This window comes from Serratia sp. JSRIV004, assembly GCF_019968705.1.
In the GTDB taxonomy this organism is placed as follows: domain Bacteria; phylum Pseudomonadota; class Gammaproteobacteria; order Enterobacterales; family Enterobacteriaceae; genus Chania; species Chania fonticola_B.
Map to the genome: position 1 here is coordinate 4,075,556 of NZ_CP074140.1, position 57,671 is coordinate 4,133,226.

Genomic DNA, 57,671 nt, shown 5'->3' on the forward strand with positions numbered 1-57,671 from the left:
GGTGCCATCCTGCTGACCGGCGGCTACGAAATCGATGCCTCCATCAACAAGCTGTGTGAGCGCGCCTTTGAAACCGGCCTGCCGGTGTTCATGGTTGACACCAACACCTGGCAGACCTCGCTGAGCCTGCAAAGCTTCAACCTTGAAGTGCCTTCAGACGACCATCAGCGTATTGAGAAAGTACAGAACTACGTGGCCAGCCACATCAACGCCGAATGGATCGAGTCCCTGACCGCCACGTCTGAGCGTTCACGTCGTCTGTCCCCACCGGCGTTCCGTTATGAGCTGACCGAATTGGCGCGCAAAGCGGGTAAACGCATCGTGCTGCCGGAAGGCGACGAGCCACGCACCGTGAAAGCGGCGGCCATCTGTGCCGAACGTGGTATCGCGGAATGTGTGCTGCTGGGTAACCCGGAAGAGATCAAACGCGTTGCCGCCGCGCAGGGCGTTGAGCTGGGTAAAGGCATCGAGATCGTCGATCCGGTTGCCGTGCGCGAACTCTATGTGCCGCGTCTGGTTGAGCTGCGTAAGAGCAAGGGCATGACCGAAGTAGTTGCGCGTGAGCAGTTGGAAGACAACGTAGTTCTCGGCACCCTGATGCTGGAAAAAGGCGAAGTTGACGGCCTGGTTTCCGGTGCCGTTCACACCACCGCCAATACCATCCGCCCACCGTTGCAGTTGATCAAAACCGCGCCGGGCAGCTCGCTGGTTTCTTCCGTGTTCTTCATGCTGCTGCCTGACCAGGTTCTGGTCTACGGCGACTGCGCGATCAACCCGGATCCAACTGCTGAACAGCTGTCTGAAATCGCTATTCAGTCTGCCGATTCCGCAGCCGCATTCGGTATCGAACCACGCGTAGCGATGATCTCTTACTCTACCGGTAATTCCGGTGCGGGTAGCGACGTTGAGAAAGTGCGTGAAGCGACCCGTCTGGCCCAGGAAAAACGCCCGGATCTGATCATCGATGGCCCACTGCAGTATGACGCAGCGATCATGGCCGACGTGGCCAAATCCAAAGCGCCTAACTCGCCAGTAGCCGGTCAGGCGACCGTGTTCATCTTCCCGGATCTGAACACCGGTAACACCACTTATAAAGCGGTACAGCGTTCTGCTGACCTGGTATCTATCGGGCCAATGCTGCAAGGCATGCGCAAGCCGGTGAACGACCTGTCACGTGGTGCTCTGGTTGACGATATCGTCTATACCGTAGCCCTGACGGCGATCCAGTCGGCTCAGGCTGATGCACAGGCTGCTATTGCCTGATGAGACAGAGGTGCCACTACGGCACCTTTAGACTCTGGTAATACCCATAACGGCTCGGTGATCATCACCGGGCCGTTTTATTTTTGGCGTCAACAAAGAGCAAGCAATGCCCCCCGATGCCCCTCACCCTAACCCTTATGTCTTGATCTTCTCCGCCTTAGCGGAGAAGATCCCCGACTGATCATCGGGAGATAGCCGGTGAGCTCCCCCTAACCCTAGTGCCTATGAGCCCGTGGGAGAGATTGTGCCCCGGCTGTCTATTTCCCTGTCGCCTTGTAGACCGAACGGTATCCTGTGCCTATGAGCACCTACATATAAGGATGGTCCGGCGATAAATTTCAGACATGGTTATGGAGTGCCATAATGCGTAGAACCCCTGTCGGCGTTGATATCGCTAAACACAAATTTGATGTCGCCGTACTGCTGGACAATCAGAAGTATAAAACCAAAAAGTTTGCCAATACCCCTTCTGGATGCCGCGAGTTCGCAGCCTGGTTGAGCCGCTTTGGCGACTGTCATGTCTGTATGGAAGCCACCGGGAGCTACAGCACGGAACTGGCCACTTATCTGGCAGACAACAACTACCACGTCAGTCTGATGAACCCGGCGTGTATCCATTCCTTCGGCAATACAGAACTGGCCCGGAACAAAACGGACAAAAGCGATGCAGCGATGATAGCCCGCTACTGCGCACTGCATCAGCCTGCCCCGTGGTTCCCAGCCCCGTTGAGCGAGCGCCAGTTGACCGCGTTGGTCAGGCATCTTAAGAACCTGGAAGAGATGCGTCAGATGGAAGAAAATCGCCTGGAGGTGGCCGAAGCAGTCATCGTCCCTTCACTCAATGAGCACATCGCCACGTTGGATGAACTGATACGAGAAACGAAAAAGAAAATCAGTCAGCACATCGATGATAACCCTGACCTGAAACGGGACAGCGAGTTGCTAAAAAGTATCCCTGGAGTGGGAGAGATGCTGAGCTCCAGCCTGCTGGCCTTCGCAGGAAACCTGCGTCGGTTCACCAGCAGCAAGGCCCTGGTAGCGTACGCAGGACTGAATCCACAGCGATGTGAGTCGGGGATGTTTAAAGGGAAAAGCCGGTTATCGAAAGTGGGGCACGGTGAGCTGCGAAGTGCGTTATACATGCCCGCGGTAGTGGCAGGCCAATACAATGTTGTGGTTAAAGACTTAACAGAAAGGCTAAAGTTGCGTGGGAAGTCGGGCAAAGAAAGAGTGTGTGCGGCGATGCGAAAGTTGCTGCAACTGGCCTATGGTGTGGTGAAATCAGGAAAGACATTTAATGCGGAAATACCGCTTGCCGGATAGCCGACAAGACGGTATCTCTCCCACAGGGAGAGCAGCTGTGTTTAAAGTCAACGGGTGATGATTAATTTGTCACCCATTTTTTATTATCCCGCAGCATCGCATTCAGGATGGTTAGCAGCTTTCTCACGCAGGCGGTCACCGCCACCTTGAACGGTTTTCCACGCCCTGTCAGGCGCTCGTAAAACTCCCGGATTGTCGGGTTGTACCGCACCGCTGACAAGGTCGCCATGTATAGCGCTGAACGCACCGCGCTTCGCCCTCCCCAGATACTTCGCTTCCCTTTCATTTTTCCACTGTCATGGGCATAGGGACACACGCCAACCAACGCGCTTATTTTGTGCCGATTCAGCCTCCCCAGCTCCGGCAACATCGCAAGAAGCACCGCCATCGTTGTCGGCCCGATACCTTTGACTTCCTCCAACAACGTCGCCTTTTCCCGCCACAGAGGCATCACTTTTATTTGCCTGTCGATATCGTCATCTGCATCCCGGATTTCAGCGGTCAGCCAGTCGATATGCCGCTTGATGCCCGCTGAGACCACCACGTCATCGCAGCTTTTATAGCGGTTTATCTCCATGGTCCTGTTATCGACCAGTTGGCGACGGCGGGTCACCATCCCGGCCAGACGCTGCGTCTGTTCATCCGGTGTGGGGCGGGCTTCGGGCTCCATTCTCCGGCCAAACTCGCAGATGATACGCGCATCATTCGGGTCGGTTTTGTACAGGGTCCCTAGCGCACGAGCGAAGTTTTTTACCTGGCGTGGATTGACCACGGCCACGGGTAACCCAGCCAACTCAAGCGTGGCGGCCAGTAATGAGTGATATCGGCCTGTCGCCTCCATCACGACAAGCTTGACGGTGATGGCAGAGAGCGAACTCAGCAACTGCTGATGGCCTTCCGGTGTGTTATCCAGATGCAGAAGCTGCCGAGTTGGGTCGATGTATACGTCAAAAGTGTCTTTGGCAATGTCGATACCGACGGTTGCATGTTCAGTCATTTCAAGTCTCCCGGCCTTGTAAGATACGGGCTGGCTGATGCCGCCCTGGCAGCTGTTCGGGTTAACAGGAAAACTGACGCCACGCCATAAGCTCTCCCACGGGCTTGTTGTCCCAGAGGGGAATCGGGCTGTAGCGTCAGGTACAACTCGGTTAAAGTCTACCCGCCTTTGGGCGGGTAATTAAAGTACCTTAAACATACAAGGGGACCGATCGAGTAGATCTGAAAATTCGGTGGCTCACCTTGGATGAGGAGGCGGTCGAATTTGCTGAGATTAACTCTTTACTTCCAGCAAAGTACCGCCAAACAGCTCCCTCTCCCTGCGGGGTGGTTGGGGCTAGCTTGCTGATATTACCTATTTACTTCCAGCAGAACACGGGCTATCAGCTCCCTCTCCCTGTGGGAGAGGGTTGGGGTGAGGGGTCAACAACTCATCCGCCGCCGCCACAATATGCGCCGCCGTCAGGCCATACTCCTGCTGCAAGAACTCCTGCGTGCCCACTTGCCCATAGCGGCCTTTGACTCCCACTCGCCGCATCGGTACCGGACATTCTTCCACCAGCACCTCCGCCACCGCCGAACCAAGCCCATTATGAATACTGTGGTTCTCGCAGGTGACGATCCTGCCGGTTTTCGCCGCAAAGGTTTTGATGATTTCACGATCGATAGGTTTGAGCGTAAACATGTCTACCACCGCCGCGCTGATGCCACGCTGTTGCAGTTCCTGCGCCGCCTGCAACGCTTCGGCGACCATAATGCCGTTGGCGATCAGCGTAATGTCGCTGCCGTCACGCAGCAGATTAGCCTTGCCGATGGTGAAACGATAGCCTGCAGGATAAATGCGTGTCGCCTGCTTACGAATGGTTCGTACCCAGTAGAAGCCTTGCAACTTCACCAGTTGCTGCAAAATATCCTCGAACATGGTGGCATCGGTCACCTCCAACACCACCGAATGCGCCAGGCCGCGCACGATCCCCATGTCTTCAAACGACATATGCGTGCCGCCGTTATGGCAGGCGCTGACCCCGGCATCGGAAGCGATCACCTTGACGTTGTTGCGCTGATAATCCAACGACATAAACAGCTGATCGAAACAGCGGCGGCTGGCAAAAGCGGTAAAGGTGTGGACGAAAGGGACCCGCCCGGTCAGCGACAAACCGGCGGCTACGCCAATCACATTAGCCTCCATGATGCCGCAGTTGATGACCCGCTCTGGGTGATCCTTATGTACGCCATCCATCGCCATCGAACTCATCAGATCGGCTTCCAGTGCAATCACCGGCGTATCGGCTTCGGCCTGTTGGCGGATCACGCTGGCGTACACCTTACGCATTTCTACGGCGTCTTTTTCAAACGGCATTTCCAGGTTAAACATAGGCGGCCTCCAGGTCGGCAATGGCCTTTTCAATTTCGCTACGAACATCTGGCGTTAAGCGCAGATGGTGTGAGTTTTTCAGGTTCTCCAGATACGCCACGCCCTGCCCCTTGAGGCTATCGAGGATCACCACCAACGGCCGCTGCTCGCCACTGCGTTCCGGCAACACGGCATCACGGATCGCGGCAATGTCATCCCCACGAACGGTTTGCACCTCAAAACCAAAGGCGCGGAATTTACCGGCCAGATCGAAGGGTTTGATCACCTCATCCAGCGTGCCATCCAACTGCTGTTTGTTGTAATCAATAAACAGCGTCAAATTATGCAGGTTGTGGTGGGCGATAAATTGGAACGCTTCCCAGCATTGGCCTTCGTTCAGTTCACCATCCCCCAGGATGCAGAATACCCGGTTGCTGCGCTTTGCCAGTTGGTGTGAAAGCGCCATACCGGCTGCAATAGAGACCCCTTGCCCGAGCGATCCGGTAGTGGCATCCACCCCACGGGTTAGCAAGCGATCTGGGTGGCTCGGCAACCGGGTGCCATTCTGGTTGAGCGTTTGCAGCTGTTCCAACGGGAAATAGCCCTTAAGCGCCAGCACGCTATACAGAGCCGGACCAGCATGGCCTTTCGACAGCACGAAATAATCGCGCTCAGGCCAATCCGGGTCACCTGGATCGATACGCATCACTTCGCCATACAGCACCGCCAGCGTTTCAACCACCGACATACAGCCGCCGTAATGGCCAAACCCCAGCCCAGTGAGGGCCTTCAGCGTTTCCAGACGGATCGCCCCGGCCAATTGCGTCAAATCAGTCACGGTGTTGCTCATGAACTTTCCTCCTTATTTCTGGCTGGGACATCTTTGCGTTTTCCCAGGAAGTTATGCGCGACCAGCAGGCCAAAGATGGCGACGATCGCGACCATGATCATTTCTTTGGTCAGGAAGCGTGCCATATTGCCCAACACGATCCCCACCACGCCGAAGTCCGTATCGGAGAAGGTGGTGTTGGCAAAACCCAGCGCGCCCAGTACCGGTAACAACAGCACCGGCAGGAAGGTAATCAACAAACCGTTGGCAAATGCCCCCAGCATGGCACCACGCCGCCCACCGGTCGCATTGCCGAACACCCCGGCAGTGGCCCCGGTAAAGAAGTGCGGCACCACGCCCGGCAGGATCAGTACCATCTTCATTTGGCCGAGCAAGAACAGACCCACCAAGCCACCCAGGAAGCTGAACAGGAAACCAATCAACACCGCATTGGGGGCGTAGGGATAGACCACCGGGCAGTCCAGCGCCGGGCGGGCATTAGGGACCAGTTTTTCCGAGAAGCCGGTAAAGGCCGGGACGATCTCGGCCAGGATCAGGCGCACACCTTGCAGAATGATGAATACCCCGGCGGCAAAAGTGATCGCCTGAATAATCGAGTACACCAGGTAGTTCTGCCCGCCACTCAATTGGCTTTCGACGTAATCCTGGCCCGCGCAGATAGCCAGGATCAGGTAGATCACGATCATGGTCATCGAGATGGAAATCGAGCTGTCACGCAGGAAGCTGAGGTTTTTAGGTAAGTTCATCTCCTCGGTGGAACGCGAGTTTTTCCCCACCTTGGAACCGAGCCAGCCGGAAAGGACATAGCCCAAGGTGCCGAAATGGCCAAAGGCAATGTCGTCGTTACCGGTAATGCGGCGCATATAGCGCTGGGCGATAGCCGGGAAGAACGCCATCACCAAGCCCAGAGTGAGCGCTCCGGTGAACACCAGCTGTACGCCCTCAAAACCGGCCACGGTAAGGATGATGCCGATCATACAGGCCATGTAGAAGGTGTGGTGCCCGGTCAGGAAGATGTATTTCAAGCGGGTAAAGCGAGCCACGATGATGTTGGCCACCATGCCAAACGCCATAATCAGCGCGGTGGAGGCACCGTATTTCTCTAGTGAGATAGAGACAATGGCTTCATTATTGGGAATAATCCCCTGAATATTGAACGCATGCTCAAACATACCGCCCAATGGGTTCAGCGAGCCGACTAATACCGTCGCCCCACCGCCCAACACAATAAAGCCCAGAATGGTTTTAACCGTCCCTTTGACCACGTCAGAAAAAGATTTCTTTTGTGCCAATAGACCAATCAAGGCAATCACCCCGACCAATACCGCCGGGACCTTTAATATATCAACCACAAACCTGAGCGTTTCCTGGATAAACATATCCACCTCGCCAATGGGTTAGATTAAATAATGGAGTGGGCTGTGAAGTAAGCACGCAGCTTGGCTTCAAGCTCATTAATATCAATGATATTGCTGATCACCACTAACTGGTCGGCTGGGACACTGGCGCTAGCGGCAATATCTTTCGCCATCACGAAGATATCTGCCGCGCCCGGCGTTGCCGAGGAAAGATCGGAATGTTCAACCTCCGCCTCAATATTCATTTTTTTCAGCACTTTCTTGATGTTCATTTCCACCATAAAACTGCTGCCCAATCCTGAGCCACAAATAGCCATGATTTTCATTATTCTTACCTGCCAGATTTTATGTGTAGGATAGCGTCACCCGATATCTATCGGATGCTGAGTATTATCAAAAGCTGCGGGTATAACCGGTTAGAGATTAATAATTGGCGATAACATCCTCAATTTGCCGTTTGGTTTGCGCCAGGAACAGTTTCTCCATGGCTTCGCTATCAGAAAATAACTCGGCCAGCTGCGAAATCATGTCAATATGGCTACTGCTATCCGGAGCGGAAAGCATCACCACGACGAACACCGGGTCGTTATCTTCGGACTGAAAATGCACGCCCTGATTGATCTTTAATAGTGAAAGGCCAAGCGCTTTGGCGCCTTCCTCCGGCCTGGCATGGGGCATCGCGATACCGGGTGCCAACACGTAATAGGGCCCCAGCGCCTGATGTTGGCGAAATATGGCTGTCAGGTAATCAGCGGTGATCACACCGCGCTGCAGCAGTGGCTGAGCACACAATGTGACCGCCTCCTGCCAGTCGGTAACCTGATCGCACAGTTGAATGTGGTCGGCGTTCAGCCAGTCGTTGAGCACATCTCCTCCTTATGGGTTTTTTCCCTTAAACCGCCAGAGTTTCCGAACCTAAACGGGACGAAATCTGTTGGCTATGGATCGTTTGATGGCACGTAGCCGTCATGGAAAAGCCCGGCGACGGTAAAACTTTAATCAACGTGCAGGGGTTAAACTGTGACTTACCGCACAAAGATAGCGCTACCAAAAATCCTTCATCCAGATCTGTGATAGCGCTATCAAAACTATCGGGGATGAAACCCGGCGGCTCAGTTTTTTTATCGATCGCCAAAGGAACGGGGTAGAATGGGCACAGAAGCGGGAACGACGAAGCCCAGTAATGGGTTTCAACCCATGAGCTCATTTATGCGTTATGCGCGCATTTCAGTCAGGATCAGCAATGTCGATCGGTAGAAAACGACGCAGTACCGGCCGGGTTACCCTGGCCGACGTAGCCCAATTGGCAGGCGTGGGCACCATGACCGTCTCGCGGGCGCTACGCACGCCGGAACAGGTTTCAGATAAGCTGAGAGAAAAAATTGAGTCGGCGGTCAGTGAGTTAGGTTATCTCCCCAACCTGGCGGCCAGTTCGTTAGCCTCGGCGTCTTCTTATACCATCGCCATGGTGGTGCCGAGTTTTTCCGAGTCCGGCTGTGCGGATATGTTTGCAGGGTTACAGCGGGTACTGCAACCGGCGGGTTACCAGATCATGCTAGCCGAGTCCCAACATCATATCGAGCGTGAAGAAACGTTGCTGGAAACCCTGCTCTCTTACAACCTGGCGGCGGCGGTGCTGTTAAGCATTGAGCATTCTGAAAATACCCGCCAGGCATTAACCGCCGCCAATATTCCGGTGGTGGAGATTGGGGCAATCCGCACCGACCCGATCGACATCAATATCGGCATTGATTACGTCGCCGCCATGTATCAACTCACTCAAACCTTAATTGCCAGCGGGTATCAAAATATTGGCCTGCTGTGCGCCAATCAGGAGCAGTGGATTTTCCAACAGCATCTGCAAGGCTGGCACAAAGCGCTACTGCAGAACCACATGTCCCCTCATCGGGTGATTAATGCCGCGCAACCCGCAAGCTTTAGCCTCGGCGCCCAGCAATTGCCGGAGTTTTTACTGGCCTGGCCGGAGTTGGATGCCTTGGTCTGTGCGTCTGATGAACTGGCCTGCGGCGCGCTGTATGAATGCCAGCGGCGGCGCATCAAGGTACCGGAACAGCTGGCGATCGTGGGGTTTGGCAACAGTGAGGTCAGCCAGGTCTGCCAGCCACCGCTGACGACCATGACCGTGCCGCATAAGGAGATTGGTATTCAGGCAGGTAAGGCATTGTTGGCGCGTTTGAACGATCAGCCCTGGCAGCCCAAAGGTTCGATCCCTTCAACCCTGTGCCGTCGTAGCAGCTGCTAACGATGACGATACCGGGAACCCGCCGATAAGTCGGTATTCCCGGTAGTTTCACCCTTGCTTACCAGCTATAAGAGACCCCAACACGGTAGCGCGTCTGGCGGTTATCGTGTTGGCTATCCTGCTTCACGTTCCCCACTTCAACATAAGGCTTCCAGTTTTTATCCCACTTGTAAGCCAGCTTGACGTTATGCTCGTAATCGGTTTTGCCGTCGTCAAAAATAACCTTGTTGCTGCTCTTATACACGTAGTTATATTCGGCCGACCAGTCCTTGTAGAAGTTATAACCTAACCAAAAATCACCACGGTTGGTTTTCTCATCCCCCTCTGAACCTTTTGAGGTGGTACGCTTATATTCGTAGCGATATCTGCCCGCCACATAAATGTCTTTGGTAAAGTTATACTGCGCACGCAGATAAGGGCGATAGCCGTTATTATTACTGTTGGACTCTAGCGAGAACCCAGGCTGCAGGGTGATTGCATCAAATTTATGCTGATAGCTGACGACGGCTTCTGTGCCATTACTGACCTGCTCGTGGAAAGGTTTATCAGGCGTAGAGTCTGAAGAGTCCTGACGCCATTTTGCTTCCAGAGAGAATCCCAGGCCGTTATCGAAACGATGCGAGACCAGCATTCTATTTTTATGGTCGCCTTTGGCTGTATCCTGCCATTCATGGCGCAAATCAAGCGACATGGCCATTGCACTAAAGTTTGCTACAGAGGCTAACACCAGAGTCAATAATTTAAATTTCATTATTACTACCCTTATCATTTAATTATAGAAAAGACATCCCCACTCTAATTAAGGGGGTTATAGAGTTATTTGAAATACTTATTATTTGAAAATGGGCAAAGCGTCATTGCTATTTAATACAAATTTATTTTTCTTACGGCTTCCCTGTTAGCGTTAATGAATGTAATGATTAGCTGATAAATAAGCCCCCACCCAAGATAAGGTGGGGACAATTCTTGTTAGCGCATTGCGCGTTTCAGAATACGGTCGCCCTGGCGCTGGAAATCAGCAGCCACTTCCTGCACCGTTTTCTTGCCATAATCGATATTCTGAATGGCATCCTGGAACAGCACTACAATCTGCGGGTCGTCAAAATACGGTGAAGCGCTGATGGCATGCGGCAGTGACAGCGCCAGTTTCAAGCCGGAAACCGCCGGATCGCTATCCTGGATCACGCCACTTTCGGTCAATTGGCTGACAGCCACTTTGCTTAACGGAACCCCCCGCTCCAGCTTCAGCGCCTCAACGCCTTCCTTGCTGTTTAACAGGAAGTTAATCAACATTGCCGCTTCTTTTGGATGCTTGCTGCTTTTACCAATCGAGAACATTTGCGACGGCTTGAAGAACAATCCGGCATCTTTGGCACCCGGCAGCATCGGGTATGGGCCCAATACCAGCTTGGCCGGTGCTTTCAGGTTATCGGAGTATTTGTTGATGGTGGAGTTCCACATATAGGTCCCACCCCATTCCCCCGCAATCCATGGCTTCATCTCATACATGTTGTTTTTGCCGAACGAGGCGTAGTATTTCGATGATGGCATGACGTGGCTGTCTACCATGTTTTTATACATCTGGAAGAAATCGACCCATTGTGCTTCGCTATAGGCAAACTTCTTCTGCGCTTCATCGATAATATCGACGTTATATTTTTGGATCATGTAGGAACGTAACAGTGCGAAGGTATCCTGGTGCTCCAACACCACCGGATAATATTTATCGCCCAGTTTTTCGTTGAAGGTTTTACCGGCGGCGAGCAATTCATCCCAATTATTGGGATATTGCACACCCGCGTCTTTCCAGGTGACATCGTTATAATAGAAAACACGTGCGGTCACTGAAATCGGAATGCCGTTCAGCTTGCCGTCAATCGTGGTGGTTTGTAGCTCTTTGGGATCAAACTGCGTCAGATCCAGGTACTCACTCACCTTGTTCAGGTCATAGAATCCGGTGCCGGTTTTTGAAAAGATCGGCAGCCAGTTCCAGTTGGTTTGCATCACGTCCGGCTCGGTGCCCCCGGCAATCTGTGTGGTCAGGCGTGAAAGGTGACCGTCCCAGCCGGTATATTCCGATTTCACCTTGATATTCGGGTTCTGCTTCTGGAATTCCTCAATCGCCTTCAACGTAACCTGATGGCGGCCATTGCCTCCCCACCAGGACATACGCAAGTCAACCTGTTCAGCGGCAAAGGCCTGATGGGCAAATATCGCCATGGACGAGGCTACCAGGGTACGTAAGACTATTTTTTTCATTATTGACCACTCCTGTTAAAGAGAAATATTCTTTTCTGTTTTCGCATCAAAAATGTGGCATTTATCCATATCGAATTTGAAGTAAACCGGACGATGCAGCCCATTTTTCAGGATCGGTTTGACGTCATCGGAAGGAATACGGCAGGTCAGTTCAAAATCATTCACCTTCAGGTAAACAAAGAACTCATGGCCCATATTCTCGACGCGGACCAGTTCCCCTTCAGAGTGGTTGCCCTCAAACGGCGACTCTGAAATCGATACAAACTCGGGCCGCACGCCAAAGAACACGTCCTGCCCGACAAAGCTGGCGACCTTATCCTGCTGATACTGGCTGAGGGTCAAGGTGTAGTTACCGACGGTGAGGCCGATTTTGCCGTCCTGCTCTACCAGCTTGCTCGGCTTGATGTTCATTTCTGGCGCACCGATAAATCCGGCGACAAACATGTTTTTCGGGAAGTGGTACAGGTTGTCTGGCGTATCCACCTGCATGATATGGCCCAGCTTCATCACGCAGATACGGTCGCCCATGGTCATGGCTTCGGTCTGATCGTGGGTAACATAGACGGTGGTCGCCGGTTTGCCGCTCTTTTTCAGCTGCTTGTGCAAATCGGAAATACGGATACGCATCGACGCACGCAGCTTGGCATCCAGGTTAGACAACGGTTCATCGAACAGGAACACGTCTGGTTTTTTCACAATTGCGCGGCCTACGGCCACACGCTGCGCCTGCCCACCGGAGAGTTGGCGTGGCAAACGATCCAACAGCTCTTCCAGCTCCAGGATCTTGGCGGCTTCGTTAACCTGCTCTTCAATTTGCTCTTTAGGCATCTTGCTCAGCTTCAAGCCAAAGGCCAGGTTATCTTTTACCGTCATATGCGGATATAGCGCATAGTTCTGGAACACCATGGCAATACCACGGGATTTAGGGGCCAGGTTATTCACCACGCGATCGCCTATGCGCACTTCGCCGCCGCTAATGGTTTCCAACCCTGCCAGCATCCGCAGCGTGGTCGATTTGGCACAGCCGGAAGGGCCGACAATCACCATAAACTCGCCATCGGCAATGGTCAGATTGATGCCATGCACCGCCTTATAACCGTTGCTGTACACTTTCTGCAGATTGTTAAAAATGACTTCAGCCATGATAGATCCTCAATTAACCTTTAATTCCGCTGCTGGTAACGCCCTGCACAAAGTAGCGTTGGGCCAGGAAGAACACGATGATGGACGGCAAAATAGAGATGCTTGCCATAGCCAGGATTTCGTTCCACGGCGCACCTTCTGTCACGTCGATAGACATTTTCAACGCCAGCGCAATCGGGTACTTATCAACGCTATAGACGTAGATCAACGGGCCAATAAAGTCATTCATTGACCACATAAACTGGAACAGCGCGACGGAGATAATCGCCGGTTTCAGGATCGGCACCACCACATACCACAGCACCTGGAACGAGTTGCAACCATCAATCTGGGCCGCCTCTTCCATATCCCGTGGCACACCTCGCAGGAACTGGATCAACATAAAGACGAAGAATCCTTGGGTCGCGAATGCCAGCGGCAAATAGAGCGGCAGATAGCTGTCCAGCATGCCCATTTCACGGAACATGATATATTGCGGGATCAGTAACACCGTGCTCGGCAGCAACATGGTGGTGATCAGCGTGGCAAACCAGAATTTCTTCCACGGGATCTCAAAGCGGGCAAAGCCGTAGGCCACAATGGTCGATGAGATAATGGTTAATAACACCTTGGGGATCACAAATTTAAAGGTGTTAAGCATGTAGTGACCAAAGTTATATTCCGTGCCGGTTTTCCAACCGTTGACGAAACCGTCCGAGGTCGCATGTTCCGGCCACAGGCCCAGGGTAGTGAAGATCTCCTGGTTGGGTTTAAACGAGGCCGAGAACATCCACACCAGCGGATAAAGCATCAACAATCCCACCAGCAGCAGCACGACGTAACGAATAGCGGCGCTGATTTTTTCCCGGCGCAATGTGCGCTGAACTTCACGCTCAGCGATTTCCTGCGCACTGGACATGGGTAATTGGTTCTGTTGCATGTCAGCCATTTTTGCCACCTTTGTCTGCCGAGTAGAAGACCCAATACTTCGATGATTTAAAGGCGATTGAGGCGAACAGGGCCACAACCAGGAACAGGATCCACGCCAATGCGGCACCGTAACCCATATCAAAATATTTAAAGGCGGTATCGTAGATATACAGTGAGAACAGATAGGTGTAATGGGTAGGCCCGCCCCCGGTAATCACATAGGGAGCCGTAAACTCCTGGAACGCCTGCGTGGTCTGCATAATAAAGTTGAAGAAAATCACCGGCGTGATCAGCGGTACCGTGACCTTCATAAACATCTGCCACTTGGAAGCACCATCAATCATGGCCGCTTCATATTGTGACTGTGGTACGTTTTGCAGCGCCGCCAGGAAGATCACCATCGCAGAGCCGAACTGCCATACGCGCAGCAACGTAACCGACATCAATGCCAGAGAAGGCTCGCCCAACCAGTTGACCGGATCCATACCAAAGACACCGATAAAGCTGTTTAGCAGCCCGTCGATGGCAAACAGAGCACGCCATAGCACGGCAATAGCCACGCTGCTGCCCAGAATGGAGGGAACATAATACGCCGTACGGAAAAAGCCGATGCCGCGCAGTTTAAAATTAAGGACAAACGCGATACCTAACGCAAATGCCAATTTTAACGGGATGGTCAGAAACACATATGCAAAGGTGACGCCCATCGATTTCCAAAAAAGATGGTCTTCCATCAGCATATAACGATAGTTTTCCACCCCGTTAAACACCGGGGGATTCATCAGGTCATATTCCGTAAAGCTCAGCAAGAATGATGACACAAAGGGGAACGCCGTAAATATGATCAACCCTATTATATAAGGTGATATATAGGCTAACCCCAGCATTCTGTTTTCATTCATGGTTGTTACCCATAGCCATTTAAATAGAAAAAGAAATGAAATTAGTTAAGTGAAATTTAAGTCTTATTAAACAATAGAAATGACAAGCCCGGCAGTCTGCCCAGGTTCAGCATCCTCCCCGTCGTGATAAATCGATAAATTTTTTCAGGCATTCACTGGCCAATCTCCGCCAGTCATCAGCAGCCAATGCTCGCATTGTCACTATGCCGTTAGGTTGCTTGTTACAGTAGGATAATTCCATTTTTCGGTCTCCCAGATGATCCTGTCATCTACCAACCAACAAACTGAAACACTATTTCAAATTATTATATCTGAAATTTTTCCAACGTCATTCAGTGGATGGCAAAAGTGTGACCAAAGTAGAAACGTTGTTTTGATTTTTTTATAAAAAAACAAAAATTATCAAAACCAAAATGGAGACCACATGTAAATCAATGATAAATAAAGATATTTATACTTTTTGAATTTGTAGCACTAAGGATAGAAATTTTGATGAGATGGGTTAACTAATTGTAGGTAGATAAAATCAGCAGATTTGGGCCGAGAGGGTAAGTATAAATGCCGTCATTGATGGTTACATTTGTGATTTCAGACGGTTGGCAAGTGGGGAGGGTCTAAATGAAGAGAAGAATAGACGGCCTTGCTACTCTATGGGCAGCAAGGCCGTGCGTTAAATCAGGCGTCTTCCTCGCCAGAGCTGGCTCTGCTTTCGCGCGGCAGCGGCTTGCCGTAGTCCTGGCCGTTATTACGCGTCAGCCACAACGATAATGCCTTCAGTGAATCGGGGGTGAATTCGTCGCAGCGGGCGGTGATCTCCTCTGGCGTCAACCAGCTCACTTCAGCCACTTCTTCTTCCTGCAGAGCAAACGGGCCATTGGCGACGCAGCTAAATAACGCCCCCCAAATACGGCACTGTTCCTCTTCAAAGTAGAACAGACCATGTTCGGCAAACGGGATCCCGGCGATACCCAGCTCTTCTTCCGCCTCACGGCGGGCAGAGTCCAACACGTTTTCCCCGCTTTGTACCACTCCCCCGGCGGTGGCATCCATCCAACCCGGGTAAAAATCTTTGGTGTCTGTGCGCCGCTGCACCAGAATTTTCCCCATACCATCATGCACCACGATATAGGTCGCACGATGACGCAGCCGTTGGGCACGCATCTGTTGACGACTGGACTGAGCAATCACTTCGTTTTGCTCGTTGACGATATCAACCCACTCGGTATCTGCAGCCTGATCCTGTTCCGCCATCCTGTAAAACCTTCTATTTTGGGCGCGATGCATGCCGCGCACGGGTTATGCTTCAATTATTTTTGGTATGTGTCCCAGCTCTGCCAAGGAACAACCCTGGCTGCCACTTTCAAGCTATCGGGACTCTAAAATTAGTGCGTTAACGCCACCTCTGCAACAACCTTGCCGTTGTGCAACTCGAGTACGCTCAAGACGTCGTCTGCCAGTATGCCATAGCTGGCAGGAAAACCCCCTTTCGGGATGCTGACCGAGCCTGGATTAAAGCAGTAGATCTCCCCCTGCCTTTGTGCCTGGGGCAAATGCGTATGGCCATACACCAGCACGTCCCCGCCCGTTAAAGGCGGTAATGTGTTGGGATGATAAAGGTGCCCGTGGGTTAAAAACAATCGTCTTTTGGCTAACAGCACCTGCTGGTAAGGGGCCATCATCGGGAAGGAGAGCAGCATCTGATCGACTTCACTGTCGCAATTACCGCGAACGGCAACGATCTTGTCACTAACGTGATTCAATCGTTCGGCTACCTGCGCTGGCTGATAGTTGTCTGGCAAGGCGTTGCGCGGACCGTGATTGAGCAAATCGCCCAACAGGATCAACCAATCGGCCTGGCTTTGAGCAAACAATTCGAGGATTTTGTCGGTGGCGGAGAGCGAACCATGCAGGTCCGAGGCGAACATCAGCTTCATAATCTTTCCTTTGGTACGGAATATGAAACCATTTTAACGTAGCTGGGTTAGACAACAAGCGGTGGGGAAAACAGGTGGCCGAAATTCGGCCACCTGAAGAACATCAGGCGCGGGCCAGCAGTTCTTTGACAAACGCCACAATCTCCGGCTTTTTGCCGTTGGAGAACAGGCATTCCTGGAAGCGAGGGCCGCTCACGGCGGTCTTCACCAGCTCTGGATCGATGGCACGCAGCGTATCCAGGTAGTTGTCTTTGATCACCGCCTGCTTAACCTGATTGAGGATACCGGCGTTACGAACCTGAGGTTCCTTACGCTCTACCGGATAACCTTCACCTTTACGCCCGGTAAAGGCCTTCTCAAAGATATAGCGCACGTTCAACTCAGCACCCCAGCCAAAGCCTTTGGCAAACGGCAAGGACAGCGCATTACCGTTGTTGATCTGAGCGAACAGGAAAGCATCCGCAGGATCGATACAGTAACCGCACACTACGCCAGGATGGATGTTCAATGACATCAAGGCGCCCTGCCCGGTACCGCAGCCGGTGACCACAAAGTCGACCGCTTCAGCGTTCAGCAGAATGCTGGCCATAATCCCTAAATGGATATAGGTCAGATGGTGATCCTGCTCATCGCTCATACCCACGTTGAACACCGCATCATGATTGCCAGCCGCAACCGCCTGCAATTGTTCGAGAACCAGCGCATTTTTACCCGCCTGGCTGTTTTCCATCATCAGTGCAATATTCATCTTTTGCTCTCCGCAAATAAAATCAATCGGTTATTCTTTGTCTCGTTAGCGAGCCAACCAGCCGCCATCTACCGCTACGGTGTAGCCATTGATGTAATCCGACGCCGGTGAAGCCAGGAATACCACCGGCCCCATCAGATCTTCTGGCAGGCCCCAACGGCCAGCCGGGATACGCTCGAGGATTTCCTCGCTGCGGGCCTGATCGTCGCGCAGTTGGCGAGTATTGTTTGTCGCCATATAGCCAGGAGCCAACGCGTTGACGTTGATACCGTGGCTGGCCCATTCGTTGGCCAACAGACGGGTAACACCCATGACGGCGCTCTTGGACGCGGTGTAAGACGGCACACGGATGCCCCCTTGGTAAGACAGCATGGAGGCGATATTGATGATTTTGCCGCCGGAGCCTTGAGCAATAAACTGGCGGGCCACCGCCTGAGACATGAAGAACACCGTCTTGATGTTCAGGTTCATCACGTCATCCCAATCTTTTTCGCTAAACTGCAGCGCATCCTGGCGGCGAATGATGCCCGCGTTATTGACCAGAATATCGATATGGCCGAATTCGGCTACCGCGCGCTCCAGCAGCTCAGGCAGCACTTCCAGCTTGCTCAGGTCGGCTTTCAGGCTCAGGAAACGACGCCCCAGCGCAGTAACTTTGGCGATGGTTTCGTCCGGCTCAACCACGTTAACGCCAACGATATCACAACCTGCCTGAGCCAGCCCTATGGCCATCCCCTGTCCCAGCCCGGTGTCACAACCGGTCACAATCGCCACTTTACCCTGCAATGAAAAATTATCGAGAATCATGCTCTTGTCCTTAGTACTCAGGGCATCAGCGGCCCTTGTCAAAAGTGGGGATAGCGTTGCAATCCCGCCAGTGTCCGCAGCTTGCTGCCATACAGGGGGAACGATATTGCCCGCCCCTGTCATCATGATGGCGCAAGTCTAACGCTTATCCTTGGCGCGATCAATAAAATTGAAACAATGTTTTATTTTAAATGAAAGTAATTTTTGTTTATGTGATGAGTGCCGTTTTCACCGGAGCAAAAACGGCATAACCGCTGGGTTTATCTACATCGATATCGCATACAGCGCATTAAGGAGCTACTGGCAACAAAAAGGCATTGTTGTCGGCGATGTTCCCCACCACCGCATCGGCATATTCTCCCGGCTTGCTACGCAGCGAGACGTTGCCACTGAATACGCCCTGCTTGTCCTGCGTGGTATAGGGGCCCGGACGGAAAATGTAGTTAAACCTCTGGTTATCAATCGCCATATTGCTGGTGACTTGCAGGGCGCCAGGGTTGAAGTTGTCGGTAAACCCATCCATGCCGTTTTCAATGGCGAGGCTGTTAGTCACCTGATGGGCCACTGGTAACCCTTCTCCCCCCAGTTTGAAACCATTATTGACATTGCGCAGCGCGACGCTGTTCTCAATGATCACCTTGCCGTTCGGGCCATCCTCGATCTTGTTAAACAGATCAAAGCCGTCATCCACGTTGTCATGCGAGAAGCAGGCGACCAGCCGATTTCCCTCGCCCACACGCATTTTGACGGCAAAACCATCCGCATTGATCAGACCTGGATCCTTGTTGGCGTATGATTCGGAATGGCTTATCAGGTTGTGGCTGGCCCACAGTGGCCGGTCGGCGTTAGCCGGGGAAGAAATGACAATTCCGGTATCATCCGCATGGTGTGCCACCACCCGGTCAAGGTGGTTATGGCTACCCGTAATGCGCAGGCTTTTTTCCGTTACCGTGATGCCCTGAATATCCCAATAGCTGGCTGCCAGTTCCATCCCGTGCAGCACCACGCCATCCCCAAGCGGCCGGAGCTTTTTGGCATGCGTGGCGGTGCCACTGGCTAAGGCAGGTATGACAGCCAAGGGGTAATCCCCCGCCGCCAGCCAAAGCGTGCCACCCGGCGTCAAGGATTGCACGGCGGTGGCAAAATCCAGCGGATGCTGCTGACTACCATCATTTTCGGCTTTGCCCTGTGGCGCAGCATACAGATTAGCGGCGTCGGCATAGTGCGCTTTGCGCACCATCAGCTTGTCACTCTGAGCGTTGCCTTTTACCGTAGTGAAACGGTAATCCAGCACGGTTTCCGCCTTCTTCAGCGCAACCTTCACCGCCAGCATCTCTCCGGCCTGTACCTTACGCTCTGCGGCAATGACCACGCCGTCCTGGCTCAGCGACAGAGTGCCACTCTCATTGCTGCGTAGTTGGAAGACGTAATCATCCGTGGCGGATATTGGCGCAGAACCGATCTCGATCTGCAGCGGCATCGCTTTAACTGCAAACTCCTGTGCCGCCGGAAGCTGGCTTTCGCTGAGCGTCAGGCTGGCCTGGTTGACGGTAATGCGTGCGTTACGTGAAGCAAAGAAGCCCACGTAGTAACCTTCAGGATCCAGCTTGGTGACGCGGTGCGGATCGTTGGTCGTTTTACTGACCCAGTTGTCGCTGCCCAGTGGAGCATAGGCCGCGGTAAACCCTTGATCCGTGCGAGCCAGACGCAGCCGGAAGGTTGGCGTTTTCTGCAGATCGACCTCAGGTTGATACCCCTCACGTTTGATCTCGACGCCCGCGTTACCCCAGGAATTGAGCACGCCGTTGCGGGAAATCAGCGTCATTTTGACCCGCTGATGATCTTTTTTATCCTGCGTCATGATGGCATTCATCACCATGTTGGATGCCGCCGGAAACTCCTCATACCCCTGCTGGACCTTCTCCAACCGTGGTTTGCCGAGGATATCGCGGATCAGCAATCCCGCCCCCTCTTGCCCGGCGGGCAGGGCCATATTTTCCGGGCCAAACTGATCGACCGTCACCTCCGCCTCCAGAACCACATTGGCATTGGCGGGAACGCGCGTGTAGTAGAAGGTCAGGCCATCATGGCTGTTGCCGATTTTGCCCCCCCGGCTTTCGACGTGGAACGGCATTTTCAACGGCCCGGCCTGCATCGGCTTGCCATTGGCCATCGTCACCTGATTGGTGCCCACTTTTTCCGGCAGCACATTGGTGGCAAAGTTGACATCCGTTGACTGGCCGAAAGCGATGGCTTGCCAAACCAGTTCATTAGCGGCAGGCAGCGGTGCGGCGACAGCGTGATGACACACGCTGGCCAGAGCAATTAATAACGACAGAGGTACGATCTTCATTTCCCTTTCCTTGTTTTTAATCGGTAGGGATCCCCCCGCCATGTTGGCGAGAAGATCCTGTCACTGGGTTTTCGGGAGATCAGGCCCGTTAGGCCGGTTTATACACAGGGGTAGCGACTTCGGGAGTGATGTTCATCTTCTGGCAGATCTTGCTGTTGCCCCAACACTGTTCGTAAGGCAACCCCACCAGTTTCTCGATGACCAGGCGAACGTCGGGTTTAATATCGCCGATCTTGCCACCCGCCTTGATGCGGGCCACTTCATACAACACTACCTGGTGGGTTTGGCGGTTGAGCGTCATCTGGCTGCTGAAAATAATCGCCATCAGCGCCAACAGGATCACGCCAGCAAAGAACACCCAGGAGATCGCGGTAATGGCAGTTTCCGGCTGAGTGTGAGACTTGGACTGGAAGCCGTAGTAACTGAGGATCGCCCCCATGGTGAAGACGATTATCGAACGCATAATCTTGCCGGAGAAGGTCATCGCCCCAGCATAAATCCCTTCACGACGGCGGCCAGTAAAGACTTCGTCCACGTCTGCCAGGAAGGTATACACCGTCCAGGGAATGTAATACACCCCGCCAGTGCCCAGGCCGAAGATCACGGTGATACCGATGATGGCAGCAGTGGCAATATGCGCAGGCAGGTTAAAGAAGTGCAGCAGGGAGTAGCAACAGACCGCAAACATCACGATACCGAGCGCCCAGGAATAAGGTTTACTGAAGCCTTTTTTCACGCACAGCCCAATAAAGATGGCGGTCGATATCAACTGCAAGATGGCATTCAGGCTGTTCAACCCGGCCAGAATGGCAGGATCGTATTGCAGCACGAAGATCACGAAATAGGTGAATACCGAGGCAAACAGCCATTCCGCGCCGAAGCCGAACAGATACATGCCCAGATGCTTGCGAAATACCCGCAGGTAGAAGGTTGATTGCATATCCCGCGCCAATGAAGCCAACGTTTTGAGCAGCGATTTCTTATGCTTAACCTCCGCTATTGCTTCATCCTTGCGCTCCCAGGAGAACAGATACAGCACGGTGATGGCAGTAAACAGGATCACGCCGTAGGTGATGCCGGTATACAGAAAAGGCTGGGCCGACTCTTTGCCGTAAAGCAGAATAAATTGCCCTGGGATAAACGCCGCCAGGAAGTTGGCCATCTTGCCAAAAATCGCTTTATAGCCGGTCAGCTTGGAGCGCATGGCGAAATCATCGGTCATTTCGGTCGCCAGCGTCTCGTAAGGCACCATCACCGAGGTATAAATCAGTTCGAAAATGACGTAGGTGGCGAGGTAGTACCAAAAACCAAAGCCCTCAACCCACAGCAGCGGGTAAAAGACCATCAGTGGCGCACCAATCAGCAAGAAGAAACGGCGCCGACCAAAGCGCTTACCGAGCCAGGTATTGCCAAAGTTATCGGTCAGATAGCCCATCACCGGGTTACTGATAGCATCAATGACGCTCGCAACCGAGAAGATGAATGACGCCTCCAGCAGCGTCAGCCCACAGAACGTGGTGTAAAAATAGAGCAGCCAGGCACCGCTGATCGCCAGCGCCCCGCTGCCCAGCAGGTTACCCCCGCCATAAGCCAGCTGATGTCCTAGCCTGACCGTTCTTCCCTTACCCAGAGCGTTAATACCATTCGTTGTCATCGTTTCTTCTCGCAAATAAAAATAATGAACTGCAATTTCATTTTTACAGGAATAGCGTTTTATACTTTTAGGCGGGTTATAATGTTGTGATGAAAGTCACATAAAAAATAAGGGGATCTGATTTAACCAACTTTAAAACATGGGCAGCATCCGGCCATGGCCCCAGCATCAGGGATTGCCCATCCGTTTTTTTTCTATAGTGGCGAGCATGCAATGGCGTCATGCTGGTTGGCTATGAGCAAAACCACGATCCGCTAACAATCGGGCCAAGCGCAACGATTTATGCGATGTAGCTCTCATAAATCACCCGTTCGGGTTGGCCTAATCCGTCACTTTGATATCATTTTTCTAAATTTATGAAACAATGTTTTATTTAATTAAAGGATCGTCTGAACAGCGGCGGTTTATCGATAAGGTTAAGGGAGGCCATCGTGGCTAAAGGTTCAATCCACCAATTCAATTTCCATCGCACAACCGATGCCTGTACCGGCGCACAGCTCACCCGCCTGACACCGCCTGAAGTGCTGTGCCACCGCAACTACTTCTACCAGAAGTGTTTCACCAACGACGGCAGTAAGCTGTTGTTTGCTGGCGAATTTGACGGTAACCGCAACTACTACCTGCTGGATCTGCAACGGCAGCAAGCGGTGCAGTTGACCGAAGGTCCAGGCGATAACACCTTCGGCGGTTTTTTATCCCCGGACGATCGTTTCCTGTATTACGTGAAGAATGAACGTGAGTTGCGCCGGGTAGAACTGAGCAACTGCACTGAACAAACCGTGTATCGCGTGCCTGAAGAGTGGGTTGGCTACGGCACCTGGGTTGCCAACAGTGAATGCACCAGCCTGGTGGGTATCGAAATCGATCGCCAGGATTGGCAGCCTCTGACCGACTGGAAAATTTTCCACAGCTTCTTCACCAAAAACCCGCATTGCCGCCTGCTGCGTGTCGATTTGGCCAGCGGTGAATCACGCGTGATTTATGAGGATCGCCTCTGGTTGGGCCACCCAATCTATCGCCCATACCATAGCGACTGCGTCGCCTTCTGCCACGAAGGGCCACACGATCTGGTTGATGCCCGCATGTGGCTGATCAACGAAGACGGCAGCAATATGCGTAAGGTAAAAACTCATGCCCCAGGCGAGAGCTGTACGCACGAATTCTGGGTGCCGGACGGTTCAGCCCTGATGTACGTCTCTTATTTGAAAGGCCAGCAAGAGCGCAACATCTGCCGTTACGATCCACAGACCGGGCAGGATGAGATCGTGATGACCATGCCAGCCTGTTCGCACCTGATGAGCAACTACGACGGCAGTCTGTTAGTGGGTGACGGTTCGGCTACGCCGGTCGATATCAAGGATTCTCAAGGCTACACCATTGAGAACGACCCGTGGCTTTACGTGTTCGACGCCAAACAAAAACGTCAGGCACGTCTGGCCGCACATAACAGTTCATGGCGCGTGCTGAATGGTGACCGTCAGGTAACGCATCCGCACCCATCCTTTACTCCGGACAACCGGCAAGTGCTCTTCACCTCAGATTTTGAGGGAGAACCTGCGCTGTATCTAGCCCGCTTGCCGGAAGATCTCTTTGCTTGATGGCACTATTTTATTGAGGAACAACCATGTTTATCTACAAACAGGATTGTGCGCTAGAAGACTTAGGAAACGGCGTGACCCGCCGCATTCTCGCCCATGGCGGCACCATGATGGCGGTGGAGGTCAACTTTAGCCAAGGCGCTGTCGGCCCGTTGCACAGCCATCCGCACGAGCAACTGACCTACGTGCTTTCCGGCCGCTTCAGCTTCACCATCGATGGCGTCACCAAAGAAGTCGCTGCCGGAGATACCTTGTACAAAAAGCCCGACGTGGTGCATGGCTGCGTCTGCCTGGAGGCCGGAACCTTACTGGATACCTTCACTCCACAGCGTGAAGATTTTCTGAAATAATCTTATGTGCTCCCGGCCATCATGCCGGGAGCATTTGGCACCCAATAAGCTGTAGTAATTCCCCCCTCCTCTTGCAGAAAATTACCCTGTTCCCCTTGCCCACACCATCAATATGCCTGCCGCCAAACCGGCCACAGACGAGAAATATCAATAATTCATATTCCAAACAATTAAACACAAACACATACACACAGTGAATGCATATAGGTAATTATCAGTCATTGACCGGTAAGTTACAGGACAGTTCTTATCTTTTGATTTTATTGAAATAATTGGTAACTTATCGATAAAATCAATTGTTTTTATCATATCGATCTATTTTATTGATCATTAAAAACAACTCTGCTATCCTATGTAATATAAATTTTCAATATAAATCAATGGAATGAGTAAATCTCATGGCTTACTGCGAGTATGTCGCCTATTGCCCACATTGTGATATTTCCATCGAGTTGACAGGGAACGTTCCCCCCTACGTTGAGGGGGCGGGTAGTTGCTGGATGTGCAGTAAGAAACTCGTCCTGATTTTCAGAAAGTCGGCAAAAAACCGTGCACGCCATCGACAAGATTGCGGCTCATCCGCCAACCCGCGCACAAGCTAAGATTATTACTGATTAGGATGATCAACTATGCCTGATATTCATATCTACACGGTGAGTAATGACCGCTATTTCTCCGCTGGTTTGCACGCGCTGCTCAGGCACGGTGAAACCTTACCCCACAATAAAATAGCGTTGCATGAATTACCCTTCGAGAAAGAGACGTTTGAGGCTCACACGCTGCCGGAACTGAAAAATAGCGCCTGTGATTTTCTGATTTTGGATTGCAGCTGTGGCTTTATTCATTATTACGGCGCCTGTTCTGCGCTCTATGCCGCCCTGGAGCAGGGCACGCTGGAGGCCAGGATCATCTTGATGTACGAAAACAGCCTGTGCCTGACCAACCCGGATATGTACAACCACTTTATCACTCTGGATAAAAATGCCTGTGTGGAGGATATTTTGCTATCGATTTTCCCTCGCCAAACGGTGCAGGACGAGTTTGATGCCGAGGTAGAGGAAGCCACGAGCCGGCAGTATCTGACCGGCCGAGAGCTGATCGTCATCAATGAAATCTACAGCGGTGCACAGCCTGATGAAATCGCCAAAAAGCTCAAGCTCAGGCTAAAAACCATCAACTGTTATAAAAACCGGGCGATGAAAAAGATCTGTAGTAAAAGGCCTCAGGATTTACATCTTTAGCCTCGTCATCATCGCCAGCAGGATAGCTGTGGCCTGAACCTCCCCCTTCATACGCCCCCCAGTTGGGGCCTCTCACAAGCAAATTCTGGATCCAACAAAATGCTATCGCAAAGTTGTAACACTCGCCTCCACACATTTTTTGGAACTCTTGTTACTTCTAGCTCTTACCAGATCTGGCAGCCTGCTTAGTACCAGGAGCGGACGTTACAAATAACTCAAGCAAACCGCCCCCTTAGCCCTTAATGAAGAATGGAGGAATGGGTCTTAATAGGTGAATATCGGAAGATCTCTAACAGGGAAAGGGCCGTTTTTAGGGGATAACTATATTGCCACCTAGTCACCGTAAGAATATGCACAGAGAGAGCATATTTCACAACAGCCCTCTCAGTTTTATGCAAAGTAATAAAACTTAGGAGTATTTTAAACGCATTTGAACGTCAGGCGAGCAACGCCATTAACAAGTAAGTGTGTATCAATATCAGTTTTGACTTCTTTCATGGATTTATTTTGTACCCTACAAAAATCAGAAGCCTTTTTAGTTGCAGTGCCAATAGCTCCTTGTATACGACCTGCAGCAGGAGCTGCTTCTACCTCAGTGAGATAGTCCCCATTATCCAGTTTTTTGACATCGGACTGATATGTCAAACCCAGGCCTTGAAACTGTGTTTTATCATTTTGCACAGCGCAGCCGCTTAAAAAAGCACCAATTAAAATGGTGGTAGCAATTATTGATTTTTTCATGTGAAGAATAATCCTTATGAATTTGGTTAGCCGCTATTCTACAAACTGGAATCAAACATTAATTAAACCAATTGCTATTTATAGATTTGCATAAGGTTATCGTATTGAATAGTTGGAGAAATAAATCACACGAACCGACAAACAAGAACGTCAGGTGATCTGCTCCACATGATTCAAGACATATCGATGTAAGTATGCATTACTAACTTCCGCTCCTCGCTCATAGCCGACCTGTAGCTCAGTTAACTGGTCCGCTTCGTGCCAGAAGCTGAGCTAAGCACCTCAAAACGTAATCATAAATTGGAGGTATTTTCAAAATCCTTACTTACTGTAATTTGTAGATACCGGCATTCCAGTAACCATTACCCTGGCGACGATGCTCTTTCCAGCCTAAGGCTAAGAGTTCCCTTGCAATTAGCCGATTCATCACCCCATGCCCCATAAGCAACACAGGACCGTTTGATACTTTTGCAAAATTTACGAGGATGTCCGCAGCCTGAACAGCACGTTGTTTTGCTATTCCCAGGCGCTCCGCATCACGGGATATACCACACAGCCACATGACGCGGAAAAAAGCAGCCCAGAGGGCTGGGGATAATCTAAAACCGGGCATGTGGAATATCGGTAGGCCAGCTTCCCTGAAGACCCCATCGATGAGCTCCGGTTCACGCCCTAATGCGTTCAGGGAAGAAAGCGCTCTGGGAAGAGGACTGCTTACGATCCGCAATGCGCTGGATGCTATTGATTTACTGGATTCTGGCGGCATATCGCTGCCCGTATCAGAGAGATCATATTGTGCAACCCAGCCAGCCATTTCACGACATGTTACTTTCGAAGAGCCTGTACAGGCAGGTTTTCCATGACGCATCAAAATAATTTCCATATAGCGTTTCTTGTTTGTGGTTCTTTAGGCGCAGTAGACTATAGCGATGAAAGCAGGGTGTACTACCACCATATTTAGGGTTGACCATACTGGCTGAGATCCCTTGTCATGTGAAGAACAAGGTTTGCCGTTATCACCCGTAATAGCGGCAAGTTCTGCTGACAGCATTTCGATTAAACGATGGGATTCTGAAGAAAATGGATCCGATTTCTCTACTATTATCATAGTGATACCCTCTCACTCAGGATGACGGGGGGCTTTACGCTCCCGTAGTTATCCCCTAGTAGGCCATAGCCCCTGCTGCAATAGGCCGATCGTTTTATCCGCTACCTGAAGCATTTCCCGTTTGAAATGACTTGTTGCCCAAGTGCGGTTCCAAGTCGCTTCGTTTGGACGACCGGATCAGCCAAGCGAGACAAAACCATCAATGCTATAACTGTGATGAGGGATTCAATCGTTTGTGTGGAAATATACCGCACGCCCTTGTTGCTCCCAGCCTATTCGCAATGCCTTGGCCGAGACTACTTTTGTACCAGACTTCGGTGCTGTTCCAACTCATAATCAATAAACGCGTTAATCATCGTACGGTAAACTTTATCAATAATGTCTTCGGGGAGCCCAACCACCGCGGCTTCTGCCCTGACCTTGTCAATGACTCTCTGAACCCTGTCAGGAGCGCGAACAGCATCCTGATCTTTTTTGAATCCAGCGGCTGCTTTCACCAACCGGCCACGTTGGGCAATCAGTGAAACCAGTTGGGAGTCGATACCATCTATGGCATTTCTTACGTCTTCGATAGAAGAAAAACGCATTGTCGTACTCTCTAACTAGTTTAAAAGTACACGCTATCATAGCTATCGATGACTGTCCTACCCTTTTTAAGCTTCCTATCGGGTCCTGCTGCCTTTGCCACATTCGCCTATAGAGAGGTTGAGCAAGTCACATAGGTTACGCCGTCTAACGGGAAACTGAATAAATTACCGTTCCCCAGGTAAACATAATGCCGTTCGTTACCGGCAGCGGTAAGTTCCCTCCCCCAGTAGTTACCCGCAAACCAACCGCTAGAGTATCGACTCATGCTGCCCCATTCATTCCATAATCTGGCATTGGCATCCCGGTTGGCCCCGGTCTGGGCTATCGGGGTTCGGTCTGTCATCTCACTATAGCTCGGCACCGCGTAGCCGCCCCCTTGGGAACTGCACCACGCGGCAGCCTCACTGACATCCATAAGGAAATAGTTATTATTTCTGAACCAGCGGTTGACGGTAAATTGATAGGTTAACGTTGAGCCATTGCCTGTATGTTCGGCCGTAATGGTGACCCGATTATTAGCCGATGTAGGTTCTTGATTAAATCTCACATTACCGCTGCCATCCACACTGGCCCAACTCTGGTCGCTACTCCAGCTATAGGAACTGTTCCCGGCAGGATCCTCGCCAACCACCAACTGAAATTCCGCACCGGTAAAGCCTGTTTTCGGGAAGCCATCATCCGCCGAGAAAGAGGCGCCGTTGGCCAAGATATGCGTCATCTGCACATCAGCAAAAAACGCAACGTTGACGGTAGCTGAAACACCATTGGCGGCAGTGGCGGTGACATCACTATTGACGGCAGTGTCACTGGTCAGGGCTATTTTTACCTCACCGTTGCTGCCCGTCACACCACTGGTCGCCAGCAGCGTTACGCCATTGGTCGCGGTGAAGTTTACCGTTTCACCCTCAATACTGTTGCCATGGCGGTCTTCGACATAGACCAGCACATTATTATCGTCGATGCCATTGGCCAGCGCATTGTCCTGGGTGACTTCCGCATGCACAACCTCCACTGGGCCAGCAACAAACAGCGTATTGACCGACTGAACATCATCATCAATCCTGGCCGTTACCTGAGTGGTACCGGCGATCACATTCGTCACATAAGCCGTTGCCTCGCCCCCAATTCCAGTTTGCGCACTGGCCGAAATCGCGCCCATATTATCGGCATCAAAAAGCACCGTTGCGCCCACAACAGGTGTACCGTCCAGATACTGAACGGTAGCATGTACGGTGTTCACCGCCAGCCCATCGGCAACCGCCCCCAGGGGAGACTCGGCCCATACCAGGCTGGAAAGCATCCGCTGCCACTTGATATTGATAGGGCTAGCTAGCTGAACCGGCAGCCCTTCACTTGGAAGGGTAATATCGGGGTTGGTTTGAGGGGTTACGATCACGTTCAACTCACTGCCCGCCAGGATGTCGCTGAGCTCCAGAGTATAACTCGGGCTGGTTGCCCCATTAATGGCAGCACCGTCCAACATCCACTGGTAGGTCGTTCCCTGTTCCGTATCGCCATCCACATCATTGAAGGACGATGTCACGGTAATGACCTCCCCGGCCCGCGGCTTGGCGTTGTCTACCGAGAGCGTGGTGGTCGGTGCTCGCCCGTGAACTGGCTGGGTAGATTGCTGGACAGCCTGCACCACCTGGCTCATCAAGACGATCAGAACCAGTAATATCCTGAATACAAAAACCTTAAAGATATTATTGCGATGCAACATCCAGCGTATCCATCATACTGATTGGTTAAACCAACTGACCCAGGCACACCTTAAGCATGCCTGGGCTGACTCTTGATTACTGAGCCGCAGGGTTGCTGACAACAACCTGGACTCTCAGTCTCTGGTCTGTCCGCACTGGAGTATAGGTGCTGCTGGTTGCCCCACTTATGTTGCTGTACGTATTTGTTCCCTGGCCAGTTTCAAGCTGCCACTGGTAGGTCAGGCCAGTACAGGTCCCCCCCGCACAGGTTGCTGTCGCAGTCAGAGTAGAATCAACCTGTGGATAGCCACCTACTTCACCGGTAACCGTCACACCGGTGACTGTCCCACCAGCAATAACGGTCAAGGTATTGGAAGGAATCACTAAACCCACCGCAGGATCGGTAATGGCCGGGTCGGTGTGCGGAGTCACTAACACGGTAATGGCTTTGCCCAAGTCTCCGGCAACAATGGTGTAGGTGTTGCCGGTAGCCCCTGCAATATCTGCACCATCAGCCTGCCATTGGTAGGTTTCCGGTATCGCCGCATCACCATCCGCATCGCTGAACGCCCCTGCGGTACCGATACTCAAGGTATCGCCGATATCGATCAAGCCGTTGCCACTGGCATTGTCAGAAACGATGGTGCTCTGCGTCACTACCGGGGCCCGCCCTCTTACGGTGGAAGTCGGGCTGGAGGTCACCGCCGACCAGGCAGAACCGACTATCAGCATACTGAGCAACATTCCCGATAGCAGAGGAACCAGCCCTCTGCATGAGCCAATTTTGTTGTTCATTGTTTTCTTTCCTCTGCTGTACTCAAAATCAATGTTTGAATCACCTTCCAGACCTGCCTGGAAGAATGATAAAACCCCGGTGTTAATGCGATACCACTCGAATAGCCCGTTTCTGTAGGTTTGCTGTCACCGTCAATGTTTCTGAGGTTGCACCAGGAATAGCGACAAAGACCCCCGAACCCGCAGATGACTCCACTTCCCACTGATAATTCATTGGTATTCCGTTACACAAGGCAATTGAACACATTGCAACGGCCAGGAGGTTATCCCCAACGACAGGATGCCCAGCCAGCTCGGTGCCGTTGCTGTATATCAACAATTTGACGGGTGTTTCTGGCACAAAAGAGAGCTCTGTACTCACCTGGTAGTCACCAATAGAGGCGGTAACCGTGACAACTCCGGCGTTAACATTGGCAAGCTCCACCGTCACCAGCCCCTCATTATCTGTTCTGGCCATAGGGGACAGCACCGTCGCACCATTGTCTACCTCAAACTCCACTGCGGTAGCATCGATAGGATTGCCATGGCTATCGGTTACCCTTGCTTCAACCTTATTAACATCAACGCCATTAGCGTATGCATGATCGCTAATCACCCTCAGCTCAATGGTGGCAGCGCTGCGATCGGCGGTGAGCACCACGTCGTGTGACTTCATCTCCACGGCGGCACCATTTACTGTAGGAACTACGGTTACCGTGCCTGCGACTGTTCCACTCAGTTTGGCGCTGTACACGCCGTTATTTTCCGTTACCGCGCTCAGAGTAACTTCGGGAATGCCCGTAACCTCAAAGGCCACCGTTAACCCATTAATCGGCTGGTGATTGGTATCCTGGGCGGTAAACTCCAACGTACTGGTCTGTAAACCATCAGCAATAATTTCTGCCGGTTCTACGCTAAAAAGGGAGTTTTCCAGGCTCAATACCTGACTACTCGCGATTAAATTAACTTTAGCTGAAGCCAGAGAGATATCATTAAGGGTTGGAGCAATAATAGCTTCTCCCTGGGAGAACCCTGCCGTTAACTGATAGGTGTAGACCCCCGGAGCAGTCTCGGTAACGGCACTCAACAGCGGGTTACTGATAGGCTGAGCTGCCCCCATATTCGGTGTAAATTGCAAATCCGCAGTCAGTTGGTCCCCCATTCCCTTAATCGGCAAGTTGTTAAGGTCTTTTAAATTCAAGGTAATCACGCTTTTGGCAGCGCCATCAGCTGGTATTTCGGCCGGGGAAGCCTGGATGTTGGAATTGACTCTGCTGACATTTTGTTGGGTAACAACGATTTGCGTGGTACTGCGGTTTGAAGCATTGCCCTGATTATCATAAGCCACGGCAGCTAACGTATAGCTATTATTGCCTGCCCTATAAGGGGGTAATTTTAGCGAAATGCTTTGTGAAGAGGTTTGTATAACCATCCCCCCGGCAGCCACCAACGATGTGCTATCCCAATCGATGCGTTCAAGCCCATATTTCGCCGTTACCTGCGCATCCACTTTGATGGTTTCAAAGGCACTGCCGGTCATTTGATCCGGCAATGCCAATTGGATTAACGTCTGTTTCTGGTACTCCAGCACAATCTGGTTATTACGCTCCACCAGATCATAACGGCTACCGGCCAGAGTACGGCTTGCTGCCACCGCAGAGGGATCAATTTGCGCCTGCCATGATTCCCCCAGACGGTAGTTCAGTTGCATACTGATGCTGCTATCGTTACGGCTACCTTTACCTGCACGGTGCTCTGCTCCGATAGTGATCAGGGGGATCGGCGTATAGGTGATCCCCGCGGTGATCGCATAGGGATTTTTCTGCCGGTCATCTTTGCCAAACAATGCCACTTCGTCCCCCCGGTACTGCTCAAACATCAACTTTCCGCCCAACTGAGGGTAAGCGGGCAAATAAGCCTCTGCCCGCAGATCATAGCCGTTGGCAGGGCGCTCATTGTAATCGGCAAAATCCCGGGATTGATGCCAATCGCTGAGAGCCAGATAGCTGTTAGCCGACAGCTTGAGGTAATCCGTCCAGGCTTCAACCCCAAAACCGACACGGTCGTTCTTACCCGTCATGTCACGATCATAAAAGGCATTAACCCCATACATCCAATTATCTTGCACCGTCCGAACGCCTGCCCCGAGATTGACGGTATTGCGGCTGTCTTGGTTTCTCATCCCTAACTGGCTGAATAAAAGCGATTTCTTATCATCATAAAGCGGCACCAGAAGATCTACCGAGCTCCCTTCCAGGCTGAAGTCATCATTAAGATTAAGTTGAACGCGCGCCGTGCCATACGAACTCAGCCAATGTTGTGCCGAATCATTGATTTCACCCACCACCATCGAACGCGCCATGCCAGCCGCTGCCAACGGAGTGTTATCATCGGCTAACAGTGTGGTCCCCTTTAACAGGCCATGTGCCAGCCTCTCATTATGTTGAGGAGGGTGTACCGCTGGGGAAGCTTCTGCTTGCTGGTTTTTCAAGCGTAATGATGCTGCGGTCGGGATATCAATTTCATCGCCGCTCCCCAGTTGATTGAACGGTTTTGAAAATGAGCGAAACTGATTAACCTTTTTTAGCTCATCCAACGTAATACGCTGTTTTTGGGCAACGCTATAGACGGTTTCACCTGCTGACAAGGTATATGGCTCGGTTTCATACAGCGTAACAGGCTTGGTTAGAGGAGCTGGGGCAAGCATTTTTGCTATTACTGGGGCAAAGGAAAGGCTCAACGGCAATAACAGTTGAAAGGTAACATTAACCCACACAACTAGAGGTTTTAATGTCACGGAGGATTACTCCAACGGGATATCAGTTAGAGTAGTAGGGCTTTTCTTCTTTCACAAATGGGAGGACATTTTGCCCATTATTGTTGACCCTTCATGCGCCCTCCCCCCATCTGCGATACTCCGCATGACCAAAGCCTGGATCGAACATCACGCTATCGTATAAGCTGTAACAGTACCCTCTGCATCCGCAACAGGGCCGCCGATAAAGCCCATGCGGATGTTCGCATAGTCTCAAGCGAACCAACCGATCTATGCTCATCTTATCTTGATGTTTTATAAGGAGTATTATCATATGATTGATCTGTATTACGCACCGACTCCCAATGGGCACAAAATTACCCTGCTTTTGGAGGAGGTTGGTTTACCTTATCGTATCCATCGCGTAAATATCAGTGCTGGCGATCAATTCACACCAGCGTTTCTGGCCATTTCTCCCAACAACAAAATCCCGGCCATCGTTGATCAACAACCCGTTGACGGTGGGGCACCCATCAGCCTGTTTGAGTCAGGCGAGATCCTGCTCTATCTGGCGGAGAAAACCGGCAAACTGCTCAGCAAAGGGGTTCGCGAGCGGGCAGCAACGCTACAGTGGTTATTTTGGCAGGTCGCCGGGTTTGGGCCGATGCTTGGGCAAAATCATCACTTCAACCACTACGCACCACAACCTGTCCCCTACGCGATAGAACGCTACCAGCAGGAAACCAAACGCCTGTATGGCGTACTGGAAACCGAGTTGCAACGGCATCCTTACCTGGGCGGCGATAACTACAGCATTGCCGATATTGCGACTTATCCCTGGGTAGTGTCGCATCCACGCCAGCGCATCGATCTGGCGGATTATCCGGCGGTGCGTAACTGGTTCGAACGCATCCGCAACCGCCCGGCCACGGAACGCGCCTATAAATTGGCAGATCAAGCCTAACGCGGCCCTCCCCCTCTCTTGCATCGTGTACACATCGGAGAGGGGAAACCGGTGTGATCTCCCCCGCGTTGCTCTCTTTAAGCGTCTGGCTACATTATCTTTTCTTCACTTTCCGTGTATTCTGAGTACAAACAATCAGACCTCCGGAGAATCTCTGATGCCATGCCAGCAACCCGATGCCATTATCCGTATTAAAAACCTGCGGTTACGCACCTTCATCGGTATCAAGGAAGAAGAAATCAACAACCGTCAGGACGTTCTGATCAACGTAGCGATCCACTACCCGGCAGACAAGGCGCGTAACAGCGAAGACATTAGCGATGCCCTCAACTATCGCACCATCACCAAGGCGATCATTCGCCATATCGAAGACAACCGCTTCGCGCTACTGGAAAAATTAACTCAGGATGTGCTCGACATAGTGAAACAACATCCATGGGTAACCTATGCTGAAGTAGAGATAGATAAATTGCTGGCCCTACGTTATGCCGACTCGGTTTCCATGACTATGAGTTACCGACGGGAAACCGCTTAGCACTCACCCTACCAGGGAGGCCGACCATGAAGATCCTGATTACCGGCGCGACTGGGTTGATCGGCAGTAGCCTGACCAGGCAACTGCTGCACCTTTCGCATGAGATCACCCTGTTGACGCGCAACGTCGCCAAGGCACGGGATAAGTTCGGCGATCGGCTCAGCTACTGGGCTTCGCTTGATGAACAACGCTGTCTGGACGGCTTTGATGCCGTGATCAACTTGGCGGGTGAGCCCATTGCCGACAAACGCTGGAGCAAGGCGCAGAAAGAACTGCTATGCCGCAGCCGTTGGGATTTAACCGAACGACTAGCCACGCTCATCGCCGCCAGCAATACGCCACCTTCGGTACTGATTTCCGGCTCGGCGGTCGGCTATTACGGCGATCAGGGCCAGGCGGTGGTAACGGAAGAAGAACCTCCGCACGATGAATTTACCCACCAGCTGTGCCAACGCTGGGAGGCTCTGGCCCTTCGGGCGCAAAGTAGCTACACGCGCGTTTGCCTGCTACGTACCGGCGTTGTCTTGTCGCCCAAAGGGGGAGCGCTGGCGAAGATGCTACCGCCATTCCGTATGGGGTTAGGCGGGCCGATCGGCAATGGCCGCCAGTATCTGCCCTGGATCCATATCGACGATATGGTCAATGCCATCATTTACCTGTTGGACAATCCTGCGCTACGTGGGCCATTCAATATGGTGGCACCTTATCCGGTGCATAATGAACAGTTCACCGCCACCCTGGCCAAGGTGCTGGATCGTCCAGCATTTTTGCGTGCGCCAGCCTTTGCCATGCGGTTACTGATGGGGGAAGCGGCGGTGTTGGTATTAGGGGGGCAACGGGCAGTGCCGAGGCGGTTGGAAGAGGCGGGATTTGTTTTCCGTTTCTTTGAATTGGAACAAGCACTGGATGATGTGATCAATCAACAGGCTTGATGCCCTCTCACCGTCTCCCTGCGGGAGACGGTGAGAGGAAAAATATCTACTTCAGCGCTCCTGAAAGAAACTGCTGCAAACGCGGGCTCTTAGGGTTACCAAACAACTCCGCAGGTGGCCCCTGCTCTTCAATCACCCCCTGATGCAGGAAAATGACGTGGCTGGAGACATGGCGCGCAAATTCCATTTCGTGCGTCACTACCACCATGGTTTTCCCCTCTTCCGCCAATTTCTGCATAATGCGCAGCACTTCGCCCACCAGTTCAGGATCCAGCGCCGAAGTCGGTTCGTCGAACAACAGCACTTCCGGCTCCATTGCCAACGCCCGGGCAATGGAAACACGTTGCTGTTGCCCACCGGAGAGGTGCACCGGGTATTTGATTTGCGCCCGCGCGTCAATGCCGACCTTATCCAGATAGCGCACCGCCCGTTCACGCGCCTCGGCCTTGCTCAGCCCCAATACCTGGATTGGAGCTTCCATCACATTCTCCAACACCGTCATGTGGCTCCACAGGTTGAAATGCTGGAACACCATGGTCAGGCGGGTACGCAGCAACTGCAGCTGTTTCTTGTCATAGACTCTGAGCTGGCCATCCTTGTCGCGCACCATGCGAATATTTTCATTATTCAGGCTGATGGAGCCTTCGCTGGGCTTTTCCAGGAAGTTGATGCAACGCAGAAAGGTACTTTTACCGGAGCCGGAAGAACCGATAATGCTAATCACATCGCCCGCATTGGCCGCCAGGGAGACCCCTTTCAGTACTTCATGGTCACCATAACGCTTGTGCAGTTCGGTGACGGCTAATTTTTGTTCAGGCATGGTGGATCCCCGTCATTCATCGATGAGTTACGTGTGCCATCCAGCGTTTTTCTGCCCTGCGGAACAGGCTGATCAACGTATAGGAGATAATCAGATACAGCACGGCCGCAATGCCAAAGGCATAAAACGGCTGGTAGGTCGCCGCGTTGATATCGCGGGCCACCTTCAACAGGTCCGGCACCGTGGCGGTAAAGGCCAGTGCGGTCGAGTGCAGCATCAGAATCACTTCATTGCTGTACGCCGGTAGTGCCGAACGCAGCGCCGAAGGCAAAATAATGCAGCGATACAGTTTAAAGCTGGAAAACCCATAGGCCCTGGCCGCTTCAATTTCCCCATGCGGCACCGAACGAATGGCTCCGGCGAAAATCTCTGTGGTATAGGCACAGGTATTCAGCGTTAGCGCCAATATGGTGCAGTTCATCCCGCTGCGGAAAAACGCATTGAGCAGCTCAGTACCCCGCACGATTTCCAGGCTGTACATACCGGAATAAAACACCAACAGTTGTACGTACAGCGGCGTACCGCGGAAAACATAGGTATACAGCCACACTGGGTAGCGTACCCAACGGGTGGAAGAAACCCGAGCTACCGCCATCGGGATGGCCAGCAGCCCGCCCATGACCACCGAAGAGATCAGCAACCACAGCGTCACCGCCACACCGGTATAGCGATAGCCATCGGTCCACAGCAGTTGCTGCCAATACTGATGCAGAATATCGATCATAGTTCGGCCCTTTTGACGCCCAGTGAATAACGCCGCTCAAGCCACAGCAACACACCGTTGGAAATCGTGGTGAACAACAGATACACCAAACCTGCGACAATGGCGTAGAAGAAAGGCTGATAGGTGCCCTTTCCTGCCAGCTGCGTGGCCTTTACCAGATCGTTGAGTCCAAGAATGGAGACCAAGGCCGTCGCCTTGAGGATCACCTGCCAGTTGTTGCCGATGCCGGGTAACGCAAAGCGCATCATGGCCGGAAACAGAATGCGGCGGAAAATCTGCCCGTTGGAAAAACCGAAGGCGGTAGCCGCCTCGATCTGACCACGAGGCACCGCCAGGTAGGCTCCCCGGAAGGTTTCGGTAAAATAGGCTCCGTAGATAAAGCCCAGGGTAATGATGCCCGCCCCCAAGGGATCGATATCAATCTGTGAGAAGCCAATAAACTCCGTCACATGGTTAAGGGCAATTTGCAGACCGTAGAAGATCAACAGCATCAACACCAGGTCCGGCACGCCACGGATCAAGGTGGTATAGGCACCAAAGATCGTGGAAATAACAGGGTTTTGCGAAAGTTTACCGCCAGCGCCGATCAAACCAATCACCACCGCCAGCAATACGGAACTGAGGGCCAGCTCCAGCGTCACCAGAGCCCCCTCAAATATCAGTTGGGAGTAACCTTGTAGCATTTACGTCACCCTGTCGTCATTGAGCACGTCATGACACTCCAGCCAGAACAGGCCCGGAAAACCGGGCCTGTTGTCATAGAGAGTACCCGACAGGAATTAGCCGCCGTAAACGTCAAAGTCGAAGTATTTTTTCGCGAACTTATCGTAGGTGCCGTCTTTGCGCATTTCGGCAAAGGCTTTGTCCAGTGCCGCTTTCAGCTCGGTTTCATCCTTGCGCAGGCCCATACCGGTGCCGACACCAAAGAATTTATCGTCCTTCACCGATTCACCGGCAAACTCGTACTCCTTGCCTGGAGGCTGCTTCAGGAAGCCTTCGCTCGCGGCGACTTCATCTTGAAACGCGGCGTCAATACGCCCGGAAGCCAGATCCGCATACACCAGATCCTGGTTCTGGTAAGGCACCACGGTCACGCCTTTTGGCTGCCAGTTGGCGTTAGCAAAAGCTTCCTGGGTGGTCCCCTGCAATACGCCAATGCTTTTGCCCTTCAGCGCATCGACGGTAGGCAGGATCTTGGAGCCTTTTGGTGCGATCAGCCGTGAGTTGGCCGCAAACAGCTTGTCGGTAAAGGCAATTTCCTGCTGGCGTTTTTCGGTAATGGACAGAGAAGAGATGATAGCGTCGATTTTCTTCGCTTTCAGGGAGGGGATCAGCGCATCAAAATCGCTTTCCACAAAGATACACTTGGTATTTATGCGTTTGCACAGCTCGGTGGCCAGATCGATATCGAAGCCAACCAGTTGCCCCTGCGCATTTTTCGATTCAAACGGCGCATAGGTCGGATCGGTGCCGATTTTCAGCGTGGAAGGTAATGCGGCGAATGCACTGCTAACCGCGCTCAAAGCCAAAACTAAAGGGAGAACTTTAACAAGCTTTTTCATAATTACCCTCAAATGGATATTTTTGCCGATGCCACTACGGGCATTACTTTCATCACACACAGGATCTGCAGTAATCATGCCACTTTGTCATTAGCGAGCGCGGGGAACGGCCACGCTCTGTTCAAAGCTCTTCCCAGAGGCAACGAACGACAAAATGAACGGCAAACTCGGGCTTCGCCATGGAAAACCTACAAGTTACTGAAACAGAGTGCATGGGGAAGCAGGATCATTATGATGCATCAATCGCACTAAATCAGTGCGATGTTGCACAAATGTATAAATTTGAGGGTAAGCTGGTTAATTAACGCCTTGCCAACGCGTGAAGAGATCTTGCGGCAGTTCGATGTCAAACTGGTCGATAACCCGATTAACGGTCTGATCGATAATATCATCAACGGTTTGCGGACGATGGTAGAAGGCCGGTACCGGCGGCATAATCACCGCCCCCATCTCCGCGGCCTGGGTCATCAGCCGCAGATGGCCCAGGTGCAACGGCGTTTCACGCACGCAGAGCACCAGTGGCCGACGCTCTTTGAGGACCACATCGGCGGCGCGAGTCAGCAGCCCATCGCTGTAACTGTTGACGATGCCAGATAACGTTTTGATTGAGCATGGCAAAATCACCATCCCCATGGTTTTGAACGAGCCGGAGGAAATGCTGGCGGCAATATCACGCGAATCGTGCACCACATCGGCCAAAGCCTGAACGTCACGCAGGCTCAGAGAGGTTTCCAACGCCAGCGTCTGGCGTGCCGCGTTGCTCATTACCAGGTGGGTTTCCACCTCTTCTACACCACGTAGTACCTGTAGTAAGCGCACGCCGTAGATAGCGCCGCTGGCGCCGGAAATACCGATAATGAGTCTTTTCATCAAGCTGGCCTTTGTCGGGAAATATGCCGTAAGGATAGCCGAATAGGGGCAGGTTTGGCAGCAAACCTTCGTAGATTCAAGGTGGGAATAAAACAATGCACCATAACCAACGCTATGGTGCACCGTTTTGGTGAGACACGTGGGCGTTAACCCTCGTTATGCATTTCCAGATTTTCGGCTTCCGTCTGGCCGCGCAACGCTTTGGCATCGTCATTACGCAGCGTTTCCAGATATTCCAGATAGCTCTGGTCAACGTCTTTGGTCACGTAGATGCCGTTAAACACCGAGCATTCAAACTGGGCGATATCCGGGTTCTCTTCGCGCACTGCGGCGATCAGGTCATCCAGATCCTGGAAAATCAGGCCGTCGGCACCAATAATCTGGCGGATTTCGTCTACTTCACGCCCATGGGCAATCAGCTCCGTCGCGCTCGGCATATCGATGCCGTACACGTTAGGGAAGCGGATCTCCGGTGCGGCAGAAGCCAGATAAACCCGTTTGGCCCCGGCGTCACGCGCCATCTCCACGATCTGCTCTGAAGTGGTACCACGGACGATGGAGTCATCAACCAACAGCACGTTCTTATCGCGGAATTCGGCACGATTGGCGTTCAGCTTGCGGCGTACCGACTTACGGCGAGCCTGCTGGCCCGGCATGATGAAGGTGCGGCCAACATAGCGATTCTTGACGAAGCCCTGGCGATACGGCTTATCCAAAATACGGGCAATCTCCAGCGCGATATCGCAAGAGGTTTCCGGGATCGGGATCACCACGTCGATATCCAGATCTTCCCATTCGCGCGCAATCTTCTCACCCAATTTCTGCCCCATACGCACGCGGGCGCTGTAGACGGAGATCTTGTCCATAAAGGAGTCAGGACGGGCAAAGTAGACATACTCGAACAGGCATGGATTGGTTTTTGGGTTCTCCGCGCACTGGCGAGTGAACAACTGGCCTTTTTCGGTGATATACACCGCTTCACCCGGCGCTACGTCGCGCAGGAAGTCGAAGCCCAAGGTATCCAGCGCCACGCTCTCAGAGGCTACCATGTACTCACAGCGGCCATCTTCCAGCTCACGTTTGCCGATCACCAGCGGGCGAATGCCGTTGGGATCGCGGAACGCCACCAGACCGTGGCCGATAATCATGGCTACGCAGGCGTAAGCGCCACGCAGTTGCTGATGCATCGCGGCAACGGCGGTAAATATGTTGTCGGACTCCAATGGATAATGCGGGAAACGGTCAAGCTCGGTGGCCAGCACGTTCAGCAGGATCTCGGAATCGGAAGTGGTGTTGACATGACGGCGGCCACGTTCAAACAGCTGTTGGCGCAGTTCGTGGGCGTTGGTCAGGTTGCCGTTGTGTGCCAGCGTAATGCCGAACGGCGAGTTGACATAGAAAGGTTGAGCTTCTGAAGCGCTGGAGCTGCCAGCCGTTGGGTAACGCACATGGCCAATGCCCATGTTGCCCTGCAGGCGCAGCATATGCCGGGCTTCAAATACATCTTTCACCAGACCATTTGCCTTGCGCAGGCGGAACCCATTATGGGCATCAATAGTGACGATGCCAGCGGCATCCTGTCCACGATGCTGGAGCACCATCAATGCATCATAAATCGACTGGTTTACCGGCATAAAACCGGCGATACCGACAATACCGCACATGTTGTCTTTTCCTCTAAGCCGCTACCGCCCCGGTAATTGGGTTGGTAAGAAACTCGACGTGCTTTGCAGATAGTCAAAGAACCATCTGATGATGTAACTGAACTGGGGGATCAACTGTGACTGTTTCCAGTCCGCACTCTGCGACAGGGTGGTAAAGGTATCCAGGAAGAACAGTATCGCCGCCACGATCAACACGCCGCGCAGTGCGCCGAAACACACGCCCAGCACCCGATCGGTGCCCGATAATCCGGTTTTCTCTACCAGTGACCCAATCACATAGTTAACGATAGCGCCCACAATCAGCGTTGCGATAAACAAAATGGCAATCGCAATGCCGTTACGTACCAGCTCATCTTCAAAACGGGTGAAGTAGGCTGCAAGGTATGGGTAGAAATGGCTGGCAACAAAGAACGCACATCCCCATGTCACAAGTGACAATGCTTCGCGAACAAAACCTCGGATCAGGCTCACCAGAGCCGAAAATCCAATCAACGCTAAAATGACGTAATCAATCCAGACCATGAACTATTCCAATGATGAATCGCCCCTGCATCCAATCGCGGCGAATTCTAACAGAAAAAGAAAACGTTTGCGTAGCGGATTTCCCACCACGTAACAAATAAAAAACGGCGATCTTAAAATTGCTAATCGCCGCGCCTACATAGGATATCCGGCCCCTGAAAGGCACAATTTTTGTGGCGATTTGGCAATCCTCCTCCTTGAGCACTGGCCCCTCACCCTAACCCTCTCCCACAGGGAGAGGGGATCGTCCGAGTCGCGGTTAGCGGTTGTGACACAATTCCAACTTACCCGAACCTTGGATTAAGTGAGCAAGAATATTAGAACCCGTCCCCCTCTACGCACAATGCTTGAGGGAACGCCCCCTCTCCCTGTGGGAGAGGGTCGGGGTGAGGGGCATACATATGACAGCCCCAATGGATCAACGTGCGCTATACGCCTTCACCTGCCCGCTCAGCCCACTGATCCCATTCAGCTCCGCCAGCGAAGCCTGCAGCTTCTGCTTCGAGGCATCTGGGCCAACGTAGATGCGGGTGATCTCACCCTGCACCGGCGTGGATGGCACGGTATAAGCCCGGTGCCCAGACAGGCGCAGCGAAGCGACGATCTCATTGACCTTGGCAGCATTTTTCAACGCCCCCAACTGCACCACATAGGCCTGACCAGCCGGCGCCTTTTCTTCAACCGCAGGTTTGGTTTCAGGCTTTGGCTCTGGTTTCACTTCCGGCTTTGGCTCTACCTTTGGCGGTGTTGGCACTGGCTTAGGTTTCACTTCCACCGGCTTCACCTCTACCGGTTTAGGTTTAGTTGGCTGAACCGGCTTGGTTTCGATGGGCGGCGGAGCAACAACCGCAGGCTGCTGCGGTTGAGTCGTTTGATTAGCCGCCTGCTGGGCGGAAGCCTCGGCGGCGGCCTGCTGCTGCTCAACCAAAGCGCCAGCCCCCTCCGGTGGAACCGAAGGTAGCGCCTGATTGGCCGGTGGGATCACGTCGATTTCATGAGCATCCCCCGGTTTGGGCACTAACGGGATCGCCGCAAACTCATCCTCATAATGCTTCTTTTTGCCGTCAAGCAGCCCCGGCAGGACAATCACCCCCAGGGCAACCAAAATCACGGTTCCAACCAGTCGATTCTGAAATTTACTTGCCACTCACACTCCCCGCCTCTCGTCTAACGCCGCCATCACGTGGGCAACAGTGTGGAAAGACCCACAGACGATCACAATATCCTGAATATCTGCGTCCTGCATAGCCTGACGCCAGGCAGTTTCGACATCGGCAAATTTGCGTGGTTCCGTTAAATACTGTGCCAGCAGTTCAACGCTGGCTCCGCGCGGGCCTTCCAGCGGCGCACAATACCACTCGTCCACCTGTTCACTCAGGCAGGCCAGCGTACCGGCAATGTCTTTGTCCGACAGCATCCCCACCACCGCGCGTACTACTCCGCCATTGCGGGGGAGTTTCGCCAGCCGCCCAGCCAGATAGGCCGCAGCATGAGGGTTGTGGGCAACGTCCAGGATCAGCTGCGGGTTCTGCTGCACGGTCTGAAAACGTCCAGGCAAAGCGGCCTGCTGTAAACCGGCAAAAATCGCCTTTTCGTCGATTTCCAGCGCCGAATAGTGCAGCGCAGCCAATGCCGTTGCCGCATTCGCCAAGGGGACATTAGGCATAGGGAGCTCGGTCAGACGTGTGCCGCCCCCTTCCCATTGCCAGCGTTCACCCTGTTCGCTGAACGACCAGGCATCATCACGGCGATACAGTTGAGCGTTGAGATCTTCCGCTACCTGCTGGATGCTATGCGGCATATCCGGTTCACCGACCACGGCAGGCTTGCCGCCACGGAATATCCCCGCCTTCTCGCGGCCAATGCTTTCACGATCGTGGCCTAGCCAGTCGGTGTGATCCAAGGCAATGCTGGTCACCACGGCGACGCTTGGCTCAACGATATTGGTCGCGTCCAGACGCCCGCCCAGCCCCACTTCCAGGATCACCACGTCAAGCTTAGCCTGTTTAAACAGCTGTAATGCCGACAGGGTGCCAAATTCGAAATAGGTCAGCGAGGTTTCCCCCCTGCCAGCCTCAATCGCGGCAAAAGAGCGGCAGTGTTCAGCTTCACTCAGCTCTTCACCCTGTATGCGCACCCGTTCGGTATAACGCACCAGATGCGGTGAACTGTAAACCCCGACCCGAAGCCCGGCAGCCAGCAAAATGGCCTCTAACGTGCGGCAGGTGGTGCCTTTGCCGTTAGTACCGGCAACGGTAAATACCGTAGGAGCAGGAGTGAGAAGGTCAAGGTGCGCCGCAACGTGTTGCACACGCTCCAGGCCGAGTTCGATCGCCTGGCTATGCAGACGTTCCAGATAGTAAAGCCACGAGCTCAATGGCGACGTGGCTTGGGGAATTTGGTGGTTTTGCATGAGTCCCATCACTGACTTTGGGTTCATAAATCCGTAAGACGCATCGCCCTGACAATGTCAAAAGCGATGCTCTTCGTTTCCCGCCGCAACTTAGCCACAAAATGGCGGCAGAACCCGGCGCAGGCTTGCACCTATACCGGGTCTTTGTCTGCTCCTCAGGCGTCGGCCTGATTTTCCTGAGCGATGACCGGCGCGGCCTCATCGAAATGCGGCTGCGGCTGGTTGGTCAGCTTGGACAGAATGCTGGCCAGGGTCTGACGCATCACCGGACGGCGCACGATCATGTCGATGGCGCCCTTTTCAATCAGGAACTCACTGCGCTGGAAGCCCGGCGGCAGTTTTTCACGTACGGTTTGTTCGATAACCCGTGGCCCGGCAAAGCCGATCAGCGCTTTTGGCTCGGCAATGTTGATATCGCCCAGCATCGCCAGGCTGGCGGATACGCCACCCATGGTCGGATCGGTCAGTACCGAAATATACGGCAGGCCACGCTCTTGCAGCTTGGCCAACGCGGCGCTGGTTTTCGCCATCTGCATCAGCGACATCAGCGCTTCCTGCATACGCGCACCGCCACTGGCAGAGAAGCACACCAGCGGGCAGTTATCTTCCAACGCCTGTTCAACCGCACGCACAAAGCGTGCACCAACCACGGAAGACATCGAACCGCCGATAAAGGCGAATTCGAAGGAGGCCGCAACGATCGGCATGCCATACAGCGTGCCCTTCATCACCACCAGCGCGTCTTTCTCGCCGGTTGCTTTCTGTGCGGCAACCAGACGATCTTTGTACTTTTTGGAATCCTTGAACTTCAGAACGTCTTTCGGCTCCAGTTCGCTGCCCAGTTCCACTTCACTGCCTTCATCCAGCAAGGTATGCAGACGCATACGGGCTGACATGCGCATGTGGTGGTCGCACTTGGGGCAGACCTCAAGGTTACGCTCCAGTTCAGCACGGTAAAGGACCTGACCACAGCTATCGCATTTGGTCCAGACCCCTTCAGGAATGCTCACCTTACGGGTTTGCGTAACATTGCTTTTGTTGAGAATTCGTTCAATCCAGCTCATCGATGACCTTTCTGTTTGAACCTGGCAGACACCCGTCCGCTGTTCATGCCTTAACAATCCTCCCGCAACACACCCCATGCAAAAATGCCGAGCTAAGCGCAACTGGCGCGCTACCAAGGCATTGGCTTCAGGGTCGTTCGCGGGAACAGACCATAAATGTCGCTCATTAAACCATATCGGCCCGATTGTGTGGACAAAAAACTGGTCGAACCGACGGGTTAAGCGGTGTTTTTACTGTTTTTGTTGGCGGGCAGCCGCGCGTTTATGGCGCCAGATTTCAATAATGCCCGGCAGAATTGAAACCAGGATGATGCCAACAATCAACAACTTCAAGTTTTCCTGCACGATCGGCAAGTCGCCAAACAGGTAGCCAGCATAAGTGAACAGCAGCACCCAAAGTAGCGCACCAATCACGTTATAGGCAGCAAAGTGGCGATAGGACATATGCCCCATGCCGGCAACGAACGGCGCAAAGGTACGCACGATCGGCACAAATCGCGCCAGAATAATGGTTTTTCCGCCGTGTTTCTCGTAGAACTGGTGGGTTTTGTCCAGATAGCTACGGCGGAAAATTTTCGAGTTCGGGTTGCTGAACAGCTTTTCGCCGAACAGCCGACCAATAGTGTAGTTGACGGCATCGCCAATCATCGCCGCAATCACCATCAACGCCACCATGGTATGCACGTTGAGATCGTTGGAGGGCAATGCGGCCAGCGCACCGGCGACAAACAGCAGAGAATCCCCCGGCAGGAACGGCGTAACCACCAGCCCGGTTTCACAAAACAGGATCAGGAACAGAATGGCGTAAACCCACATACCGTATTGCGCGACCAGTTCTGCCAGGTGCACATCAATATGCAAAATAAAATCAATCAGAAACTTGATGATGTCCATAAACTCTCTCAATTGACCGGGTGTCTCTCTCACCCGGCGTTGGCACCAGTAAATAACGTATTAATCTGCCAGCCTGCCAGTTAATCGTCGGCTAAAAACAGCGGCCCCATCGGCGGCCGGGGTAAGGCAAACGACTCGGGATAATCAACCGCAACCAGGTACAGTCCTTCGGCTCGTGCGGTAGCGGCCGCCAGGCTGCGATCTTTGAGCGCCAACAGTTCGCCCATCCAGTTCTCATCCTGATTGCCACAGCCAATCTCCATCAGGCTGCCAACAATGTTGCGCACCATATGATGGACAAAGGCGTTGGCCTTTATATCTACCACGATATATTCGCCATAGCGCGAAACCTTAACGTGTTTTACGTTTCGCCACGGCGTGCGTGACTGGCATTGCACCGCCCGGAAGGAGGTAAAATCGTTTTCCCCCAGCAGGGCCTGTGCGGCACGATGCATGCGATCGGCGTCCAGCGGATGATAAAAGTGCGTCACCCCCTGCTGCAAGACCGCCGGGCGATAGCGGTGATTATAAATAATGTAGCGATAACGCCGCGCGGTGGCGCTAAAGCGAGCATGAAAATCGCTGCTGACCTCTTTCACCCAGCGTACCGCGATATCTGGCGGCAAATGGCTGTTCACCCCCATCGTCCAGGCGGCGTCTTTACGCTGTGCGGCGGTTTCGAAATGCACCACCTGCCCGGTAGCGTGCACCCCAGCATCGGTGCGCCCGGCGCAGAATACGCCGATCGGCGCATCCGCCACCTTGCTTAACGCTTTTTCCAGGCATGCCTGGACGCTGGTAACCTCTTGCTGACGCTGCCAGCCGTAATAACGGCTGCCGTCATACTCAATCCCCAGCGCAATTTTCAGCATTGGCTGGGTTGGCAACTCCACCTCGGACATCAGTACATCTGCTCCTGCAACAGCCGTTCAGCGGTTTCGATCGCCATCAACGCGCCACCAAAGCGCACGTTATCGGCCACCGACCAGAACTGCAGCATCTCGGGGATACCGTAATCATTGCGCAGACAGCCAATGCTCAGCATATCGCTGCCGGAAGCTTCGGTAACCTGAGTCGGATAATCGTCTTCTTCGCTCAGTTGAATATCTTCAGCCTGCTCCAGCTCGTGGCGAGCTTCCTCTGCCGCGATTGGACGCAGCGCTTCCAGATGTACCACTTGCGCATGGCCGTAGAAAACCGGCGACTGAACGCAGCTTACCGAAATCGGCAGCCCTTCATCCTGCAACACCTTACGCACCTGATCGACGATCAGACGCTCTTCACGCACGCTGCCCTGCTCATCGGTCATCAATGGCAGCAGGTTAAACGCCAACTGCTTGGCGAACACGCCTGGTTCTGCGGGAATGCCGTTCAGCAGACGCGCGCTCTGGCCTGCCAGATCGTCCACCGCGACCTTGCCGCGAGCCGAAACCGACATCAGCGTGGTGACGTGCAGACGGGAAAGCCCGGCCTGTTCGGTCAGCGGTTTAATCGCCGTCAACAGTTGGCTCACCATACTGTCGGCCACCGCGACGATATTGCGGTTGCGGTAATCCGCCAGCACCTGCGGGTTAACACCTGGCACCACTAACGGCACGTCCGGCTCAAGTGCAAAATGGCCGCTGGTGTCGATCACCAGGCAGCCCATATTGCCCGCATCATCAGCGTAACGGGCCGCAGCGTCGCTACCGGCAACAAAAAACGCCAGTTGCGCCTGCGACCAGTCGAATTCTTCTACGTTTTCCACCAGCAAGGATTTGCCGTTGAAACGCACCGTAGCGCCAGCACTGCGCTCGCTGGCTAAAGGAAAGAGTTCACCCACCGGGAACTGGCGTTCCTGTAGCAATTCCAGCAACGCTTCACCTACTGCGCCAGTGGCACCGAGCACAGCGATATTCCAGCCGTCAGACATTGGGTTTCTCCAGAGTATTTGATTCAAATGCAAACGGGCGATGCAGTCACCGCCCGATAAACTTTACCGCCAATTGCCTTAAGGCAACCTTATGCTCGCCCTGTTACAGGACGCCGAAGCCCAGTTTGTGCAGCAGTTCCGCACTGGCGCTGTCATCGCACTGCACCCGCAGTGAAGACCACTCCCGGCGTTCCTGATAATGCTTGCGCAGGCGATCGAACTCACCCGGCAGCCCGGCAACTTGCCGCAGCGGCGCATCATCGCGGCGCACATCATACACCAAGTGCATCAATCGTTTTAACTTGCCTTCGTCCAGCGGCCCATTGAGGCGGATTTCGCTGAACTCTGGCACCGGCAGCAGCGAGGCCAGCTCGATAGCTTGCGGCTGCCCCAGATGCTGGGCAAAGGCTTCAAACACCTGTGTGGTGCCGCGCGCCTTGCCTTCCAGCGTGTAACCGGCGATATGGGCGGTGCCGATATCCACCCGATCCAGCAACGGCACGCTGAGATCCGGCTCCGGCTCCCACACGTCCAGTACCGTACTCAATCGCTTACCCCGCTCCAACACGTTAAGCAACGCGACGTTATGCACCACGGCCCCCCGGCAAGCGTTGATCAGAATGCGATCGTCGGGCAAAGCATCCAGCAGATCCGCGTTGGCCAGATGCAACGATTTATACGGGCCAGTCTTGTTCAACGGGGTATGGAACGTCAGCACGTCGGCCTCTGCCACCAGCTTTTCCAACGGCCAGAATTCGCCGCTGTCCCCACGATCGGCGCGTGGTGGATCGCACAACAGCGTACGCACGCCCATGGCTTTCAGGCGAGCATCCAGCCGGGAGCCAACATTGCCGACACCCACAATACCAACGGTTTTATCACGCAAAGAGAAGCCATCGCGCTCCGCCAACAGCATTAATGACGAAAGCACATACTCCACCACCGCAATGGCATTGCAGCCAGGGGCGGCCGAGAAACCAATCCCCGCCTGCTGCAACCACGCCTCGTCCACATGGTCGGTCCCCGCCGTAGCGGTGCCAACAAAACCGATCTTGGTGCCAGCCAACAGTTCCTGATTCACTTTGGTCACCGAACGCACCATCAAGGCGTCGGCTCCGGCCAGCGCATCGGTTGGGATCGGGCGACCAGGCACGGCCTTTACTTCCCCCAAGCGGCTAAACAAATCCACCGCATAGGGCATATTTTCATCAACCAGTATCTTCACGTCACTCTCCGACGGGTATAGGTAAGCAATAGCTGCAAAATAGTGTGCCACTGAATGGTTTAGAAACCCAAGCTTGTTATGCACAGTGGAATAACGATGTTTTTCTTCTAAGCTTTATTGAGTTTTTTCCGATAATTACCAGGCAAGGAGGCGAACCTTCGCGTTAGCGACCGGCTAACGGGCAGAAACAAATCGAAAATCAAAGGTGTTAACCATGAAAAAAGCGACACTTGTTCTGGCGATCGTTGCAACACTCACAGCCGTTGGTACCGCTCAGGCTGAAAACGTGACTACACAAGCATTGGCCACCTGGCCTGCGATAGCGGTGAAAGACTCCTCCAGTCAATTGGTCGTTACCCCCATTGGCAACCTGTATTTCCAATATGCTGAAGGCGTAAAGCGCTTCAATAGCCAGCAAGGCGTGTTCGACGTAGCTCTCCAAGGCGAAGGAACCGCGATTAAACTGACCGCCAAACTGGTTTCCAATACCCTGACTCAATTAGGCACCTCCGGTTCCACCCTGGAAGTGGGGGTTAAACACCACGGCGCTGCGATAACAAAAACCGCTCAAACCACCCTGATTGATACTTCGGCCGGTATATCAGGCGGTAACCTGAGCAAACTTGCTAACGCTGACAAGCAGCCTGGCCGCCAGAGTGCGCAAGACCACTTCGATTTCACTATCATCGGTGCGACGGCTGATGGCACGACCCCGGTGACCGACTTCAGCACCTTGCCGGCAGGCACCTGGAGTGGTGATGTGAACGTTCGGTTCGACGTAACCTGGGCCAGTTGATGTCGTGTTGGGATTGTCATGCCCGGCGGAAACGTTCTGGCGTGGTACCGGCGATCTGCTGGAACATCACAATAAACGCGGAAGCCGAGCTGTAGCCCACATCGAGTGCGACATCCTGCACGGTTTTCCCCTGTTCGAGCAGCGAAAGCGCATGTAAAAAGCGCAGGCGCTGCCGCCACTCGCTAAACGACATGCCCAGTTCCTGCTGGCAACGGCGTGAAAGCGTCCGCTCAGTGGTATACACCTTGCTGGCCCATACCGCCAATGAGGTGTTATCCGCTGGGCAACGTTCCAACGCCTGTAACACTGGCCCCAAAAACTTGTCTTGCGAGGTCGGCAGATAGGTCTGTTGCACCGGGGAAATCCGCAGTTGGTCGATCAGCACCCGGCAAAGGCGCAGATCCTCTTCACTAGTGGGCTCCAGCATTTTTCGCCCCAGGCAATCTTCAACAATGGCGCTGAACACCGGCGAGACGTTGATCAAACAGGCCTCTTCTGGCAACCCGACGCATAAGGATTTGGCGATATTGATGGTGCGGAACAGCACCGGTTTGCGGTTATGGCTGGAATGCTCCATGCCCGGCGGCAACCAGACGGCGAACTCCGGCGGAGCCAAAAAACGCTGCCCGGCAATATTCAGCGCAATCACCCCGGTTTTGACGCAAATCAACTGCCCCCAGTCGTGGCTGTGCGGCAGATATTCGGTATCCGCATGGGTTTCTTCGCAGCGGAAAAACAGCGTGCGCGGAGCAGCGACGTCTGCGGTGGGATAATTACGGGTTTCGGCCATGGTGAAGTTGTCTTGATTTCGCGAAATGCTGTCTGATTTTGACTATATATAATAAACCGGACACGGGTAGACTAGCCAGCATGTTATTCGTTGTTGAGAATTATTATCATGAACGTGCTCTTTCCCCTGCTGGCGGTGCTGATCTGGTCGATTAACGCCGTAGTCAGTAAAGTATCGGCAACCGCCATCGATCCGGCGGCCATCTCCTTCTATCGCTGGGCATTGGCGCTGATCGTGCTCACCCCTTTCGTTCTGCCGGGAGCGATCCGTAATTGGCCTACCATTCGCGCCAACTGGTGGAAACTGATGATCCTCGGCCTGCTGGGGATGGTGCTGTATCAAAGCCTGGCCTATTACGCCGCACATAGCGTCAGCGCGCTGTTTATGGGCATCCTCAACTCGCTGATCCCGCTGCTGACGGTATTAATCGGTATATTCGTCCTGCGCGTTGCCCCCACCGTGGGTATCGCACTGGGTAGTATCCTGTCGCTGGGTGGGCTGGTGTGGCTGGTTAGCGCGGGGCAACCCGGGCTGCTGCTGCAACACGGCATTGGCAAAGGTGAACTGATGATGTTCGCCGCTTCGGCCTCCTACGCCCTGTACGGCGTGTTGACCAAACGTTGGGCGATCCCGTTACCCAACTGGCAGTCTCTGTATGTGCAGATCGTGTTTGGCGTGGTACTGCTGTTGCCGAACTTCCTGATGGCGCATGACGTGCAGCTTACCAGCCAGAACATCCCGCTAGTGCTGTTTGCCGGTATCCCTGCGTCGATTGCCGCACCGTTCCTGTGGATCCAGGGGGTGATGCGCCTGGGAGCCAACAAGGCGTCGATCTTTATGAACCTGGCACCGGTGTTCACCGCGATAATTGCGGTCCTGTTCCTGCATGAACAGTTGCATAGCTACCATCTGATTGGCGGCGGTATCGCCCTGCTGGGGGTGATCCTGTCACAGCGCCTGCGCACGCCGTTAGGGCGCAGAAAAACCACCGTTACACCATAAGGTTCGGGGGGAGATGCGCCCCCTTACCCTCTATCACCCCAACAGCCTAAAGCGTATCCGCACCGACAGGCCACCTAGCGCGTCAGAACTCAGCAATTCCGGGCGGGTACCGTGATAAGCGGTAATATCTTTGACCAATGCCAGCCCCAACCCTGCGCCAGGCTGGTCACCCACATTATCCAACCGTCGAAACGGTTGTAGCGCAGCAACCGTCTGATCCTGAGCAATACCTGGGCCGCTGTCTTCTATCTCTAACAGCCCCTGCCCCTCTACCATCAATAAACGGGCGGTCACGACCCCCTTGGCTGGCGTGTATTTCAGCGCGTTATCCAACAGGTTGGCGCAAAGCTCCGCCAACAGCAACGCCTCACCGGCCACCCAACAAACTCCCACCCCTTCGTAACCAAGATCGATCCGCTTGCTGCGAGCCTGCGGCAGGCGCGAAAAACAGGCGTCGCGTAACACCTGCGCCAGATTAACCGGCTGCAACTTACGCTCGGCCTGATGCTCGTGCGCCTTCAGCCGTGAGAGGTATAGCAGGCGATCGGTCAACGCGACGGTACTGTCCAGGGTGGCGCTCATCCCTTCCAGACTCTCACGCCATTGCTCGGGCCGTTCGCTGGCCAATGCCACCCCCACCTGGGTTTTCAAAACCGTGAGCGGCGTACGTAGCTGGTGGGAGGCATCGGCACTAAAACGTTCCTGACGCGCCACCATCAACCGCAGCCGCTCAATATAGCGGTTGAATGCCAGCAGCAGCGGCTGCATTTCCGACCAGGGCAGCACCATCGGCAAAGGCGTCAGCTCCCCCGGATCGCGCCGCAGCATCATGCTGGACAGCTTGCGCAACGGTTGCAGCAGCTTTTTCAGCAGGATGTAAGCCAGAGTGAGCGTCAATACCACCACCGTTCCCTGGCTGAGCAGCGCCGCCAACAGCATCTGCCGTGCCAGATAGCGCCGCGACTCCAGCGTTTCCGCCACCAGAATGGTCGCCATCCCCATCACCCCGCCCTCATTCACCGGCTGGAACAGCGCCGCCACGCGGATTGGCTGCCCGCGATAGTGCGCATCGTAAAAATGCACCAGGGCCGGATAGAGGTTGGAACGAGGAATATAGGGCGGCATCTCGGGCAAATCGTTATAGCCCGAAATACTCTGCCCCTCAGGTGAAATAACCTGATAGTACAGCCGGTCGTTCATATTGCGCTCGAAGCTGTCCAGCACCACATAAGGCACATCCACCTCCAGGCGCTGATTGCGCACTACCAGCCGCTCCGCCACCGTACGGGCCGACGCCAATAAGGTGCGATCGTAGGCCATCGTCGCCGCACTCATCGCGCTGAAATAGTGGGTGTAGATTGAGATCCCACCCAATACCAGCAGCGGCAAACCAAAGAACAGCAGCAACTGATAGAACAACGAACGCGGTGCTTTAAACCACCTCATCGCACAGCTCCAGGCTGTAGCCCAAGCCCCGCAACGTCACGATCGCCACATTGCTCCCCTGGAGTTTCTTACGCACGCGATGGACGTAAAGTTCGATGCTTTCGGGGTTAGCCTCGTCAGAGAGGGTAAACACCTGCTCAAACAGTTGCTGCTTGGCGACCGGACGGCCACGGCGATGCATCAAGGTGGTCAACACCGCCAGCTCACGGGGAGTTAACGACAGGGGTTTTTCGGCCAGCAAGAAGTAGCCCTCGTCGTGATAGGTCAGCAAACCGTATTGCAATGCCTGTTGCGTCACGCCGACGCTGCGGCGCAGCAACGCCCGGATGCGTGCCTCCAATTCATCCAGTTCAAAGGGCTTGGTCAGGTAATCGTCAGCCCCAAGATTCAGCCCTTTAACCCGATCGGCCACCTCGGTACGGGCCGTCAATAGCAATACTGGCAGTGTCTGCCCACGCTTACGCAGCCGCGCCAACAGTTCGAGGCCGTTGAGCCGGGGCAGTGCGACATCCAGCACCACCAGCGCATAGCTTTCGTGTAGCAACAAATGGTCTGCCGCCACGCCGTCTATCGCCACATCCACTGCAAACCCAAGGCCGCTGAGGGCTTTCTGCAACCAATGAGCCAGCTCGGGGTGGTCTTCCACTAACAAGAGACGCATATCACATCCTGTAAACTTTCCCGGTCACTGAAAGGTAAATGAAAGGTTTCTGTTTTAACAATTTAGCAACCCCGTGTCAGCGGGGATTCTCACAAACTGAAACAAAACCGATGGGGAAACATCATGAAAACAATAATTACCCGTACGCTTACCGCCACTGTTCTGCTGTTCGCCGCCAACCAGGCATTCGCCGTGGAAGCGCCAAAACGCACCGAATGTATCGCCCCAGCCAAACCCGGCGGAGGCTTCGATCTCACCTGCAAACTGATCCAGGTCTCCTTGCAAGAAACCAAGGCCATCGATAAGCCGATGCGCGTCACCTATATGCCCGGCGGCGTGGGGGCGGTGGCCTATAACGCCATCGTTGCCCAGCGGCCAGCCGAATTTGGCACCGTGGTGGCGTTCTCTGGCGGTTCCCTGCTGAACCTCTCACAAGGCAAGTTTGGCCGCTACAACGTGGATGATGTGAAGTGGCTGGCGGCAGTGGGCACCGATTACGGCATGATCGCCGTACGCGCCGACTCGCCTTACAAGACGCTGAAAGACTTGATGACAGCCTTCCAGAAAGACCCGAACAGCGTGGTATTTGGTGCTGGAGCCTCCATTGGCAGCCAGGATTGGATGAAAACTGCCCTGCTGGCCCGTGAAGTTGGCGTAGATCCCCACAAGATGCGCTATGTGGCGTTTGAAGGGGGCGGCGAGCCGGTGACCGCGCTGCTGGGTAATCACATTCAGGCAGTATCCGGCGATCTGAGCGAGATGGTGCCTTACCTGAAGGGCGATAAGCTGCGTGTGCTGGCGGTATATGCCGAAGAACGCCTGCCAGGCGAGCTGGCAAACGTCCCTACCGCCAAGGAGCAGGGGTTCAATCTGGTGTGGCCGATCATCCGCGGTTTCTACCTTGGCCCAAAGGTCAGCGAGGCCGAGTATCAATGGTGGATCGACACCTTCAAAACCATGACGGCAACCGAGGAGTTCAAACAACAGCGCGATCTACGCGGCCTGTTTGAATTCAACCTGACCGGGAAGGAGCTGGATACCTACGTGAAAAACCAGGTTACCCAGTATCGTGAACAGGCCAAAGCGTTCGGGCTGGCCAAATAACCTAGGGGATTGACATGAGCGATCGTATTTTTGCTGCTCTGTGGCTGCTGATCTGCGGCGGCGGCCTGTTTATCGGTTGGGGCATCCAGAGCGAATACAGCTATGAACCTTTAGGACCACGCCCCTTTCCTTTGGCCATCCTGAGCCTGATGGCCCTGTGTGCCGCATTGCTGCTGTTGCGTCGGCCACAGCTAGTCGAGTGGCCACATAAAAACGTGCTGCAACGCCTGCTGGTGCTGGTGATCACGCTGGTGCTGTACGCCTGGGGATTCGAGTGGCTCGGTTTCCCACTGGCAACGACTCTGCTGACTTTCAGCATTGGCCTGCTGTTCCAGGCCAGTATCAAAGCCGCCTTGATTTCAGGCGTCATAATGGGCGTTTCTCTGTTCTACGCCTTTGATTATTTACTGGATGTCACACTGCCACTCGGCGTTTGGCTGAGCTAACGGGAGCGATAATGGAAACCTGGATGTATTTATCACAAGGGTTCGAAGTGGCGCTACTGCCCCAGAACCTGATGATCGCCCTGATCGGCTGCTTCGTTGGCACTATCGTCGGGCTGCTGCCGGGCCTTGGCCCGATCAACGGCGTGGCGATCCTCTTACCGCTGGCTTTCGCCTTGAAGCTACCCGCCGAGTCGGCCCTGATCCTGCTGGCCACGGTGTATATCGGCTGTGAATACGGTGGGCGGATCTCTTCGATCCTGCTCAACGTCCCGGGGGATGCCGCCGCAATCATGACCGCGCTGGATGGCTACCCGATGGCCCAACAAGGCCGTGCAGGAGTTGCCCTGTCGATCTCCGCCGTCAGCTCTTTCACCGGCTCGCTGGTCGCCATTATCGGCATTATTCTGTTCGCCCCGATGCTGGCCCGCTGGTCGCTGGCGTTTGGCCCGGCAGAATACTTTGCCCTGATGGTCTTTGCCATTGCCTGCCTTGGCAGCATGATGAGCCAGAACCCGTTGAAATCCCTGCTGGCGGCCCTGATTGGTCTGGGGCTGGCCACGGTGGGGGTGGACGCCAATACCGGCGTGTATCGCTTCACCTTCGACAGCGTACACCTCTCCGACGGCATTCAGTTTATTGTGGTGGTGATCGGGTTGTTCTCGGTCAGCGAGATCTTGCTGATGCTGGAAAGCACCAGCACGGGCCAGAAGCTGATCCGTAAAACCGGCCGCATGCTGTTTAACCGTAAAGAGGCCGCCGAGTGCGTTGGCCCGACCCTGCGATCCTCCTTTGTCGGTTTCTTCGTCGGTATTCTGCCCGGTGCCGGAGCGACTATTGCCAGTGCGCTCACCTATATGACCGAGAAGCGCATCAGCGGCAACAGTGAATCGTTCGGTAAAGGGGATATTCGTGGCGTCGCCGCACCGGAGGCCGCCAATAACGCTTCCGCCTGCGGTTCATTTATCCCGATGCTGACCCTGGGCGTACCGGGTTCAGGCACTACGGCGGTGATGATGGGAGCATTGACGCTGTATAACATCACCCCTGGCCCGGCAATGTTCACCGAACAGCCGGATATCGTTTGGGGGCTGATCGCCGCGCTGCTGATCGCTAACGTGATGTTGTTGATCATGAACATCCCGTTAATTGGGCTGTTCACCCGTATGCTGACCGTGCCGCTGTGGTTCCTGGTACCGGCGATCGCCGCCGTTTCCGCCGTTGGGGTCTATGCGGTACACAGCACGACCTTCGATTTGCTGCTGATGGTGGGGCTAGGCGTGTTTGGCTACATCCTGCGCAAAATGCACTTCCCGATGTCGCCGCTGATCCTGGGGTTTGTGTTGGGAGAAATGCTGGAGCAAAACCTGCGCCGGGCGTTGTCTATCAGCAATGGGAACTTTGATATTCTGTGGAGCAGTACCATTGCCCAATGCCTGTTGGTGCTGGCCGTCGCCGTGTTGGTGTTACCACCGCTGCTGCGCAAACTCCGCAAGCACCGTCGTATCAGCGGGGAAGCGACGGAAGTTGAGTAATGCAAAAAGGGCGCTGCATCATGCAGCGCCCCAATGTTGTGAGCCGGTTAAAAATCGGGCGGGACTAACCCGCCCGACTTATTATTGGCGTATAACCTCAACAGCCTGTTCCAAGGCCGTAATATCATCGCTGGCCAACAAGGGCTGGATGCTGGCGAACGCTTCGGCGGACAAATCGTAAATCTGCAACGCGAGTAAACGCTCGATTGTCTCCGCAGAAAACCGCCGTTTAATCATCCGGGCCGGATTGCCGCCAACGATAGCGTAGGGCTCGACATCCGCAGTCACCACGCTGCCGGCAGCCACTATCGCCCCTTCGCCAATCGTCACGCCAGGCATCAGCATGGCCCGCATCCCGATCCAACAACCATCGCCAAGGCGGGTATCACCTTTAGGTAAATAAGACGCCTGGATGGTTTCCATAAACGGATACAGGCTCAGCCAATCAATACGGTGGGTATGATTCCCTCCCATCAGGATCACCGCTTCGGCGCCAATACAGACATAATCGCCAATGTGCAACCTGTCTAGCTGCCCCAGTGGCTCCCACTGTTGGCTGACCGCATCGCCGTGTAAATAGCGCACCACGGAGCGTTCAAAGCCGTCATCCCAGCAATGGCTGTAATAACTGTGGGTTCCCTTGATCAGGATATTGGGGTTGGTTACCGTCTGGTGGAGTAATTCTACTTGTGACCAGTGTTTATCAGACATGGCATCTTCTCTTAATTTATTGCAAGAGCCACGGAACGTAATGTCAGTGGCAGCGTTTTCCGTTCAAAAACACTGCCCAATCAAGCGATAAGCGCTCGTTTTAACCTT

At 53.5% G+C, this 57,671-nt stretch carries 54 protein-coding genes and 2 pseudogenes (1 of these 56 cut by a window edge); 14 read left to right on the top strand and 42 right to left on the bottom strand.

The genetic code is table 11. From position 1 onward, the window contains the following. Positions 1–1,263 carry the 3' portion of a phosphate acetyltransferase gene (gene pta, locus KGP21_RS19500; protein WP_037375617.1) on the top strand. It extends 897 nt beyond the left edge of the window, so only the last 1,263 of its 2,160 coding nucleotides appear in the window; its start codon lies off the left edge, out of view; the stop codon is at positions 1,261–1,263. Between the two features lie 363 nt (positions 1,264–1,626). Further along, the gene (locus tag KGP21_RS19505) at positions 1,627–2,586 is read left to right on the top strand and encodes an IS110 family transposase (RefSeq protein WP_059199085.1); all 960 of its coding nucleotides are present in this window, start codon (positions 1,627–1,629) and stop codon (positions 2,584–2,586) included. Positions 2,587–2,647: 61 nt separating this feature from the next. Here KGP21_RS19505 and KGP21_RS19510 read toward each other — a convergent pair whose 3' ends face one another. The 6 genes and pseudogenes from KGP21_RS19510 to KGP21_RS19535 form a co-directional block, all read right to left on the bottom strand. Beyond that, a complete protein-coding gene (locus KGP21_RS19510) occupies positions 2,648–3,583 on the bottom strand; it encodes an IS110 family transposase (RefSeq protein WP_059199132.1) in 936 nt (311 codons plus the stop codon). Positions 3,584–4,006: 423 nt separating this feature from the next. Then, positions 4,007–4,957 (bottom strand): annotated as a pseudogene (locus KGP21_RS19515) (transketolase family protein); the annotation flags it as partial. Beyond that, positions 4,950–5,786: a transketolase gene (locus KGP21_RS19520; RefSeq protein ID WP_209522600.1), complete on the bottom strand. Its 837-nt coding sequence runs from the start codon at positions 5,784–5,786 to the stop codon at positions 4,950–4,952. The gene KGP21_RS19520 and the pseudogene KGP21_RS19515, both read right to left, overlap by 8 nt. After that, a complete protein-coding gene (locus tag KGP21_RS19525; protein ID WP_059201293.1) occupies positions 5,783–7,165 on the bottom strand; it encodes a PTS ascorbate transporter subunit IIC in 1,383 nt (460 codons plus the stop codon). The genes KGP21_RS19520 and KGP21_RS19525 overlap by 4 nt, the downstream gene beginning before the upstream one ends. Positions 7,166–7,188: 23 nt before the next feature. Beyond that, positions 7,189–7,470, bottom strand: coding sequence for a PTS sugar transporter subunit IIB (locus KGP21_RS19530; RefSeq protein WP_021178540.1), 282 nt, complete (start codon positions 7,468–7,470; stop codon positions 7,189–7,191). A gap of 97 nt (positions 7,471–7,567) precedes the next feature. Beyond that, positions 7,568–8,011 (bottom strand): PTS sugar transporter subunit IIA, encoded by a 444-nt coding sequence (locus KGP21_RS19535; protein ID WP_223536058.1) that lies wholly within the window; start codon positions 8,009–8,011, stop codon positions 7,568–7,570. A gap of 376 nt (positions 8,012–8,387) precedes the next feature. Between KGP21_RS19535 and KGP21_RS19540 the strand changes: the two genes are divergently transcribed. Next, positions 8,388–9,407, top strand: a complete 1,020-nt coding sequence (locus tag KGP21_RS19540) for a LacI family DNA-binding transcriptional regulator (protein ID WP_223500062.1) — start codon at positions 8,388–8,390, stop codon at positions 9,405–9,407. Positions 9,408–9,465: 58 nt separating this feature from the next. Here the strand turns inward: KGP21_RS19540 and KGP21_RS19545 are convergent, their stop codons facing one another. The 11 genes from KGP21_RS19545 to KGP21_RS19595 all read right to left on the bottom strand — a co-directional run bounded on the left by KGP21_RS19545 (position 9,466) and on the right by KGP21_RS19595 (position 22,116). Further along, the gene (locus KGP21_RS19545) at positions 9,466–10,158 is read right to left on the bottom strand and encodes an oligogalacturonate-specific porin KdgM family protein (protein WP_021806007.1); all 693 of its coding nucleotides are present in this window, start codon (positions 10,156–10,158) and stop codon (positions 9,466–9,468) included. A gap of 218 nt (positions 10,159–10,376) precedes the next feature. After that, positions 10,377–11,666, bottom strand: coding sequence for an ABC transporter substrate-binding protein (locus KGP21_RS19550; RefSeq protein WP_059201295.1), 1,290 nt, complete (start codon positions 11,664–11,666; stop codon positions 10,377–10,379). Between the two features lie 15 nt (positions 11,667–11,681). Continuing rightward, positions 11,682–12,809 (bottom strand): ABC transporter ATP-binding protein, encoded by a 1,128-nt coding sequence (locus KGP21_RS19555; protein WP_021806009.1) that lies wholly within the window; start codon positions 12,807–12,809, stop codon positions 11,682–11,684. 13 nt (positions 12,810–12,822) lie between these two features. Next, positions 12,823–13,737, bottom strand: a complete 915-nt coding sequence (locus tag KGP21_RS19560) for a carbohydrate ABC transporter permease (protein WP_059201296.1) — start codon at positions 13,735–13,737, stop codon at positions 12,823–12,825. Next, positions 13,730–14,620, bottom strand: coding sequence for a carbohydrate ABC transporter permease (locus tag KGP21_RS19565; protein WP_024530676.1), 891 nt, complete (start codon positions 14,618–14,620; stop codon positions 13,730–13,732). The genes KGP21_RS19560 and KGP21_RS19565 overlap by 8 nt, the downstream gene beginning before the upstream one ends. Before the next feature lie 675 nt (positions 14,621–15,295). Next, positions 15,296–15,871, bottom strand: a complete 576-nt coding sequence (gene yfcD / locus KGP21_RS19570; protein WP_021178548.1) for an NUDIX hydrolase YfcD — start codon at positions 15,869–15,871, stop codon at positions 15,296–15,298. Positions 15,872–16,002: 131 nt separating this feature from the next. Continuing rightward, a complete protein-coding gene (gene yfcE, locus KGP21_RS19575; RefSeq protein WP_021806010.1) occupies positions 16,003–16,554 on the bottom strand; it encodes a phosphodiesterase in 552 nt (183 codons plus the stop codon). Positions 16,555–16,657: 103 nt separating this feature from the next. After that, positions 16,658–17,302 (bottom strand): RpiB/LacA/LacB family sugar-phosphate isomerase, encoded by a 645-nt coding sequence (locus tag KGP21_RS19580; RefSeq protein WP_021178550.1) that lies wholly within the window; start codon positions 17,300–17,302, stop codon positions 16,658–16,660. A 45-nt stretch (positions 17,303–17,347) separates the two neighbouring features. Next, positions 17,348–18,109, bottom strand: a complete 762-nt coding sequence (kduD, locus tag KGP21_RS19585) for a 2-dehydro-3-deoxy-D-gluconate 5-dehydrogenase KduD (RefSeq protein ID WP_021806011.1) — start codon at positions 18,107–18,109, stop codon at positions 17,348–17,350. Between the two features lie 289 nt (positions 18,110–18,398). Beyond that, on the bottom strand, positions 18,399–20,462 hold the full coding sequence (locus KGP21_RS19590) for a right-handed parallel beta-helix repeat-containing protein (RefSeq protein WP_155621761.1): 2,064 nt from the start codon (positions 20,460–20,462) through the stop codon (positions 18,399–18,401). An 88-nt stretch (positions 20,463–20,550) separates the two neighbouring features. Next, the gene (locus KGP21_RS19595) at positions 20,551–22,116 is read right to left on the bottom strand and encodes an MFS transporter (protein ID WP_179251758.1); all 1,566 of its coding nucleotides are present in this window, start codon (positions 22,114–22,116) and stop codon (positions 20,551–20,553) included. A gap of 431 nt (positions 22,117–22,547) precedes the next feature. On the opposite strand from KGP21_RS19595, the gene KGP21_RS19600 reads away from it, so the two are divergent. The 3 genes from KGP21_RS19600 to KGP21_RS19610 all read left to right on the top strand — a co-directional run bounded on the left by KGP21_RS19600 (position 22,548) and on the right by KGP21_RS19610 (position 25,305). Then, positions 22,548–23,714: an oligogalacturonate lyase family protein gene (locus tag KGP21_RS19600; RefSeq protein WP_223536061.1), complete on the top strand. Its 1,167-nt coding sequence runs from the start codon at positions 22,548–22,550 to the stop codon at positions 23,712–23,714. A gap of 26 nt (positions 23,715–23,740) precedes the next feature. Next, positions 23,741–24,064 (top strand): cupin domain-containing protein, encoded by a 324-nt coding sequence (locus KGP21_RS19605; RefSeq protein ID WP_021806015.1) that lies wholly within the window; start codon positions 23,741–23,743, stop codon positions 24,062–24,064. Positions 24,065–24,693: 629 nt separating this feature from the next. Further along, positions 24,694–25,305: a LuxR C-terminal-related transcriptional regulator gene (locus KGP21_RS19610; RefSeq protein ID WP_021806016.1), complete on the top strand. Its 612-nt coding sequence runs from the start codon at positions 24,694–24,696 to the stop codon at positions 25,303–25,305. Between the two features lie 420 nt (positions 25,306–25,725). Here the strand turns inward: KGP21_RS19610 and KGP21_RS19615 are convergent, their stop codons facing one another. The 7 genes and pseudogenes from KGP21_RS19615 to KGP21_RS19645 form a co-directional block, all read right to left on the bottom strand. Next, positions 25,726–26,046 (bottom strand): hypothetical protein, encoded by a 321-nt coding sequence (locus KGP21_RS19615; RefSeq protein ID WP_039995284.1) that lies wholly within the window; start codon positions 26,044–26,046, stop codon positions 25,726–25,728. 325 nt (positions 26,047–26,371) lie between these two features. Next, positions 26,372–26,929 carry a histidine phosphatase family protein gene (locus KGP21_RS19620; protein WP_037375537.1) on the bottom strand — a complete coding sequence of 186 codons (558 nt, stop codon included), beginning with the start codon at positions 26,927–26,929 and terminating at the stop codon, positions 26,372–26,374. A 123-nt stretch (positions 26,930–27,052) separates the two neighbouring features. Next, positions 27,053–27,154, bottom strand: a pseudogene (locus KGP21_RS19625) (GNAT family N-acetyltransferase); the annotation flags it as partial. Between the two features lie 296 nt (positions 27,155–27,450). Further along, positions 27,451–27,741 (bottom strand): chorismate mutase, encoded by a 291-nt coding sequence (locus KGP21_RS19630; protein WP_021806017.1) that lies wholly within the window; start codon positions 27,739–27,741, stop codon positions 27,451–27,453. Between the two features lie 107 nt (positions 27,742–27,848). After that, on the bottom strand, positions 27,849–29,465 hold the full coding sequence (locus KGP21_RS19635; RefSeq protein WP_223536063.1) for an Ig-like domain-containing protein: 1,617 nt from the start codon (positions 29,463–29,465) through the stop codon (positions 27,849–27,851). A 76-nt stretch (positions 29,466–29,541) separates the two neighbouring features. Next, positions 29,542–30,240, bottom strand: coding sequence for a ZirU family protein (locus KGP21_RS19640; protein ID WP_223536066.1), 699 nt, complete (start codon positions 30,238–30,240; stop codon positions 29,542–29,544). A gap of 82 nt (positions 30,241–30,322) precedes the next feature. Further along, positions 30,323–32,926, bottom strand: a complete 2,604-nt coding sequence (locus tag KGP21_RS19645) for a ZirU family protein (protein WP_223536068.1) — start codon at positions 32,924–32,926, stop codon at positions 30,323–30,325. Positions 32,927–33,308: 382 nt separating this feature from the next. On the opposite strand from KGP21_RS19645, the gene yfcG reads away from it, so the two are divergent. The 3 genes from yfcG (at position 33,309) to KGP21_RS19660 (ending at position 35,405) form a co-directional block, all read left to right on the top strand. Further along, on the top strand, positions 33,309–33,938 hold the full coding sequence (gene yfcG, locus KGP21_RS19650; RefSeq protein WP_021806021.1) for a GSH-dependent disulfide bond oxidoreductase: 630 nt from the start codon (positions 33,309–33,311) through the stop codon (positions 33,936–33,938). 157 nt (positions 33,939–34,095) lie between these two features. Then, positions 34,096–34,473: a dihydroneopterin triphosphate 2'-epimerase gene (gene folX, locus KGP21_RS19655; protein WP_021178565.1), complete on the top strand. Its 378-nt coding sequence runs from the start codon at positions 34,096–34,098 to the stop codon at positions 34,471–34,473. 26 nt (positions 34,474–34,499) lie between these two features. Further along, complete coding sequence (locus KGP21_RS19660; RefSeq protein WP_166733023.1) at positions 34,500–35,405, top strand: TIGR01777 family oxidoreductase; 906 nt, start codon at positions 34,500–34,502, stop codon at positions 35,403–35,405. 46 nt (positions 35,406–35,451) lie between these two features. Here the strand turns inward: KGP21_RS19660 and hisP are convergent, their stop codons facing one another. The 14 genes from hisP to pdxB all read right to left on the bottom strand — a co-directional run bounded on the left by hisP (position 35,452) and on the right by pdxB (position 49,075). Beyond that, positions 35,452–36,225, bottom strand: coding sequence for a histidine ABC transporter ATP-binding protein HisP (gene hisP / locus KGP21_RS19665; protein ID WP_179249951.1), 774 nt, complete (start codon positions 36,223–36,225; stop codon positions 35,452–35,454). 16 nt (positions 36,226–36,241) lie between these two features. After that, entirely contained in the window at positions 36,242–36,949 is a 708-nt protein-coding gene (locus KGP21_RS19670; protein WP_021178568.1) for an ABC transporter permease, read from the bottom strand. After that, the gene (locus tag KGP21_RS19675; protein ID WP_021178569.1) at positions 36,946–37,632 is read right to left on the bottom strand and encodes a histidine ABC transporter permease HisQ; all 687 of its coding nucleotides are present in this window, start codon (positions 37,630–37,632) and stop codon (positions 36,946–36,948) included. The genes KGP21_RS19670 and KGP21_RS19675 overlap by 4 nt, the downstream gene beginning before the upstream one ends. A 96-nt stretch (positions 37,633–37,728) precedes the next feature. Then, positions 37,729–38,511: a histidine ABC transporter substrate-binding protein HisJ gene (gene hisJ / locus KGP21_RS19680; protein WP_024485210.1), complete on the bottom strand. Its 783-nt coding sequence runs from the start codon at positions 38,509–38,511 to the stop codon at positions 37,729–37,731. A 297-nt stretch (positions 38,512–38,808) separates the two neighbouring features. Next, positions 38,809–39,381, bottom strand: coding sequence for a UbiX family flavin prenyltransferase (locus tag KGP21_RS19685; protein WP_021178571.1), 573 nt, complete (start codon positions 39,379–39,381; stop codon positions 38,809–38,811). A gap of 146 nt (positions 39,382–39,527) precedes the next feature. After that, a complete protein-coding gene (gene purF / locus KGP21_RS19690; RefSeq protein ID WP_021178572.1) occupies positions 39,528–41,045 on the bottom strand; it encodes an amidophosphoribosyltransferase in 1,518 nt (505 codons plus the stop codon). 21 nt (positions 41,046–41,066) lie between these two features. Further along, positions 41,067–41,567: a colicin V production protein gene (cvpA, locus tag KGP21_RS19695; RefSeq protein ID WP_021178573.1), complete on the bottom strand. Its 501-nt coding sequence runs from the start codon at positions 41,565–41,567 to the stop codon at positions 41,067–41,069. Positions 41,568–41,985: 418 nt separating this feature from the next. Then, on the bottom strand, positions 41,986–42,714 hold the full coding sequence (dedD, locus tag KGP21_RS19700; protein ID WP_115158218.1) for a cell division protein DedD: 729 nt from the start codon (positions 42,712–42,714) through the stop codon (positions 41,986–41,988). Continuing rightward, positions 42,715–43,980, bottom strand: a complete 1,266-nt coding sequence (folC, locus tag KGP21_RS19705; protein ID WP_115158219.1) for a bifunctional tetrahydrofolate synthase/dihydrofolate synthase — start codon at positions 43,978–43,980, stop codon at positions 42,715–42,717. 155 nt (positions 43,981–44,135) lie between these two features. Further along, positions 44,136–45,044 carry an acetyl-CoA carboxylase, carboxyltransferase subunit beta gene (gene accD, locus KGP21_RS19710; protein WP_021178576.1) on the bottom strand — a complete coding sequence of 303 codons (909 nt, stop codon included), beginning with the start codon at positions 45,042–45,044 and terminating at the stop codon, positions 44,136–44,138. A gap of 231 nt (positions 45,045–45,275) precedes the next feature. Continuing rightward, positions 45,276–45,938, bottom strand: coding sequence for a DedA family protein (locus KGP21_RS19715; protein ID WP_223536071.1), 663 nt, complete (start codon positions 45,936–45,938; stop codon positions 45,276–45,278). A gap of 80 nt (positions 45,939–46,018) precedes the next feature. After that, a complete protein-coding gene (truA, locus tag KGP21_RS19720) occupies positions 46,019–46,840 on the bottom strand; it encodes a tRNA pseudouridine(38-40) synthase TruA (RefSeq protein ID WP_021178578.1) in 822 nt (273 codons plus the stop codon). Continuing rightward, positions 46,840–47,850, bottom strand: coding sequence for an aspartate-semialdehyde dehydrogenase (locus KGP21_RS19725; protein WP_094981997.1), 1,011 nt, complete (start codon positions 47,848–47,850; stop codon positions 46,840–46,842). The genes truA and KGP21_RS19725 overlap by 1 nt, the downstream gene beginning before the upstream one ends. A gap of 103 nt (positions 47,851–47,953) precedes the next feature. Continuing rightward, entirely contained in the window at positions 47,954–49,075 is a 1,122-nt protein-coding gene (pdxB, locus tag KGP21_RS19730; protein ID WP_021806028.1) for a 4-phosphoerythronate dehydrogenase PdxB, read from the bottom strand. Between the two features lie 214 nt (positions 49,076–49,289). On the opposite strand from pdxB, the gene KGP21_RS19735 reads away from it, so the two are divergent. Beyond that, a complete protein-coding gene (locus tag KGP21_RS19735) occupies positions 49,290–49,871 on the top strand; it encodes a common pilus major fimbrillin subunit EcpA (RefSeq protein WP_021806029.1) in 582 nt (193 codons plus the stop codon). A gap of 16 nt (positions 49,872–49,887) precedes the next feature. On the opposite strand, the gene KGP21_RS19740 is transcribed toward KGP21_RS19735, so the two are convergent. Further along, on the bottom strand, positions 49,888–50,661 hold the full coding sequence (locus KGP21_RS19740) for a helix-turn-helix domain-containing protein (protein ID WP_115158221.1): 774 nt from the start codon (positions 50,659–50,661) through the stop codon (positions 49,888–49,890). Positions 50,662–50,769: 108 nt separating this feature from the next. On the opposite strand from KGP21_RS19740, the gene KGP21_RS19745 reads away from it, so the two are divergent. Continuing rightward, positions 50,770–51,663, top strand: coding sequence for a DMT family transporter (locus tag KGP21_RS19745; protein WP_021806031.1), 894 nt, complete (start codon positions 50,770–50,772; stop codon positions 51,661–51,663). A gap of 33 nt (positions 51,664–51,696) precedes the next feature. Here KGP21_RS19745 and KGP21_RS19750 read toward each other — a convergent pair whose 3' ends face one another. Both KGP21_RS19750 and tctD read right to left on the bottom strand, forming a co-directional pair. Continuing rightward, positions 51,697–53,109 carry a sensor histidine kinase gene (locus tag KGP21_RS19750; protein WP_021806032.1) on the bottom strand — a complete coding sequence of 471 codons (1,413 nt, stop codon included), beginning with the start codon at positions 53,107–53,109 and terminating at the stop codon, positions 51,697–51,699. Continuing rightward, positions 53,096–53,770: a transcriptional regulator TctD gene (tctD, locus tag KGP21_RS19755; protein WP_021806033.1), complete on the bottom strand. Its 675-nt coding sequence runs from the start codon at positions 53,768–53,770 to the stop codon at positions 53,096–53,098. Before tctD ends, KGP21_RS19750 begins: the two co-directional genes overlap by 14 nt. 123 nt (positions 53,771–53,893) lie before the next feature. On the opposite strand from tctD, the gene KGP21_RS19760 reads away from it, so the two are divergent. The 3 genes from KGP21_RS19760 to KGP21_RS19770 are packed head-to-tail and all read left to right on the top strand — an operon-like array spanning position 53,894 to position 56,852. Then, entirely contained in the window at positions 53,894–54,874 is a 981-nt protein-coding gene (locus tag KGP21_RS19760) for a tripartite tricarboxylate transporter substrate binding protein (protein WP_021178586.1), read from the top strand. A gap of 14 nt (positions 54,875–54,888) precedes the next feature. Beyond that, complete coding sequence (locus KGP21_RS19765) at positions 54,889–55,320, top strand: tripartite tricarboxylate transporter TctB family protein (RefSeq protein WP_223536075.1); 432 nt, start codon at positions 54,889–54,891, stop codon at positions 55,318–55,320. 11 nt (positions 55,321–55,331) lie between these two features. Then, positions 55,332–56,852 (top strand): tripartite tricarboxylate transporter permease, encoded by a 1,521-nt coding sequence (locus tag KGP21_RS19770; protein WP_021178588.1) that lies wholly within the window; start codon positions 55,332–55,334, stop codon positions 56,850–56,852. Positions 56,853–56,933: 81 nt separating this feature from the next. On the opposite strand, the gene KGP21_RS19775 is transcribed toward KGP21_RS19770, so the two are convergent. Further along, positions 56,934–57,563, bottom strand: coding sequence for a CatB-related O-acetyltransferase (locus KGP21_RS19775; RefSeq protein ID WP_021178589.1), 630 nt, complete (start codon positions 57,561–57,563; stop codon positions 56,934–56,936). Positions 57,564–57,671 lie beyond the last annotated feature (108 nt).

What these genes read in the sequence shown, in the direction of transcription:
- tctD (WP_021806033.1), bottom strand. Translation starts at nt 53,770, where the DNA reads ATGCGTCTCTTGTTAGTGGAAGACCACCCCGAGCTGGCTCATTGGTTG.
- KGP21_RS19760 (WP_021178586.1), top strand. Translation starts at nt 53,894, where the DNA reads ATGAAAACAATAATTACCCGTACGCTTACCGCCACTGTTCTGCTGTTC.
- KGP21_RS19620 (WP_037375537.1), bottom strand. Translation starts at nt 26,929, where the DNA reads ATGGAAATTATTTTGATGCGTCATGGAAAACCTGCCTGTACAGGCTCT.
- KGP21_RS19675 (WP_021178569.1), bottom strand. Translation starts at nt 37,632, where the DNA reads ATGCTACAAGGTTACTCCCAACTGATATTTGAGGGGGCTCTGGTGACG.
- KGP21_RS19685 (WP_021178571.1), bottom strand. Translation starts at nt 39,381, where the DNA reads ATGAAAAGACTCATTATCGGTATTTCCGGCGCCAGCGGCGCTATCTAC.
- KGP21_RS19525 (WP_059201293.1), bottom strand. Translation starts at nt 7,165, where the DNA reads ATGTTTATCCAGGAAACGCTCAGGTTTGTGGTTGATATATTAAAGGTC.
- KGP21_RS19635 (WP_223536063.1), bottom strand. Translation starts at nt 29,465, where the DNA reads ATGTTGCATCGCAATAATATCTTTAAGGTTTTTGTATTCAGGATATTA.
- yfcE (WP_021806010.1), bottom strand. Translation starts at nt 16,554, where the DNA reads ATGAAGCTGATGTTCGCCTCGGACCTGCATGGTTCGCTCTCCGCCACC.
- KGP21_RS19605 (WP_021806015.1), top strand. Translation starts at nt 23,741, where the DNA reads ATGTTTATCTACAAACAGGATTGTGCGCTAGAAGACTTAGGAAACGGC.
- cvpA (WP_021178573.1), bottom strand. Translation starts at nt 41,567, where the DNA reads ATGGTCTGGATTGATTACGTCATTTTAGCGTTGATTGGATTTTCGGCT.
- KGP21_RS19645 (WP_223536068.1), bottom strand. Translation starts at nt 32,926, where the DNA reads ATGCTTGCCCCAGCTCCTCTAACCAAGCCTGTTACGCTGTATGAAACC.
- KGP21_RS19775 (WP_021178589.1), bottom strand. Translation starts at nt 57,563, where the DNA reads ATGTCTGATAAACACTGGTCACAAGTAGAATTACTCCACCAGACGGTA.
- KGP21_RS19610 (WP_021806016.1), top strand. Translation starts at nt 24,694, where the DNA reads ATGCCTGATATTCATATCTACACGGTGAGTAATGACCGCTATTTCTCC.
- KGP21_RS19715 (WP_223536071.1), bottom strand. Translation starts at nt 45,938, where the DNA reads ATGGACATCATCAAGTTTCTGATTGATTTTATTTTGCATATTGATGTG.
- KGP21_RS19505 (WP_059199085.1), top strand. Translation starts at nt 1,627, where the DNA reads ATGCGTAGAACCCCTGTCGGCGTTGATATCGCTAAACACAAATTTGAT.
- yfcD (WP_021178548.1), bottom strand. Translation starts at nt 15,871, where the DNA reads ATGGCGGAACAGGATCAGGCTGCAGATACCGAGTGGGTTGATATCGTC.
- KGP21_RS19670 (WP_021178568.1), bottom strand. Translation starts at nt 36,949, where the DNA reads ATGATCGATATTCTGCATCAGTATTGGCAGCAACTGCTGTGGACCGAT.
- KGP21_RS19640 (WP_223536066.1), bottom strand. Translation starts at nt 30,240, where the DNA reads ATGAACAACAAAATTGGCTCATGCAGAGGGCTGGTTCCTCTGCTATCG.
- KGP21_RS19615 (WP_039995284.1), bottom strand. Translation starts at nt 26,046, where the DNA reads ATGAAAAAATCAATAATTGCTACCACCATTTTAATTGGTGCTTTTTTA.
- KGP21_RS19595 (WP_179251758.1), bottom strand. Translation starts at nt 22,116, where the DNA reads ATGACAACGAATGGTATTAACGCTCTGGGTAAGGGAAGAACGGTCAGG.
- KGP21_RS19530 (WP_021178540.1), bottom strand. Translation starts at nt 7,470, where the DNA reads ATGAAAATCATGGCTATTTGTGGCTCAGGATTGGGCAGCAGTTTTATG.
- KGP21_RS19660 (WP_166733023.1), top strand. Translation starts at nt 34,500, where the DNA reads ATGAAGATCCTGATTACCGGCGCGACTGGGTTGATCGGCAGTAGCCTG.
- KGP21_RS19560 (WP_059201296.1), bottom strand. Translation starts at nt 13,737, where the DNA reads ATGGCTGACATGCAACAGAACCAATTACCCATGTCCAGTGCGCAGGAA.
- KGP21_RS19770 (WP_021178588.1), top strand. Translation starts at nt 55,332, where the DNA reads ATGGAAACCTGGATGTATTTATCACAAGGGTTCGAAGTGGCGCTACTG.
- purF (WP_021178572.1), bottom strand. Translation starts at nt 41,045, where the DNA reads ATGTGCGGTATTGTCGGTATCGCCGGTTTTATGCCGGTAAACCAGTCG.
- folC (WP_115158219.1), bottom strand. Translation starts at nt 43,980, where the DNA reads ATGCAAAACCACCAAATTCCCCAAGCCACGTCGCCATTGAGCTCGTGG.
- KGP21_RS19745 (WP_021806031.1), top strand. Translation starts at nt 50,770, where the DNA reads ATGAACGTGCTCTTTCCCCTGCTGGCGGTGCTGATCTGGTCGATTAAC.
- KGP21_RS19735 (WP_021806029.1), top strand. Translation starts at nt 49,290, where the DNA reads ATGAAAAAAGCGACACTTGTTCTGGCGATCGTTGCAACACTCACAGCC.
- KGP21_RS19545 (WP_021806007.1), bottom strand. Translation starts at nt 10,158, where the DNA reads ATGAAATTTAAATTATTGACTCTGGTGTTAGCCTCTGTAGCAAACTTT.
- accD (WP_021178576.1), bottom strand. Translation starts at nt 45,044, where the DNA reads ATGAGCTGGATTGAACGAATTCTCAACAAAAGCAATGTTACGCAAACC.
- hisJ (WP_024485210.1), bottom strand. Translation starts at nt 38,511, where the DNA reads ATGAAAAAGCTTGTTAAAGTTCTCCCTTTAGTTTTGGCTTTGAGCGCG.
- KGP21_RS19740 (WP_115158221.1), bottom strand. Translation starts at nt 50,661, where the DNA reads ATGGCCGAAACCCGTAATTATCCCACCGCAGACGTCGCTGCTCCGCGC.
- folX (WP_021178565.1), top strand. Translation starts at nt 34,096, where the DNA reads ATGCCATGCCAGCAACCCGATGCCATTATCCGTATTAAAAACCTGCGG.
- KGP21_RS19565 (WP_024530676.1), bottom strand. Translation starts at nt 14,620, where the DNA reads ATGAATGAAAACAGAATGCTGGGGTTAGCCTATATATCACCTTATATA.
- KGP21_RS19590 (WP_155621761.1), bottom strand. Translation starts at nt 20,462, where the DNA reads ATGAAGATCGTACCTCTGTCGTTATTAATTGCTCTGGCCAGCGTGTGT.
- KGP21_RS19540 (WP_223500062.1), top strand. Translation starts at nt 8,388, where the DNA reads ATGTCGATCGGTAGAAAACGACGCAGTACCGGCCGGGTTACCCTGGCC.
- KGP21_RS19555 (WP_021806009.1), bottom strand. Translation starts at nt 12,809, where the DNA reads ATGGCTGAAGTCATTTTTAACAATCTGCAGAAAGTGTACAGCAACGGT.
- hisP (WP_179249951.1), bottom strand. Translation starts at nt 36,225, where the DNA reads ATGCCTGAACAAAAATTAGCCGTCACCGAACTGCACAAGCGTTATGGT.
- KGP21_RS19750 (WP_021806032.1), bottom strand. Translation starts at nt 53,109, where the DNA reads ATGAGGTGGTTTAAAGCACCGCGTTCGTTGTTCTATCAGTTGCTGCTG.
- KGP21_RS19725 (WP_094981997.1), bottom strand. Translation starts at nt 47,850, where the DNA reads ATGTCTGACGGCTGGAATATCGCTGTGCTCGGTGCCACTGGCGCAGTA.
- KGP21_RS19510 (WP_059199132.1), bottom strand. Translation starts at nt 3,583, where the DNA reads ATGACTGAACATGCAACCGTCGGTATCGACATTGCCAAAGACACTTTT.
- KGP21_RS19630 (WP_021806017.1), bottom strand. Translation starts at nt 27,741, where the DNA reads ATGCGTTTTTCTTCTATCGAAGACGTAAGAAATGCCATAGATGGTATC.
- KGP21_RS19550 (WP_059201295.1), bottom strand. Translation starts at nt 11,666, where the DNA reads ATGAAAAAAATAGTCTTACGTACCCTGGTAGCCTCGTCCATGGCGATA.
- truA (WP_021178578.1), bottom strand. Translation starts at nt 46,840, where the DNA reads ATGTCCGAGGTGGAGTTGCCAACCCAGCCAATGCTGAAAATTGCGCTG.
- KGP21_RS19580 (WP_021178550.1), bottom strand. Translation starts at nt 17,302, where the DNA reads ATGAATATTGCACTGATGATGGAAAACAGCCAGGCGGGTAAAAATGCG.
- yfcG (WP_021806021.1), top strand. Translation starts at nt 33,309, where the DNA reads ATGATTGATCTGTATTACGCACCGACTCCCAATGGGCACAAAATTACC.
- KGP21_RS19520 (WP_209522600.1), bottom strand. Translation starts at nt 5,786, where the DNA reads ATGAGCAACACCGTGACTGATTTGACGCAATTGGCCGGGGCGATCCGT.
- KGP21_RS19765 (WP_223536075.1), top strand. Translation starts at nt 54,889, where the DNA reads ATGAGCGATCGTATTTTTGCTGCTCTGTGGCTGCTGATCTGCGGCGGC.
- kduD (WP_021806011.1), bottom strand. Translation starts at nt 18,109, where the DNA reads ATGATTCTCGATAATTTTTCATTGCAGGGTAAAGTGGCGATTGTGACC.